General features: G+C 48.8%; 49 protein-coding genes (2 of these 49 running past the window's edge). 19 read left to right on the forward strand and 30 right to left on the reverse strand.

The features are described 5' to 3' along the window. The 4 genes from AC3WT9_RS12410 to AC3WT9_RS12425 all read right to left on the reverse strand — a co-directional run. On the reverse strand, nucleotides 1–439 hold the 5' portion of the coding sequence (locus AC3WT9_RS12410) for a Crp/Fnr family transcriptional regulator (protein ID WP_341094862.1). 62 nt of this gene lie to the left of the window's left edge; only the first 439 of its 501 coding nucleotides appear in the window; its start codon is at nucleotides 437–439; its stop codon lies beyond the left edge, outside the window. Between the two features lie 142 nt (nucleotides 440–581). Continuing rightward, nucleotides 582–2,504, reverse strand: coding sequence for a PTS fructose transporter subunit IIABC (locus tag AC3WT9_RS12415; protein ID WP_341379230.1), 1,923 nt, complete (start codon nucleotides 2,502–2,504; stop codon nucleotides 582–584). Between the two features lie 35 nt (nucleotides 2,505–2,539). Beyond that, nucleotides 2,540–3,451 carry a 1-phosphofructokinase gene (pfkB, locus tag AC3WT9_RS12420; RefSeq protein WP_341379231.1) on the reverse strand — a complete coding sequence of 304 codons (912 nt, stop codon included), beginning with the start codon at nucleotides 3,449–3,451 and terminating at the stop codon, nucleotides 2,540–2,542. Nucleotides 3,452–3,483: 32 nt separating this feature from the next. After that, nucleotides 3,484–4,248: a DeoR/GlpR family DNA-binding transcription regulator gene (locus tag AC3WT9_RS12425; RefSeq protein ID WP_341379233.1), complete on the reverse strand. Its 765-nt coding sequence runs from the start codon at nucleotides 4,246–4,248 to the stop codon at nucleotides 3,484–3,486. 308 nt (nucleotides 4,249–4,556) lie between these two features. On the opposite strand from AC3WT9_RS12425, the gene AC3WT9_RS12430 reads away from it, so the two are divergent. After that, nucleotides 4,557–4,847 (forward strand): hypothetical protein, encoded by a 291-nt coding sequence (locus AC3WT9_RS12430; RefSeq protein ID WP_341094870.1) that lies wholly within the window; start codon nucleotides 4,557–4,559, stop codon nucleotides 4,845–4,847. Between the two features lie 31 nt (nucleotides 4,848–4,878). Here the strand turns inward: AC3WT9_RS12430 and AC3WT9_RS12435 are convergent, their stop codons facing one another. Further along, nucleotides 4,879–5,352 (reverse strand): hypothetical protein, encoded by a 474-nt coding sequence (locus AC3WT9_RS12435; protein WP_341094872.1) that lies wholly within the window; start codon nucleotides 5,350–5,352, stop codon nucleotides 4,879–4,881. 233 nt (nucleotides 5,353–5,585) lie between these two features. Here AC3WT9_RS12435 and AC3WT9_RS12440 point away from each other — a divergent pair, with 233 nt between their 5' ends. Continuing rightward, nucleotides 5,586–6,686, forward strand: coding sequence for an AI-2E family transporter (locus AC3WT9_RS12440; protein ID WP_341094873.1), 1,101 nt, complete (start codon nucleotides 5,586–5,588; stop codon nucleotides 6,684–6,686). Nucleotides 6,687–6,786: 100 nt separating this feature from the next. Here the strand turns inward: AC3WT9_RS12440 and AC3WT9_RS12445 are convergent, their stop codons facing one another. The 4 genes from AC3WT9_RS12445 to AC3WT9_RS12460 all read right to left on the reverse strand — a co-directional run bounded on the left by AC3WT9_RS12445 (nucleotide 6,787) and on the right by AC3WT9_RS12460 (nucleotide 9,366). Continuing rightward, nucleotides 6,787–7,191, reverse strand: coding sequence for a hypothetical protein (locus AC3WT9_RS12445; RefSeq protein ID WP_038595039.1), 405 nt, complete (start codon nucleotides 7,189–7,191; stop codon nucleotides 6,787–6,789). Between the two features lie 31 nt (nucleotides 7,192–7,222). Further along, on the reverse strand, nucleotides 7,223–7,891 hold the full coding sequence (gene ung, locus AC3WT9_RS12450) for a uracil-DNA glycosylase (RefSeq protein WP_341094875.1): 669 nt from the start codon (nucleotides 7,889–7,891) through the stop codon (nucleotides 7,223–7,225). A gap of 80 nt (nucleotides 7,892–7,971) precedes the next feature. Next, nucleotides 7,972–8,640 carry a ribonuclease H gene (gene rnhA / locus AC3WT9_RS12455; protein ID WP_341094877.1) on the reverse strand — a complete coding sequence of 223 codons (669 nt, stop codon included), beginning with the start codon at nucleotides 8,638–8,640 and terminating at the stop codon, nucleotides 7,972–7,974. A gap of 150 nt (nucleotides 8,641–8,790) precedes the next feature. Beyond that, complete coding sequence (locus AC3WT9_RS12460; RefSeq protein WP_341094879.1) at nucleotides 8,791–9,366, reverse strand: TetR/AcrR family transcriptional regulator; 576 nt, start codon at nucleotides 9,364–9,366, stop codon at nucleotides 8,791–8,793. Nucleotides 9,367–9,527: 161 nt separating this feature from the next. Between AC3WT9_RS12460 and AC3WT9_RS12465 the strand changes: the two genes are divergently transcribed. Then, a complete protein-coding gene (locus tag AC3WT9_RS12465) occupies nucleotides 9,528–10,082 on the forward strand; it encodes a hypothetical protein (RefSeq protein ID WP_341094881.1) in 555 nt (184 codons plus the stop codon). A 299-nt stretch (nucleotides 10,083–10,381) separates the two neighbouring features. On the opposite strand, the gene AC3WT9_RS12470 is transcribed toward AC3WT9_RS12465, so the two are convergent. The 6 genes from AC3WT9_RS12470 to AC3WT9_RS12495 all read right to left on the reverse strand — a co-directional run bounded on the left by AC3WT9_RS12470 (nucleotide 10,382) and on the right by AC3WT9_RS12495 (nucleotide 14,404). Then, on the reverse strand, nucleotides 10,382–10,933 hold the full coding sequence (locus AC3WT9_RS12470) for a hypothetical protein (RefSeq protein ID WP_341379236.1): 552 nt from the start codon (nucleotides 10,931–10,933) through the stop codon (nucleotides 10,382–10,384). Nucleotides 10,934–11,091: 158 nt separating this feature from the next. Then, on the reverse strand, nucleotides 11,092–11,622 hold the full coding sequence (locus AC3WT9_RS12475) for a GNAT family N-acetyltransferase (protein WP_341379238.1): 531 nt from the start codon (nucleotides 11,620–11,622) through the stop codon (nucleotides 11,092–11,094). 189 nt (nucleotides 11,623–11,811) lie between these two features. Beyond that, nucleotides 11,812–12,093 (reverse strand): Dabb family protein, encoded by a 282-nt coding sequence (locus AC3WT9_RS12480; RefSeq protein WP_341094886.1) that lies wholly within the window; start codon nucleotides 12,091–12,093, stop codon nucleotides 11,812–11,814. Beyond that, the gene (locus AC3WT9_RS12485) at nucleotides 12,090–13,217 is read right to left on the reverse strand and encodes a DNA alkylation repair protein (RefSeq protein ID WP_341379239.1); all 1,128 of its coding nucleotides are present in this window, start codon (nucleotides 13,215–13,217) and stop codon (nucleotides 12,090–12,092) included. The genes AC3WT9_RS12480 and AC3WT9_RS12485 overlap by 4 nt, the downstream gene beginning before the upstream one ends. Before the next feature lie 275 nt (nucleotides 13,218–13,492). Further along, a complete protein-coding gene (locus AC3WT9_RS12490; protein ID WP_341094888.1) occupies nucleotides 13,493–14,023 on the reverse strand; it encodes a hypothetical protein in 531 nt (176 codons plus the stop codon). 30 nt (nucleotides 14,024–14,053) lie between these two features. Next, on the reverse strand, nucleotides 14,054–14,404 hold the full coding sequence (locus AC3WT9_RS12495; protein WP_341097736.1) for a DUF3139 domain-containing protein: 351 nt from the start codon (nucleotides 14,402–14,404) through the stop codon (nucleotides 14,054–14,056). Between the two features lie 163 nt (nucleotides 14,405–14,567). Here AC3WT9_RS12495 and AC3WT9_RS12500 point away from each other — a divergent pair, with 163 nt between their 5' ends. Then, entirely contained in the window at nucleotides 14,568–14,786 is a 219-nt protein-coding gene (locus tag AC3WT9_RS12500) for a hypothetical protein (RefSeq protein WP_038595062.1), read from the forward strand. 206 nt (nucleotides 14,787–14,992) lie between these two features. On the opposite strand, the gene AC3WT9_RS12505 is transcribed toward AC3WT9_RS12500, so the two are convergent. Continuing rightward, on the reverse strand, nucleotides 14,993–15,949 hold the full coding sequence (locus AC3WT9_RS12505; RefSeq protein ID WP_341379242.1) for a pectinesterase family protein: 957 nt from the start codon (nucleotides 15,947–15,949) through the stop codon (nucleotides 14,993–14,995). A 163-nt stretch (nucleotides 15,950–16,112) separates the two neighbouring features. On the opposite strand from AC3WT9_RS12505, the gene AC3WT9_RS12510 reads away from it, so the two are divergent. The 7 genes from AC3WT9_RS12510 to AC3WT9_RS12540 all read left to right on the forward strand — a co-directional run bounded on the left by AC3WT9_RS12510 (nucleotide 16,113) and on the right by AC3WT9_RS12540 (nucleotide 25,637). Continuing rightward, a complete protein-coding gene (locus AC3WT9_RS12510) occupies nucleotides 16,113–17,108 on the forward strand; it encodes a LacI family DNA-binding transcriptional regulator (protein ID WP_341094893.1) in 996 nt (331 codons plus the stop codon). Between the two features lie 159 nt (nucleotides 17,109–17,267). Continuing rightward, on the forward strand, nucleotides 17,268–18,683 hold the full coding sequence (locus AC3WT9_RS12515) for a tagaturonate reductase (protein ID WP_341379243.1): 1,416 nt from the start codon (nucleotides 17,268–17,270) through the stop codon (nucleotides 18,681–18,683). A gap of 135 nt (nucleotides 18,684–18,818) precedes the next feature. Beyond that, nucleotides 18,819–20,306 (forward strand): UxaA family hydrolase, encoded by a 1,488-nt coding sequence (locus AC3WT9_RS12520; RefSeq protein ID WP_341379244.1) that lies wholly within the window; start codon nucleotides 18,819–18,821, stop codon nucleotides 20,304–20,306. Between the two features lie 42 nt (nucleotides 20,307–20,348). Beyond that, on the forward strand, nucleotides 20,349–21,749 hold the full coding sequence (uxaC, locus tag AC3WT9_RS12525) for a glucuronate isomerase (RefSeq protein WP_341379245.1): 1,401 nt from the start codon (nucleotides 20,349–20,351) through the stop codon (nucleotides 21,747–21,749). Nucleotides 21,750–21,820: 71 nt separating this feature from the next. Continuing rightward, nucleotides 21,821–22,525, forward strand: coding sequence for a rhamnogalacturonan acetylesterase (locus AC3WT9_RS12530; protein ID WP_341379246.1), 705 nt, complete (start codon nucleotides 21,821–21,823; stop codon nucleotides 22,523–22,525). 22 nt (nucleotides 22,526–22,547) lie between these two features. Further along, complete coding sequence (locus tag AC3WT9_RS12535) at nucleotides 22,548–23,390, forward strand: sugar phosphate isomerase/epimerase family protein (protein ID WP_341379247.1); 843 nt, start codon at nucleotides 22,548–22,550, stop codon at nucleotides 23,388–23,390. A gap of 309 nt (nucleotides 23,391–23,699) precedes the next feature. Continuing rightward, nucleotides 23,700–25,637, forward strand: a complete 1,938-nt coding sequence (locus tag AC3WT9_RS12540; RefSeq protein WP_341379249.1) for an NAD(+) synthase — start codon at nucleotides 23,700–23,702, stop codon at nucleotides 25,635–25,637. Nucleotides 25,638–26,136: 499 nt separating this feature from the next. On the opposite strand, the gene AC3WT9_RS12545 is transcribed toward AC3WT9_RS12540, so the two are convergent. The 5 genes from AC3WT9_RS12545 to AC3WT9_RS12565 all read right to left on the reverse strand — a co-directional run bounded on the left by AC3WT9_RS12545 (nucleotide 26,137) and on the right by AC3WT9_RS12565 (nucleotide 31,735). Next, complete coding sequence (locus tag AC3WT9_RS12545; protein WP_341379250.1) at nucleotides 26,137–27,393, reverse strand: nucleoside permease; 1,257 nt, start codon at nucleotides 27,391–27,393, stop codon at nucleotides 26,137–26,139. A 727-nt stretch (nucleotides 27,394–28,120) separates the two neighbouring features. Beyond that, nucleotides 28,121–29,302 (reverse strand): phosphopentomutase, encoded by a 1,182-nt coding sequence (deoB, locus tag AC3WT9_RS12550; protein ID WP_341094910.1) that lies wholly within the window; start codon nucleotides 29,300–29,302, stop codon nucleotides 28,121–28,123. Between the two features lie 160 nt (nucleotides 29,303–29,462). Beyond that, a complete protein-coding gene (locus AC3WT9_RS12555) occupies nucleotides 29,463–29,924 on the reverse strand; it encodes a nucleoside deaminase (RefSeq protein WP_341094911.1) in 462 nt (153 codons plus the stop codon). A gap of 36 nt (nucleotides 29,925–29,960) precedes the next feature. After that, on the reverse strand, nucleotides 29,961–30,914 hold the full coding sequence (locus tag AC3WT9_RS12560; protein WP_341094913.1) for an EamA family transporter: 954 nt from the start codon (nucleotides 30,912–30,914) through the stop codon (nucleotides 29,961–29,963). A gap of 2 nt (nucleotides 30,915–30,916) precedes the next feature. Then, the gene (locus tag AC3WT9_RS12565) at nucleotides 30,917–31,735 is read right to left on the reverse strand and encodes a purine-nucleoside phosphorylase (RefSeq protein WP_341094915.1); all 819 of its coding nucleotides are present in this window, start codon (nucleotides 31,733–31,735) and stop codon (nucleotides 30,917–30,919) included. A 360-nt stretch (nucleotides 31,736–32,095) separates the two neighbouring features. Between AC3WT9_RS12565 and AC3WT9_RS12570 the strand changes: the two genes are divergently transcribed. The 3 genes from AC3WT9_RS12570 (at nucleotide 32,096) to AC3WT9_RS12580 (ending at nucleotide 36,297) form a co-directional block, all read left to right on the forward strand. After that, entirely contained in the window at nucleotides 32,096–33,310 is a 1,215-nt protein-coding gene (locus AC3WT9_RS12570; protein ID WP_341379253.1) for an ROK family protein, read from the forward strand. Between the two features lie 913 nt (nucleotides 33,311–34,223). After that, on the forward strand, nucleotides 34,224–34,652 hold the full coding sequence (locus tag AC3WT9_RS12575; RefSeq protein ID WP_341094920.1) for a MarR family winged helix-turn-helix transcriptional regulator: 429 nt from the start codon (nucleotides 34,224–34,226) through the stop codon (nucleotides 34,650–34,652). 22 nt (nucleotides 34,653–34,674) lie between these two features. Continuing rightward, nucleotides 34,675–36,297, forward strand: a complete 1,623-nt coding sequence (locus AC3WT9_RS12580; protein WP_341379254.1) for an MDR family MFS transporter — start codon at nucleotides 34,675–34,677, stop codon at nucleotides 36,295–36,297. 103 nt (nucleotides 36,298–36,400) lie between these two features. Here AC3WT9_RS12580 and AC3WT9_RS12585 read toward each other — a convergent pair whose 3' ends face one another. Genes AC3WT9_RS12585 through AC3WT9_RS12600 form a run of 4 tightly spaced genes read right to left on the reverse strand, consistent with a single transcriptional unit; the run spans nucleotide 36,401 to nucleotide 41,920 of the window. Next, nucleotides 36,401–38,395: a beta-galactosidase gene (locus AC3WT9_RS12585; RefSeq protein ID WP_341379255.1), complete on the reverse strand. Its 1,995-nt coding sequence runs from the start codon at nucleotides 38,393–38,395 to the stop codon at nucleotides 36,401–36,403. A gap of 55 nt (nucleotides 38,396–38,450) precedes the next feature. Next, the gene (locus AC3WT9_RS12590) at nucleotides 38,451–40,127 is read right to left on the reverse strand and encodes a type 2 periplasmic-binding domain-containing protein (protein ID WP_341379257.1); all 1,677 of its coding nucleotides are present in this window, start codon (nucleotides 40,125–40,127) and stop codon (nucleotides 38,451–38,453) included. A 23-nt stretch (nucleotides 40,128–40,150) separates the two neighbouring features. Further along, nucleotides 40,151–41,020 carry a carbohydrate ABC transporter permease gene (locus tag AC3WT9_RS12595; RefSeq protein ID WP_038595090.1) on the reverse strand — a complete coding sequence of 290 codons (870 nt, stop codon included), beginning with the start codon at nucleotides 41,018–41,020 and terminating at the stop codon, nucleotides 40,151–40,153. 15 nt (nucleotides 41,021–41,035) lie between these two features. Then, complete coding sequence (locus AC3WT9_RS12600; protein ID WP_492407704.1) at nucleotides 41,036–41,920, reverse strand: ABC transporter permease; 885 nt, start codon at nucleotides 41,918–41,920, stop codon at nucleotides 41,036–41,038. Between the two features lie 324 nt (nucleotides 41,921–42,244). On the opposite strand from AC3WT9_RS12600, the gene AC3WT9_RS12605 reads away from it, so the two are divergent. Then, on the forward strand, nucleotides 42,245–43,975 hold the full coding sequence (locus tag AC3WT9_RS12605) for a sensor histidine kinase (RefSeq protein WP_341379258.1): 1,731 nt from the start codon (nucleotides 42,245–42,247) through the stop codon (nucleotides 43,973–43,975). Continuing rightward, nucleotides 43,953–45,311, forward strand: coding sequence for a response regulator transcription factor (locus tag AC3WT9_RS12610; RefSeq protein WP_341094929.1), 1,359 nt, complete (start codon nucleotides 43,953–43,955; stop codon nucleotides 45,309–45,311). Before AC3WT9_RS12605 ends, AC3WT9_RS12610 begins: the two co-directional genes overlap by 23 nt. Before the next feature lie 88 nt (nucleotides 45,312–45,399). On the opposite strand, the gene AC3WT9_RS12615 is transcribed toward AC3WT9_RS12610, so the two are convergent. The 3 genes from AC3WT9_RS12615 to AC3WT9_RS12625 all read right to left on the reverse strand — a co-directional run bounded on the left by AC3WT9_RS12615 (nucleotide 45,400) and on the right by AC3WT9_RS12625 (nucleotide 47,476). Continuing rightward, nucleotides 45,400–45,921: a stalk domain-containing protein gene (locus AC3WT9_RS12615; protein ID WP_341094931.1), complete on the reverse strand. Its 522-nt coding sequence runs from the start codon at nucleotides 45,919–45,921 to the stop codon at nucleotides 45,400–45,402. Between the two features lie 161 nt (nucleotides 45,922–46,082). Beyond that, a complete protein-coding gene (locus AC3WT9_RS12620) occupies nucleotides 46,083–46,979 on the reverse strand; it encodes a methyltransferase domain-containing protein (RefSeq protein WP_341094933.1) in 897 nt (298 codons plus the stop codon). A 95-nt stretch (nucleotides 46,980–47,074) separates the two neighbouring features. Then, complete coding sequence (locus AC3WT9_RS12625; RefSeq protein WP_341094934.1) at nucleotides 47,075–47,476, reverse strand: Rrf2 family transcriptional regulator; 402 nt, start codon at nucleotides 47,474–47,476, stop codon at nucleotides 47,075–47,077. A gap of 311 nt (nucleotides 47,477–47,787) precedes the next feature. On the opposite strand from AC3WT9_RS12625, the gene AC3WT9_RS12630 reads away from it, so the two are divergent. The 3 genes from AC3WT9_RS12630 (at nucleotide 47,788) to AC3WT9_RS12640 (ending at nucleotide 52,776) form a co-directional block, all read left to right on the forward strand. After that, nucleotides 47,788–49,746, forward strand: a complete 1,959-nt coding sequence (locus AC3WT9_RS12630) for a serine hydrolase domain-containing protein (RefSeq protein ID WP_341094935.1) — start codon at nucleotides 47,788–47,790, stop codon at nucleotides 49,744–49,746. Nucleotides 49,747–49,832: 86 nt separating this feature from the next. Then, entirely contained in the window at nucleotides 49,833–52,157 is a 2,325-nt protein-coding gene (locus AC3WT9_RS12635) for an ATP-binding protein (RefSeq protein WP_341094937.1), read from the forward strand. Then, nucleotides 52,150–52,776 carry a response regulator gene (locus AC3WT9_RS12640; RefSeq protein WP_341094939.1) on the forward strand — a complete coding sequence of 209 codons (627 nt, stop codon included), beginning with the start codon at nucleotides 52,150–52,152 and terminating at the stop codon, nucleotides 52,774–52,776. The genes AC3WT9_RS12635 and AC3WT9_RS12640 overlap by 8 nt, the downstream gene beginning before the upstream one ends. Before the next feature lie 155 nt (nucleotides 52,777–52,931). On the opposite strand, the gene AC3WT9_RS12645 is transcribed toward AC3WT9_RS12640, so the two are convergent. Together AC3WT9_RS12645 and AC3WT9_RS12650 are read right to left on the reverse strand one after the other, a co-directional pair. Further along, nucleotides 52,932–54,980 (reverse strand): methyl-accepting chemotaxis protein, encoded by a 2,049-nt coding sequence (locus tag AC3WT9_RS12645; protein WP_341094941.1) that lies wholly within the window; start codon nucleotides 54,978–54,980, stop codon nucleotides 52,932–52,934. A gap of 278 nt (nucleotides 54,981–55,258) precedes the next feature. Beyond that, nucleotides 55,259–57,671, reverse strand: the 3' portion of a protein-coding gene (locus tag AC3WT9_RS12650) for a glycoside hydrolase family 31 protein (RefSeq protein ID WP_341379261.1). The gene runs 2 nt beyond the window's last position; the window shows 2,413 of its 2,415 coding nt (coding positions 3–2,415); only part of the start codon is in view: it crosses the right edge, with 1 base visible at nucleotide 57,671; it ends in the stop codon at nucleotides 55,259–55,261.

The following is a 57,671-nucleotide window of genomic DNA, read 5'->3' on the forward strand; positions in this document are numbered from 1 at the left end:
TTTCTTCCTGTGTCAGCAGGTCTGTCAGCTGTGCTCCATATGAGTACTCATTCAGCCAGCGGGTCAGCAGCTCCATCCGCTCCCCCGGCGATCCGACAGTAAGGTGGTCAATGCGTGTCTGCATAAAACGAACCTTCTCCTGGAGCAGCAGAGCGATTTCCATCACTTTATCCGGCTCCTCACGCAGCTCGCGGTACCATTCCGCAGCCGGAATGACCTCCACCTCGCTCCTCATCATCGCCACCGCCGTTCCATGCGCCTCCTTTGGCGAAATGAGGGAATGATGGGGAACGGTCTCACCGGGATACAACAGGTTGAACAGCACCATGTTCCCGTTCTCATGCAGCCTTGTCACCTTAAACAGCCCGCTCTTTACCTTGTACAGATTTTGGCAGCTGTCTCCCTGGCGGAACAAAGCCTCCCCTTTGTGCAGAATCATCTCGCTCGCTCCTTTATCTTCTCGTTATATATATTAGTAATTATACAGAAATACGCCTGCAAAATGCAGTTCGTTCAGGCAAAAAAATACTGCGGGACTCAGAGTTGAATTCTGAATCCCGCAGTACGAATGGTTTACTGTCTTAATTAGCCTTAATCGGCTTCTTCCAAAGTCCCAGCGTCAGGCCGGAGATAACAGCTCCGATAAGAACAGCCAGAATGAACAGCAGAGCGTTGCTGGACAGCGCGGCTACAAAAATTCCGCCGTGCGGAGCCGGGACGTTGATGTTCCACAGCTGTGTAAGTCCGCCAGCTACAGCTGAACCAATAATACAGCTGGTCAGGACACGCAGCGGATCGGCTGCGGCAAAGGGAATAGCTCCTTCGGTAATGAATGACAAGCCGAGCACATAATTCGTTACACCTGACTTGCGTTCCGTTTCTGTGAACTTGTTCTTAAAGAATGTCGTTGCTAACGCAATGGCCAGCGGAGGAACCATTCCTCCCGCCATGACAGCCGCCATCATCAATCCGTTGGTATTACCGCTGGATGTAAATACACCGATGGCAAAAGTGTAGGCTGCTTTATTGAAGGGACCGCCCATATCAATCGCCATCATTCCACCGAGAATAATTCCCAAAATGATCATATTGCTGGTGCCCAGACTGTTGAGACCATCGATAAGTCCTTCATTGATCCAGCTGAATACCGGATCAAACAGGTAGAACATAACGCCGCCGGTAATGAGCAGACTGAATACCGGATAGAGCAGTATCGGCTTCAAGCCGTCCAGGGTTTTGGGCAGACCGGCGAACACCTTGCGAAGCAGGATGACCACATACCCTGCCAGGAAACCTGCAGCAAGTCCGCCAAGGAATCCGGCATTGGAGTTCAAGGCCATATAACCGCCGACCATCCCGGGCATGAGTGCCGGGCGGTCGCCGATGCTTAGCGCGATAAATCCGGCGAGAATCGGAATCAGGAAATGGAAGGCGCCGTCTCCCCCGCCGATCGTCTGCAGCAGCTTCACAAACGGATTATCTACACCTGCCACCTGTTCGAACAGGAAGGAGATCGCCAGCAGAATCCCCCCGCCGACTACGAATGGCAGCATATGTGAAATGCCGTTCATCAGGTCCTTGTAGATCTTGCCTCCGATGCTGGAGGAGTTCCCTGCTGGGGCATCCCCGCTACCGCGGCCTTCACTGCGGTATATCGGCGCATCTCCATTCATTGCTTTGGTGATCAGCTCTTCGGGTTTGCGGATGCCGTCGCTTACCGGTCTTTGCAGCACCGGCTTGCCGGAGAACCGGGCCATCTCCACATTTTTGTCGGCAGCGATGATAACACCGCTGGCCCGGCGGATTTCGTCCTCGGTCAGCACATTCTGTGCCCCTTCAGAACCGTTTGTCTCCACACGGATGTTGACACCCATTTCCAGGGCCTTTTTCTTTAATGCATCCTCAGCCATAAAGGTATGGGCGATTCCTGTAGGACACGCCGTGACCGCAACGACGAAGCTTGAAGAAGCGGGGTTGCCTGTAATTACGCGTTCAGGAGCCTGCTTTGTGCTGCTTCCGGATTCATTGTCCTTTTCCTTGGCCTCTTGCTCTGCCTGCTTGGCATCGAACAAAGCGGATACTTCCTCCGGGGTGGAAGCTTTCATCAACGCCTCGATGAACTCGCTTTCAATGAGCAACCTGGACAATGAAGCCAGTGTACGTAGGTGCATATTTCCAGCACCCTCCGGCGCGGCAATCATAAAGAACAGCTGTGCCGGTTCCTCATCGAGTGAGGCAAAATCAACGCCCGCTGCGCTTTTGGCAAATACAACCGTTGCCTCGTTGACAGCCCGGGTTTTGGCGTGTGGCATTGCAATGCCTCCGCCAATGCCAGTGCTGGACTGGGCTTCCCGAAGCAGGATCATTTCCTTGAACTGCACGGGATCATTAATGCGCCCGCTGCCTGCAAGACTGGCGATCAGTTCGTCGATCGCCGCTTCCTTGGTCGTGGCCTTGAGGTCCATAATCATCGTTTCTTTTATCATCAAGTCCGTAATTCTCATATATTTCAACTCCCCTTTTTTCTTGAACTGCTTGTTTACAACTGTGAAATTTCGATCAAGGGCTTGAGCTGCTCAATAAGTTCTCTGTCCGCCAGATCATCGGAGAATGCGGTTGCGCTGCCGGAAGCTACTCCTGCACGGAATGCCTGCAGTACATCTCCTGTCAGGGACAATGTGCCGACAAAACCAGCAATCATAGAGTCCCCCGCACCTACCGAATTCTTCACCTTGCCTGCCGGAGCGTTGGCGCGGAACAGGCTATTCTCTGATATGAACAGAGCCCCCTCTCCGGCCATGGAGACCAGCACATGCTTTGCCCCGAGCTCCAGCAGCTTGCGCCCGTAGGTGATAAGATCGTCCTTGCTGCTGATTTGAACCCCGAACAGCTCAGCCAGCTCATGATGATTCGGCTTAACAAGCAGCGGTCCCAAAGGCAATGCCTGTTGCAATGCATGTCCGGTCGTATCAATAACAAATTCGGCCCCGTGCCGCTTGCATACGCCTATCAGCCTGTTATAGAAATCCTCACCCAGCGAAGGAGGAATGCTTCCGGACAAAATAACGATGTCACCCGCCTGCAAAGTAGCAAGCTTCTGAAGCAGCGCTTCGGCTTCATTATCCCGGATCACCGGGCCCACTCCGTTAATCTCCGTCTCCTCTCCGGCTTTGAGTTTGATGTTAATCCGGGTATCATCCGAGACGGATACGAAATCACTGGCAATGCCTTCTTCATGCAGCCAATCTTCAATATAACGGCCGGTAAAGCCCCCAAGAAAACCAATTGCCTTATTCTGGACGTCCAACTGGTTCAGAACACGTGAGACGTTGATCCCTTTACCGCCCGGCAGCTTCAAATCACGTTTCATCCGGTTCAGGCTGCCTAGCTTTACCTGGTCAACTTCCACGATATAGTCAATGGAAGGGTTAAGTGTCACTGTATATATCATGATTATCCCTCATTATTATGGTTTTCTAGTTTTCAAACTAATGTATAGTCCATATCCATCATTTCAAGCTCGCGGATAAAACTCTCCGGCGTTTCCGAATCCAGAATGCAATGATCAATTTCCTGCAGATCCGCCACCTTGCAAAAAGATATCTGCCCGACCTTGCTATGATCTGCCAGCAGGATGACCTGCTTGGCAACGGAGATCATTTTACGTTTGGTAGCGGCTTCCAGCATATTCGGTGTGGTAATGCCTTCGTGCACATCCAGCCCGTTCGTACCGAGAAACGCCTTATCCACCCGCACCATCTCCAGTGACCGCTCCGTCATCGGTCCCACAAAAGCAAGTGTATCCGGACGAAGCATACCGCCTGTGATAGATACTTCGATATTCCGGCACTCCTTCAGCTCGTTTAACGCCATGATAGAGTTAGTGATGACCTTAAGATTGGAGAAGGATTTCAGCTCCCTGGCAATCTGCAGGGTTGTTGTTCCTCCGTCAAGCAGGATTGCATCACCGTCCTGGATCATCTCCACCGCTTTGCGGGCGATCCGCAGCTTCTCCTCCAGGAACCGGTCTTCCTTGTCCTGAAATACTGCTTCAAAGTTGACGCTCTGCAGGGAGACTGCCCCGCCATGTGTCCTTTTCAGCAGCCGTGCTTCCTCCAGCTCTTTAAGATCACGGCGGACTGTCGATTCGGATACGCCAAGCTGTTGGCTAAGCTCCTGCACCGATCCCCTCGTGTGCTTCTCGACAAACTGCACGATGCTACGCTTTCTTTCCTCTTCAAACAGCATGACGGTTCACTCCTTAACGGAACAGCCTTACCTTCCGGCTTCTTTAGGATCTGAAATAACAATAATCCTTATACTCCATATTTTGATCGAATAGAATCAACTGCTCGATTTTGATTGAATATGACCATTTGTGATTACTTCTGCTCACTTATGATAATAACAGCGTTTTCATCATCTGTAAAGCTTCTTTTTCTTGAGCAGATCTGCTCAAATCCGGCTGTCTGAAATATCCTCCTGAACGCCTATTTCATCTGCCCGGGGTGTTACATATTTTATAATACATATGGGGAAAAGCGGGTGAACAGGAAATGGCCAATTACAAAAACAACTTTGGAAATCGCAACCGCATAGGCAACAGCAATCTGAATAATAATCCCGGTGCCAGCAATCCGGTAGAATCCGCGGAGCTAAGCGCTGAAGATTATGAAATTATCGCTGCCGGTCTAGCCGCTTTGGGAGAAGTGTTCGCATTTTTGGCCCTCGTCAAAGCGAAGCAAGTGACCAAGGAAACCGGAGGCCAGGTAGATATCGACCCGCTTTTATTCATACAATCCAGAAAAAAAAAAGCGGCCCGACGGAAATCCCGTCCACCGCGTTAAAGCTTAATCTATGGCAATAAATTCTTTCGCATTAGGCAGACGCAAGAGGTATGGCCTGATGCTTTTCAAATATGGCGTTTATCTTCCAGCGAGGTTCTTCATCTTTAAGTGTGACAATCACAATAATATGCTCGAGGTCAGCATGTTTGGCATAGGCCTCCGCATCGTCCTTGGGGATTCCGATGCTAATCAGGCTGACGGCAAGACCGTCGATATCGAGATCAGCCCCAGCCAGCTTCTTCGCTGCAGGCCCCGCTGCCACCGCCGTATCGGACAACATATCCAGCCCCACCCCCAGGCCTCTCGCTGTTCCGAACAAGCCTGCATTGCCTTCCCCGGCTTCGGGCTTGCCAATCCCTGTATCGTGGCTGATAACCTCCAGCGTATTTTTCTCCTTCGTCACAACCGATATCTGCTTCGCTTTGACTCCGAGCTCCAGCACCGCCTCTATCGCCAGTATTGCATCGCTCCGGTGCCCGAATATTCCTACAACCAGCATAGTCATATGACATCCCTCCTGTTAAAGCGATATTAACCGCCACCTTTGCGGCTTGAACCTGCCGGCCGGTTGCCCTGGTTCCGGATAAACTTGAATCAAACTCTCGTATATCGGTTATAAAGATAGAATCGGGTTTAGATTTATTGCGATTTTAATGTACTATTAGTATATTGGTAGATCTACCAATGATTCTGATGCTGATACATACGGGCATTATTTTGAATGAAGGGGAGGCTGCTATGCTACAAAGCAAGTATTTTCGAACATGCCTAGCCATTATCGCCTTTCTGACGATTCTGTATCTGGGCTCCAAAGTTATTTTTCTGTTCACTCCTGTGGTGGCGATCCTGAATCTGCTGCTTGTGCCGATGATGCTGTCCGGATTCATGTATTATCTGCTGCGGCCGCTGGTCTCATTCCTGGAGCGCCATAAACTGGGACGCGGATTATCCATCCTGCTGATCTATCTTGTCGCTGTGGGACTGTTCATCCTGTTCTGGGTGCTGGTCTGGCCGACACTTCGTGAACAGATTCAGAACTTTATTGACAACACCCCTTACCTGGTTCAGGGAATGCAGGATCAGTTCAACAAGCTGCAGAATGATCCTTCCTTGTCAAGATTCTTCAAAGGGGATACCGACGTGGCTGCCCGGCTCTCGGAATATTTGAACGCTGGGATTACCTGGGTTACTAACTCGATGACCAATCTTATCGGTGTCGTTTCAAGCATTGTGGTCGTCATCGCCACTTTGCCGATTATTCTTTATTACATGCTGAAGGACGGACACAAGCTGTCCCCTATTCTTCAGAGCCTGATTCCGAAAAAGTACCGCAAGGAAGGCCAGGAAATGCTGAAGGATATCGACAGCGCACTAAGCGGTTTTATCGTGACCCGGGTTCTGCTCAATGTTGTATTGGGAATTATGCTCTATATCGGCTTTCTGATTATTGGATTGCCGTATTCGCTCCTGCTCGCCGTAATTTCCATACCGCTTAATTTCATTCCTTATGTCGGCTCTCTGCTGGCGGCAATCCCGGTAGTCATTGTAGGATTCATTGATTCGCCATCCATGGCGATTTGGTCTTTGGTCATTATTGTGGTTGCCCAGCAAATTCAAGATAATGTGCTTTCTCCTATTATTTACGGCAAGTCGCTGGATGTTCACCCGCTCACGACGGTACTCCTTGTGCTGATCGGCGGAGATTTCTTCGGCATCATCGGTGTGCTGATTGCTCTTCCCGTGTATATGATTATCAAAATCATCTTTCTGCGAATCTATGAAATTATCATCGCGGAACGTATTGAAGAAGTTGAGGTCGTCAAGGAAGAACAGCTATAGCAGCTGTTGGTTAGGCTAACTTCTCATATAGGCCCCTGAAACAAAAAACAGCTGCGCCGTCCTTAATCGGGAGGGTGCAGCCGTTTTTTGTTTTAATTCCTCAGCCACGCAGGGAGCGGACGACAAAGATGTGTGTACCTTTCATCAGATTCTGCCCGTCCACCAGGGTAACCGAACCTTTGGTATGTGAAGCTATGGTTGTATTAAAAGCAATCAGCTGATCACCTTTCCACACGGTTACTGCTGATTTAAAATATACTGCGTTATCGAACTGCTGGCGCTCTCTCATGACATATCCGACGGAATGAAGAACCGGGGGCAAAGCTCTCTCTTTGGGAGCCAGAGCCTTAATGAACACAATGTCACGAAAAGGTACAGCAATTTCCTGATGGCCGATCACGGCCACCGAAGCGGCTGGATCCCATTTGCGCAGAACGCCCTTCATGATGGTGTAAGGCTCTTCCCCGCAATACATAATGACCGGTCTGCCAACCCAATGCTTCATTGCTCCACCCCCTTCGCTGTGTCCGTGCTACCTATACATTCGGTATGGACCAATCTATTCCTTTAAGGCCATGTGACTCCAGATACTGATTGGCTCTGGAGAAGGGGCGGCTGCCCAGAAAGCCACGATGTGCCGAGAACGGACTCGGATGCGGTGACTGAATCACCATATGCCGGTCCCGGTCGATATAAGCCCCTTTTTGCTGAGCATGGCTTCCCCACAGAATAAATACCATCGGCTCCGTCCGTTCATTTAGCTTCTCCATGATGGCGTCAGTAAATGTCTCCCAGCCTAGTCCCTTATGTGAATTGGGCTGGCCTTCGCGCACAGTCAGCACTGCGTTCAGCATGAGGACACCCTCTTCGGCCCAGTGCAGCAGTGAGCCGTGGTTCGGAACCGGCAGCCCGGTATCCGTATGGAGCTCCGCATAAATATTGCGCAGTGAAGGCGGAATACGCACCCCGGGCTTCACTGAGAAGCTTAACCCGTGAGCTTGTCCCGCACCATGATAAGGGTCCTGTCCCAGAATAACCACCCGGGTCTTGCTGTATGGCGTCAGCTTGAGCGCCGAGAACAACAGCTCTTTAGGCGGATAAACTGTATGTTGTTTATATTCACTCGCAAGCGTGTAGCGCAGTTCCTGAAAATAGGACTCTATTGTTTCCTCCTGCAATACCTCATCCCAATCGTTGCCGAACATCCCCGTTCTCCTTCCGATCTTTCACGTAATCATTATTCATTACCTGTTAATACACATAATATAAGGCTGGGTTGCCAGGGCTATTTCCGCCCGTAATCCGCTTTGATCTCGCCCCACTCTTTGGTCTGCCATTTCAGCAGCTTGTTGTCATATGTATTGCTCTGCAGCCACCGCTCGGCGCGGTCAATCAGTATCCAAATCTCCTCCGTAGAGGCATCTCTAGGCAGAGTCGTGGCCACCTTTTTCTGCTTGACCCATTTCATCGCGTTCAGGGAATCACTGTAAACCGTCCTGTTGCTGCCCTCCTTCTTCAGCAGGGCCAGCGCATGAACAATTGCCAGAAATTCACCCAGATTATTAGTGCCTTTCTTAATGGGTCCGCAGCTGAATATAATGTCGCCTGTCTGAGTGTCCACACCCTTGTATTCTACCGGTCCCGGATTGCCCCGTGTGCCGACATCAACGGATATGCTGTCATAATCAATCTCTGCCGAGGTTTCTACACTAGCGCTCCGTCCCCGTGAGGCAGCCGGTTTCCCCTTTGAGCCACCGGAAGCGGATGAGGATGCCCCCGTTCCCCAATTCCCCTTCCAGCCAGCCTTGTACGCTGCGTCTGCGGCAGCTCTGGATTCATAGGACTTGTATTTAGCTCCGGTGTAATGATCCGTCTGGGCCTGACATTCTGCCCAAGTACCGTACACTCCCGGCTGTTTGCCTTCCCATACTACATAAAATTTCTGCTTAGCCATGGAACAGACCTTCCTTCGCGTAAAAATTCATCAGAAGAATATTGTAATCCAAACTGCGGCCATATTGAAGTCAAATTATAATCAGAGCCTGTTGCCGCTCAAAAATCTGCGGATATTTGGACAGACACTAGCTCATACTATACGAGAAGTTTAATCGAGCACCACAAGCGTAGTATCTATAATCCCTTGTAGTTTATCTACATCCCTGGTTGTTTTGACCATTACCCTCAGTCCCACCAGGGCGTTGTGCAGATATGCCGCCAGATCCGCCGCCGGACGGCGTCTGGAAATTTCTCCGCTTGCCTGGCCCTCCAGCAGCAATCTTTCAATAAGCTGTTCTGTATCCAAGAACGCTTCGTTCACGCTGGCTGCTGCCTCGGGATCATGATAGGACAGCTCAACCGCAGTGTTCACAAGCAGGCAGCCCTTCGGGTCGATTTCTGCCATCTGGAGAATCAGTTCAAACAGTTGACGAATTGCCTCTTTTGCTGAGGCCGCTTCCTTCATTTGTTCTTCCATCTTGGCTGAGGTATTCTGCACATACCGGTCTACAGCTTTCATATATAAAGTATGCTTGTCGCCAAAAGTATCATACATGCTGCGCTTATGAATTCCCATTCCGGTCACCAGGTCCTGCATAGAGGTTTTTTCATAGCCCTGCTGCCAAAAAACATTCATCGCTTTACCGAGTACATTATCGATATCGAACTCTTTGCTTCTTGCCATCATCATGCTCCTCTCTGGATCGATTTTACCATTTATAGAACGATCGGTAAATATAATGAAGGAAATGTGAATTCCACCGCAATATTTCAGCACTAATCATTCTACATTAATTTTGAAAGAACATATCACAAAGTCACACCTACCCTAAGGAGGTTCTTTAGATGAGAAAGAGTGCAGGCCTGGCCGCAGTATTCGCTTTTACCCTACTCGTAGGATGCGGTAACTCGAGCAACAATAATGCGGCAAATCCAGATACGTCAGCAAACGGCAATACCAATGTAACGGAAACCACTGACGCTGTTACCTCAGCATCCGTAGTTAACAATGGAGAGGATTTCAAAAAAGCGATCAGTAAAGACGGCACCTGGATTGCCGCAACCTTAAATGACCTTACGTTCACCGAAGATCTCGTTGTGGACGGCCAGTTCATCAACAAGGAAGAACCGGCTCGCAAAATCGCCCTCTATACTCAGGATGCGGAGCACAATATCACTAACTCGTTCATACTGACTGCTCCCAAAATCACCATTAGGAGTGAAAATGCCCGGATTCAGGGCGGTACTTTTGTCGGGGACGTTTATGTGGAGGCGGACGGCTTCAGCGTTGTGAATGCCACCATCAATGGCAACGTCTATTTCGCGAATGCTCAATATCAATCCACCTTCGACTCATCAGATCAGGGCATTGTATCCGGCGTCACAGAAGTGAAGAAATAAACCGAAGGACTTGATTGCCGGCAATCTCGATATCCGCAGCCTTGCTGAATACTCTCTCTGGCGGACTGCGGAGTTCATGTCCTGGGAATGGCCGGGCGTGAACTGAGGGTTAACCAGTAACTGCAGGTGACACTGCCGGAGCGTTAATGTTTAAGGACAGCGGATTGCGTTCAAGTCAGGGCAGAGCAGAGTTATTATGCAGAAGTTCTAAGGAGGATGACGATTCAATGTTCAAACGACAACTCTCGTTTTTTGAGCAGGATTAACGCGATCACTTAGATGGACGCCCCTTCGCTCACTCAGTCATATCCGCCCACCGCTTCAGGCAGCTCCAGATATTCCGCTTTTGTCTTGACGAGTTCAAAGATATAGCTTCTTATTTCCTTCAGCTTTTTGGCATCTTCGGTGACCTCGCATTTTTCCTCGGACCATTCCAGTGTTTGCTCTTCTCCATTCAGCCTTATCTGCCAATGCTCTTCATCATAGGGTGTCTGGTTGCAGTTTTGCCTCGCCGGTTCCAGCTTCAGCTCACCCATTACATCAATATCCCGCAGGCGGGTATAGATGTCTGCCATTTCGCTCTCGGTAAACGTCAGCTCCGCAGTTGCCTCACCTTGGGTCACCAAATCCTTGGTTACGGTACCTTCAAAGGTATTGATTTCATTCTTCCCGGTAATTCCGAAACGGACAGAGAAGGCAAAATCCTCCGGCATCACTTCAGGCATAAGGTGGTCAGGCCTCTGCAGTGGAGCTGCAGACTGTATAGTGCTTCCGTTTCCTCCATCCGTGCTTTCACACCCTGCTAGCAGCAGAATCAGCAGCAGCGGCAGACAGGCCAGCAGCTTAGACATCTTCATTTCCTCCTTTGGCGGTTTCCCGCGCTTGCTCCATTTCTTTCTAAACGATGATAACACTCCAATATGTTGCAGATAGGCTGCCGAAAACTAGAAAAAGATACCATCCGCGTGGGATCGTATCTTTGAAATTGCTGTACTCAGAGAACACTTGCTCATTTTACGATGGAATATACATTTGTGTCATGCGGCTTGCCATCCTGGACCATATAGTTTCTTAATAGCCCCTCTTGCTGAAACCCCTGTTTAACCAGCAACGCTTTAGAGGCTTCATTTCCAGTGAATACTACAGCGCCGATCCGGGTCAGCTCCATTCTTTCGAAGCCATAAACTAGAACCCTGGACACCGCTTCCCCAGCATAACCTTTGCGCCAAAAATCGGGATTGAGCTCATAGCCAATTTCGGCCCGTTGGTGCTTTGGTGACCAGGCGTTAAACCCGATAGTCCCGATAAGCCCTTTGCTGCCCTTAAGCTCAATGCCCCACCGGATACCTCGCTTGTCCCGGAAGCTGTCTGCGAAGAAATCAACATATTCTCCCGCCTGTGCAAGTGTCGTAAGCGGCCCCTGCCCGTAGTAGCGCATGACCTCGCTGCTGGAAAAGCAGGCAAAGATCCCCTCGGCATCCTCTGCTGTAATTTCTCTTAATCTAAGCCTGTCCGTCTCCAATACAGGAAATTCAAACATTCACTTTATTCCCCCCTATAAAAATTGAATCAATAATTCTTCTAATTTGGATTGGCCGTGACTACAGAGAATGTTTGGACTTCCGGCCGCTACCGCTCCTCCAGTTCCAAAATTGCCCTCCGCCACTTTTCCCTACATGTAATTCTTAAGTTCAATCTATATAGTAGTCACTCCTCTCTTACCAGTAACTCACGATTCATAGCAGAGGGAGGCTGACGATTTCAGTACGCCCGCAATGTAACCGGACACCTCAAGATGATAAGGATGCACCAGATAAGCCTCCATGTCCGCCATTGATGCATACTGAACGATTAGCATAAGATCATATGAGCCGCTTCGGACCTCAATCTCTACTTTCAGATCGCGGATATACTCTATTCTCTCGCGCATACCAAGCAATACCTCTCTTGTCTTGGCTATACTGCCCGGACTGCTGTCGTTCAGCTTGATTAATAAGTTGTTGATAATCACAGCCTGATATCCCCCTTCTCCTGCTTCTCCAGTTGCAGCATGGCTGTAGCAGCTTCGCGTCCGTTCACCAGCAGCGTTATCCGGTGTTCTCCCGGATAATGGCGCCGGGTCGTCAAATCACCCCAGCGGTGTGTCCGTGTGGCCTTTAAAGTACTGCCGCCGGGCACTGTTTTATCAGACAGGAGAAATAATTTGCGTGATGTCTTTCCTCCGGCTTTCACAAAATCAATTCCATATTCAATCCGGATTCGCACAGGGCCGCCTTGAGCAATATCAAGGCTGTACTGCAGTTCGCAGCTTCCCCCAATCTGCACGATAGCCGGATCGACAGAAAGCGAGGCATCGGCAACAAGCGGTGTGTCCTCCGCTTCAGCCGCATATCCAAACAGCTCCATAATTTCCGGGACCGCCTTGCGGATCAGCGAACGGCAGGCATGCCGCACAATCCAGTCCGTGTACTCATTCTCACCTTTCCAGCGTTGGGCAATCCCGATGACAACATCAGGATGATCCTTCGCGATATCGTTCAAATTATTGGCCACACTCTTGCGCACATACAGCGACGGGTCAGCCTTCAGCCGTTCCAGCACCGGCAGCACCGGAGCCGGATCACGCTTGAACATCGGCAGCGCCTGCCCCCACGGCAGACGGGGCCGGCTACCCTCACTGGCCAGCCGCCGCACATGCTCGCTGGAATGGCCGGACCAGCGCAGCATCTGCGCCATCATCCGCTGCGGATCGCGCAGCAGGAAGGGACGAACGGAAAATTCCGCCGACGATCCTCTTGTGAATCGCTCCAGTGCCGCCATCGACCGTTCCCAGTGTTCCTCCGCCTGCCCGTACACCTCGACAAAGTCGGGGAAGATCAGGTAGGGAAACCCTACACATTGAGCATCTATTGCATACAGAATATCCAAGGCGTCCTCATATCCCGGGGGCAAAAAAGCCCCAAGCGTCTCTGTAATGCGCCGCATCCGTCCCTTAAGCTCCAGTTCCTCCCAAGGCGCCTTCATCGCCGACTGGACGAAGCCTTCCAGATCGAACAGCCCGTATACGGCTTTAATCTTTCCGCCGAAGCCGCGCAGAAATTCCTCGTTGTACATTACTTTTAATGGTTCAGCCATACGTTAGTCTCCTCCTGCTGTTTCATTCCGACTCTCTGTCAGGAAAGCGTAGCATAACGAACCAGACAACCTTATGTCATATTCATTTAAGGGTGCTGGTGTAAAGCCGAATTTGGGATAATGGGAGGGATGGCCGATGACCATCTCATTCTCCACAGCCACAATGGAAAGCTCAGGAATGAAGTCTGCCGACTCTCTTATTCTTTCAATCAGCCTCGATTCATCCTTGCGGTTTCCAAAAGCACGGTAATTTAGATCAAATACCGTTGCTTGCTTTAATTGATCAGCACTTCTATCTCTTCTATGCTTTTTTTCGCTCTGCTGTTCAGCCCGCGCTTATCTTTAAGTCCAAGCGGCTGCAGTTCATGTCCGGGATCTATGACCAGCGGCTCTGCAATCACAGACTCAAGCAATTGAACCGTTGTGCGGCAAGCGCTGAACAAAAGCCCGCGGGGAATGACCCCTTTGTTCGAGCGGAGGATTCCCACCAGACTTTCGGCATACATCAGCCGGACGATGCTGTCGGCGCTGAGCAGGTTGCGGGCAGCGAAGGAAGCTGTATTTTCTACGATAACAGGATCCTGGAACTGTCTGGAAAGTGCACCCAGTGCGGACACCGCCTCCCAATCACGGATAGACAATTGCTGCAAATAACCGGTTACCATCTCCTGCAACCATTGCAGCTCCATTTCCCTTGGGATTTCATATTGCTTGTACTGCTCCAGCACACCTTCACGGTGCATTTGCACAAAGCTGCCCAAATAACGGGCAAAACATTCTTTTGCTTGCTGTGTCAGGTCATTCATGAGGGTTCCACCTTGTTCTGTAGATTGTATTTAATAAGGATTATAGGGCTCAATATGCTTAAGACTGGACTCGCGGATTCCCGACTTCCGGCCTTTAAGACTGATCTCATGGCTGAACTGCATTACTTCATCATGGGCAAAATAAGTATACTCCACTTCAGGCTCATCGCTAAAACTCACTACGGCATAAAAAGGCGGTGCTTTGATTCCCCAAACTCCTTTTACCGAAGATATCGCATCATCGCTATACCCCTTCTCTTCGATCAGATAGGCCTTTACCCTGTGAGCAAAGATGAATTTGTTGACTTGCACGTATACCTCAGGAGTCAAAATAACTAGCAGAATCAGCACAACAAGTAGGTTATAAGCGAATTTCCTCATAGGCCTCACTAGAAAGCCACCTGCCTCCCTGTATAACCACAGTTTTATTTTCGCAAATATTACAAATTAAATCCTATTTTCAAAAGTCACAGCCTGTCGTAAAATGATTGAAATGACTTTATGGAACGATTAAAATTCGAGCTGATAAACGGAGGAACGGGATATGCCGCAAACACTTGTTAAAAATGCCGATTTTTTTGTTGCTGCCTTGTCGCAGACCTTTGTGTCCGCACTGCAGCTTGACCCCGATGGAATGTACTCCCAGGTAGGCTTCGGGATTGTTGAGAAATTCTCCGAAGAGTATGTACGCTTAAAAAGATTCGACGGTTCCATCTCGCACTATGACAGGGATATTACGAAGTTTCAGCATAATAAGGCCTAACGCACCACACATAAGCTTTATTTTTATTTCCCCTTTCAGGGCAATTCCCCTGCTTTTTCTAATAAAACAATAGCTACCCGGATTTAAAGATGACCCCAACGCAAAAAAGCGGACACTTGAATTGACACGGTGTCCACTTTTTTATGCCCTTGATGCGGGCTATGTTATCCCTGCATTTAAACAAATGTTCAAAATCGGGCAGGGAATTACACTTTCCAAAAATCCGTACCGGCAAAAACCTGCTCTTTGCCCGGCGCCGCTTCCCCCATGTCCGGCAAAATAGCCCAGCTTACACGCTGTTTTCTCAAAGGGTCACCCTTCGCCAAACCATATTCGCGGTAACGGACGGTCTCTTCATTGGCCGGATCCTCCCAGTTATTCCAACCGCTTGGATGAATATGCCCGCCCATACGGCAATTCACCATCTCGGTCTTGGCGTAGCCGCGCCAGGGACGGCCCAAATACACTTCATCCACATTCGGGTCAGCTGTCAGATAACAATCCTTGAACAGGTAGCCGTAAGGCTGGCCCGGCGGTGTGGAGCCTGCCGTAATGTAGCCAGGACCATCATTGTAGTGCCGCAGGCTGCGGATTTCGCAATGCTCGAAATAAGCAGTCGCACCGCCAAAAATAAAATCCACCGTACCTTCTATGTAGCAATGGGTATACAGCTGGCGGTAATGGTTATGCCGCTCTTTGAGGGGGATTCCTCTGAAAGCTCCCCCCTGTTTGTTCGCCGGAGGCAGCGGACCGGTAAACAGGGTATCCTGGTGCCCCTTTAAGATACAGTTGCGGAAGACCGTTTCGTCGCAATGTGCATATACTGCAAGTGCTTGCCCGATTTCACTGCCTTGCCCGGCCGTGTTGGATAGGGTCAGGTTTTCCAGCACCAGCCTGCTCCCACCCAGAAACAAGGTCGGAGTGGCAAAGGTGCCCTGTTCCTCTCCAGTCTCATCTTTCTGCCTTGCGTAACGGTTGTTGGTAATCTCAACTTGTCCGATGCCCCTGATCCTCAGGTCCGAACGATAGATCCGCACAGCCTCATCATAAATACCAGCCAGAATATACAACGTCTCCGTTTTACCTGAAGGCAGCCGTTCAAGCGCATCCACCGCCTCCTGGATCGAATGAAAATCGCAAAAGCCCTCTTTGCCCACCAGCATTTCATTTTCCTCCTCTTCCGTCCGCATGCAAATAAATTATAGCGCCCGGCAGCGTGTTCTGCCAGTATAAATTTTAACGTGTGCATTTCATAAATCGCTTGACTTGATCCCGTTCAGGAACTACACTGGAATCGTTAACAATTCTATTTCCCGGAGAGATATTATGATTACTATCAAAGATATTGCACGAGTTGCCGGCGTTTCCCATACCACCGTTTCCAGAGCACTAAACGGCAGCCCGCTAATCAAGAAAGTAACCCGGGACAAGATCGAGAAAATCGCCGCGGAAATGAATTATGTGCCGAACTACAGCGCCAAAAGTCTGGTTACCAAACGGTCCTTTACCATCGGGCTGTTCTTCTCCAGTATTGATCAGGGAACATCGTCCAGCTTTCTGGTTGACGTCATTAAAGGGATCAGCCATGTACTGGATGAGAACTTTAACCTGACTGTAAACGGAATTGACGGCGTTCACAATTACGCCAACATTCAGCCGCAGCGCTTTGACGGTATTCTGGTCATGAGCCAGAGCGACGAGGATAACGCTTTTATCTACCATGTCAAAACAATGGGCATCCCGCTTGTGGTACTGAACCGCCAATTGGAGGATCCCGGCATTATGAACGTTGTAGCCAATGACCGCGAAGGTGTGAAGGAAGCGATCGACTATGCCGTAACACAAGGGCATCAGCGTTTTGCAATTATTGAAGGCAAACCCGGCTTCAAGTCCTCAACCGAACGCAAACAGGGCTTCATAGATAGCCTGATCGCCCGCCAGCTTCAGCTGAATTCAAGTTATTTTGCAGCCGGTGATTACAGCATTGAAAGCGGATATGCCGCAATGACAACACTGCTTGAGTTGCCTGATCCGCCTACGGCCGTCTTTTGCTCCAATGACGATATGGCTATCGGCGCCATGAATGCCTGCTATGCCCGTAAGGTCAGCATTCCGCAACAGATTTCACTCATCGGCTTCGACGATATTATGTTCGCCCGCTACACGAATCCGGCATTGACTACGGTCCGCAAGCCTATTGCCGATATCAGTGAGCTCGGCACCAAGATGCTGATTCAGCTCCTGCAGCAGCCGGAGACCAAACCCCAGCAGCTGTTCGTTAAGACTTCGCTGGTCGTACGGGACACGGTCACAGAAATTTAGGGATGTGGAAGGATCTGCCCGCCCCTGCCCTGCCGGTCCAATGCGCTCCGGCAGAACAAATACCGGGTCCCTGGTATGGTTTAAAAAAGAGCCTCTCTTTTTTAAAATAAAATGTTAACGTGTGCATAAAACTATTTGAACTCAAAGGAGATCAAACCAATGTCGACAAACCGTTTATCCCGAAGCACTCATCCCCATCTGCCCCTGCATCCCGAACGGATGATTCAGTTCGGTGAAGGCAACTTTATGCGCGCCTTCGTAGACTGGCAGCTGCAGCAAATGAACAATCAAGGACTGTTTAACGGAAGTGCAGTGTTGGTTCAGCCGATCGAGCAGGGTCTTGGCGGGCTGATGGCCGCCCAGGATAACCTCTACACTGTACTGCTAAACGGAATCATGCAGCAGCAGCCGGTGAATTCACGCGAGATTATCTCCAGTGTCAGCCGGGTGATTAACCCCTATACCGATTATGAAGCTTATCTCGCTCTGGCTGAGGACGATGGGCTGGAATTCATCACTTCCAACACCACTGAAGCCGGGATTGCCTATCATCCGGGTGACCGCGCGGACGGTACGCCGCCGAAGAGTTTCCCGGCGAAGCTGACAGCACTTCTGCACCGGCGTTTTCAACTCGGTAAAAAAGGCTTCGTCATCATCCCTTGTGAGCTGATCGACCGCAACGGCGAGAAATTGCGGCAAATTGTACAGCAGTACGCTGCGGAATGGAACCTGGGTGAAACCTTCCTGCAATGGCTGGAACAGGAGAATACGTTCTGCTGCAGTCTGGTAGACCGGATTGTACCAGGGTATCCCCGCGATAAAGCCGCGGAGCTGGAGGCTGAACTCGGTTATCTCGACAACCTGATGGTGACTGCTGAACCGTTTCTATTCTGGGTCATTGAAGGTCCGGCATGGCTTGCAGAGAAGCTGCCGCTGGCGGAAGCCGGGCTGAATGTCGTGGTAACGGATGACATGACACCTTACCGTGAACGGAAGGTTCATCTGCTGAATGGACCTCATACGGCGATGGTGCCACTGGGCATGATGGCCGGCCTTGAGACGGTTGAGGATGTGATGAATGACGAAACCTTCTCCCGGTTTGTGCGGGAACTGATAGAGGAAGAACTGATCCCGATGCTGGATCTGCCGAAAGAGGAGCTTCTGCCTTATGCTGACGCTGTGCAGGAGCGGTTCAAGAACCCTTTTATCCGTCATGAGCTTACATCCATTTCCCTGAACAGCATCTCCAAATTCAAAACCCGGCTGCTCCCTGTGCTGCTTAAGTACCAGCAGGAGCGCGGCAAGCTGCCGGAGCTGATTACCCTCTCCTTTGCCGGCCTGCTGCTCAGCTACCGCGGAGACCTTGTGGCGCGTCAGGACAGTCCGGAGGTGCTGGCCATTTTTGATGAAGCATGGAGCAATCCTGCCAACTTCGTTCAGGCGATATTGAAGGACGAGAGCCTGTGGGGCGAAGATTTGTCGCAGGTGCCGGGGCTGGCCGAGGTGCTTGTGTCCCATCTGCAGAAGCTGGAAAGCTCGGACAGCCGGGCTGCACTGGAGCAGTTTGTAAGCTGAGACTTCTACCCTTGGCAGGTAAATGAACGATAGGCGGACTAATAATCACAGCTTCTTCTAAAGGTTCCAAAGCAAGCTTTAGAAGAAGCTGATCAAGAAAGTTAATGAAATCACCATACTTTTAGGAGGGACAGCATGAAGCGTCTAATGAAAATGAATCCCCGGGATACGGTAGCTGTGGCGCTGCGCCCCATTTCCGCCGGAGAAGAGCTTGTTTTTGAAGGAATGACTCTTAAGGCAGTCCAGGACATCCCGCAGGGTCATAAAATGGCGTTGACCAGCTTTGCGGCGGATGACGTTATTACGAAATATGGTTATCCTATCGGCCACGCGATTGCTACGATTCAAGCGGGAGAATGGATTCACACGCATAACATCAAGACCAATCTGGCAGGTGAAGAAGAATATGAATACGTGCCCGATCTTCATCCGGTCACTTACCCTTCCCGTGATTTGACCTTTCAGGGCTACCGCCGGACAAACGGCAAGGTTGGTACCCGCAACGATCTGTTTATTATTCCCACAGTAGGCTGTGTGAACGGCATCGCTGAGCAAATGCTGCAGGAGTTCAAGGCTGAACATCCGGATATGGGCACCTTCGACAACTTTACCGTGCTTAAGCATCCTTACGGCTGCTCCCAGCTTGGCGATGACCACCGGATGACCCGCAGCATTCTGCTGGATGCCGTGAATCATCCCAACGCCGGGGGTGTGCTCGTCTTCGGACTCGGCTGCGAGAACAACATCGTCTCCGAGTTCCGCAGCATGCTGGGTGATTATGACGAGAAGCGGGTCAAATTCCTCGTCGCCCAGGAGGTGGGTAATGAAGTGGAAGCAGGTCTCACGCTGCTGGAGGAGTTGTATGAAGCAGCTAAGGATGATGCCCGTGAGACGGTTCCGCTCAGCGAGCTGAACATCGGGCTGAAATGCGGCGGCTCTGACGGATTCTCGGGCATTACCGCCAACCCGCTGCTGGGCGCTTTTTCCGATTTCATTATCTCCCAGGGCGGAACCTCGGTATTGACCGAAGTGCCTGAAATGTTCGGAGCAGAGAAAATGCTGATGGCCCGTGCGGAAAGCCGTGAGGTCTATGAAGATATCGTATCCCTGATCAATAACTTCAAGCAATACTTCCTCTCTTACGGGGAACCGGTCTATGAGAACCCTTCTCCCGGCAATAAAGCCGGAGGCATCAGCACGTTGGAAGACAAATCGCTGGGCTGTACCCAGAAGGCAGGAACGTCCCCTGTGGTGGATGTGCTGCAATACGGTGTAAAGCTGCGCAAAAAAGGGCTCAGCCTCCTGCAGGCGCCGGGCAACGATCTGGTGGCCGCATCTGCGCTGGCCGCATCGGACTGCCAGCTGGTATTGTTCACAACAGGCAGAGGAACCCCGTTCGGAAGCTTTGTGCCTACGGTTAAGGTGGCAACCAACAATGAGCTTTTCGCCAAAAAAGGCCATTGGATGGATTTCAACGCTGGTCCGCTGCTGGAGGTTCCGATGGCCGATGTGCTTGAGGAGTTTATCGGCTATATTATCGATGTTGCCAGCGGCCAAAAAACACGGAATGAGCAAAACGAAGTGCGCGAGCTGGCTATTTTCAAAACTGGAGTCACGCTATAATACCCTATTTCCATTCCAAATCCATGCAAAGGGAGCGTCATTATGTTTTTAAACGATGATTTTCTATTAACAACCGATACCGCACGGCTTCTGTTCCATCAACATGCCAAAGCTATGCCCATTATTGATTACCACTGCCATCTCGATCCAAAAGAAATTTATGAAGACCGTGCATTCAGCAACCTGACCGAGGCCTGGCTCTACGGAGATCATTACAAATGGCGGCTGATGCGTGCCAACGGGGTTCCGGAATCGCATATTACCGGAGATGCCTCGGATTATGACAAGTTTCTGGCCTGGGCCCGGACCGTACCGCAAGCCGTAGGCAATCCGCTGTACAGCTGGACTCACCTGGAGCTGCGCCGTTTTTTCGGTATCCATGAATTGCTAAACGAAACGTCTGCCCCGGCCATCTGGGAGGAAGTCAACCGCAAGCTTGCGGAACCGGCCTTCTCGCGCCGTGGACTGATCCGCAGCTCCAGAGTCAAGACCATCTGCACTACCGATGATCCGGCTGATACGCTGGAGTACCACCGGCTGTTAAAAGATTCGGAGACGGCCTTCAAGGTATTCCCTACCTTCCGTCCTGACAAGGCGCTGAACATTGACGCGGAAGGATTCCCGGTCTGGATCAAGCGGCTGGAAGAAGCATCCGGCTTAAGCGTGGTGTCGTATGCTTCGCTGCTGGACGCACTGAGCAACCGGGTAGAATTCTTCCATGAGAACGGCTGCCGCCTGTCCGACCATGCACTGGATGTGTTGCGCTACCGTGCAGGTGAGCCTGCTGATGCCGAAGCCATCTTCGCCAAGCGGCTGGAGGGCGGAATCCTCTCTCCGGACGAAATCACACTCTACCGCACGGAGCTGCTGTCGGCTTTAATCGGGTTCTATCACGATAAAGGCTGGACGATGCAGCTGCATCTGCACGCCTTCCGCAACAATAATACACCAATGTTCCGGAAGCTGGGACCGGATACCGGTTATGACGGCCTGAATGACCTGCCGCTGACCGAAGCGTTGTCTAAGCTGCTCGACCGCGCAGAATGCGGGACCGGCCTGCCGAAGACGATTCTTTATTCACTGAATCCGGGCGATTATCCCGCCCTGCTGGCCTTGATGGGCTGCTATCAAAAGGACACGCCGGGCAAACTCCAGCTTGGTTCCGGCTGGTGGTACAACGACACCCGCAGCGGAATGCGCGAGCAGCTGACACTGCTTGCGGACAACAGCCTGCTGGGCAATTTTGTCGGCATGCTGACAGATTCCCGCAGCTTCCTCTCCTACACCCGCCACGAATATTTCCGCCGTGTGCTGTGCGGGCTGATCGGTGAACTGGCCGAGCGCGGTGAAGCGCCGGATGACGAAATGCTGCTGGGTCAACTGGTGGAGAATATCGCGTATAACAACGCTGCCGGATTCTTCGGTTTTCCAACCGGGGAATAAAGAAAGCAGACGCAATCTACTCTGCAAGAGCTGGCGCAAAAACACTAATATGTAATGAAGGAGAATACTTCATGCCGACACTATTTATCGCCGGTGACTCCACCGCAGCGCAGAAAGGTGCGGACCAGAAGCCGATGACCGGCTGGGGAGAATACCTCCAGGGCCATTTCGGCCCGGAAATCACCGTGGACAACCGCGCAATTAACGGGCGGAGCACCAAATCATATCTCGAGCAAGGACGGCTCGCGGATATTGAACAGGATTTCCAGCCCGGTGATTTTCTGCTGATCCAATTTGGCCACAATGACGAGAAGCAGGAGGATCCGGCCCGCTATACCGATCCCGGCAAGGACTACCGCCTCAATCTGATCACGTTTATTGATTCAGCCCGCAGCCGCGGCGGTTTCCCTGTTCTGCTGACCTCTGTCAGCCGCCGCCGCTTCACTCCGCAGGGCGATCCCGATCCTCTGGCGGTGGGAGCTTACCCGCAGGCGATGCGTGAAGTGGCGAAGCTTACCGGCACACCTCTGCTTGATATCTTCGCTTCTTCCCAGCAGCTCTACCGGAAGCTCGGTATTGAGGGGTCCAGGCATTTATTTATGCATCTGCCCAAGAACGGGCATCCCAATTATCCGGAAGGGATTACGGATGATACCCATTTCTCTAATGAAGGGGCCAAACAAGTAGCAGAGCTGATAGCAGAAGCAATCCGCCATTCTGCAGGCTTGCCCACCCTTATTCAACACATGCAACCATTGCAACAGAACCGGATTTAACTAAGAAAAGGGGATGTACCCTATGTCCGCACCGCTTCATCTTGGCATCCGCGCCCATGATTTTGCCCGGCTTCCTTTGCCGGAGCTGATCGCCAAGCTGGATCAATACCGCTTTAAGCATATTCAGTTTGCGGTACACAAATCTTTTCCCGAAAGCGTCCCCTCTCTGGCGGCATTAAGCCCGGGAACGGCGGCATACTTTGGCGAAGCGTTCCGGCAAGCCGGGGTCCGGATTGCCGTTCTCGGCTGTTATGTGAATATCATTGATCCCGATCCCGGCAAAAGGGCGCAGGCGCTAGATGATTTCAGCACCCACCTTCGCCTGGCACGTGATTTCGGAGCCAGCCTGGTAGGCACAGAAACTGGCAGCGTAGGCAAGGGCTATACAACGGATAACTTTACGGAGGAAGCCTTTCAGGAGGTAGTCGTTTCGGTCAAGGCAATGGTGGCGGAAGCGGAACGTTTCGGCGTAACGGTAGGCATCGAGGCAGGCCAGAATCATCCTCTGCACTCTGCGAAGCTGACGAGGCGGCTGCTGGATCTGATTCCCTCCAATAATCTGCAGATCATTCTGGACTGCGCGAATCTGATGTCGCCCGATAATTACCGGCAGCAGGAAGGTGTCATTACCGAAGCACTTGAGCTGCTTGGGGACAGAATCGCGGTGATTCATCTGAAGGATTTCACGGTCGAAGACGGCAGGATCGTTATTGTTCCTGTCGGTCAGGGGCAGCTGCAGTTTGCCCCCATTCTACATTATATGAAATATAACCGCCCGCATATTCAGGGCCTTCTGGAGAGCACCTCCGAACCCCATCTGCGGGAAAGTGTAGATTTCCTGCAGCGGTTATACAGCGAAGTCTAGCGAAATGCTTCACCTCTTAGGATGATGCAAATCACATTTTAGGACCAGTTTACCGCGTCTAATATGCCGAATGATCCCAGAATATATAATCTGAAATCATCCGGCGCTGCACTTGAATGCCCGGGCTCTCTGGAGTTCCGGGCATTTTTATGTAACGACGCACAGTTCTACTTTAACCATGCTGCTGCGACACCGTCCCCGCCCCGCTGCGCGTAATCTATAACTCATGAAACTGCCGCTTGTTACTGATGGGGAATCATGGGTACAATTACTAGAAACGCGTTATTATAAAAAGGATAGGTGAAACCAATGCATCATTACGGATTCGCGCGGGTGGCTGCCGCTTCCCCGGAACTGCGGGTGGCTGACTGCGAGTTTAATGCAGCACAAATTATTGAGGTGATCAAGCAGGCGGACGAGAAACAGGTAGAGTACCTGGTGCTGCCCGAGCTTTGCATCACCGGTTATACCTGCGCAGATTTATTCCTGCAGCCCGTGCTGCTGGATGCGGCTCTGAAGAGCCTTCATAGCATTGCCGCCGCAAGTACCGGACTTCACATGGTAGTCATTGCCGGGCTGCCCATTGCCATTAAGGGACGGCTGTTCAACTGTGCCGCCGTCATCCAGCAGGGGAATATTTTGGGCATTGTGCCCAAAACCTGTATTCCCGGCTACAGTGAGTTCTATGAACCGCGCTGGTTTGCAGGTTCCGAAGAGCTTGAGATCACAGAGCTGCGTCTCGGGGAAATCACCGTTCCCATCGGCAATGATCTTATTTTCGCATGTGAAGCGAACAGCAATTTGTCCTTTGGCGTTGAAATCTGTGAGGACTTGTGGGTTCCCGTTCCACCGAGCAGTCTGCTGGCTCAAGCCGGCGCTGTGCTGCTGTTTAACCCTTCAGCCAGCAACGAGCTGGTAGGCAAAGCAGACTACCGCCGCCAGCTTGTCTCCAGCCAGTCCGCCTCCTGCGTGGCAGGTTATGTCTACGCCGGCTGCAATGCCGGCGAATCCACAACCGATGTCGTATTCGGCGGCCATTCCCTGATCGCTGAGAATGGTCTGACACTTGCGGAATCGGAGCGTTTTACCCATGAGACCCGGATCATCATCGCCGATATCGACATCCCGAAAATCCAGTATTCCCGCGCGGTCATGGGTACCTTCCGTGCCGGAAAGGGCGGCCGCAATTATCGTGAGGTGCTGTATGCTGAGCCTGCCCTCCTTAACAGTGAACGGAAACTGGTTCGTACCGTCGGCGTTAATCCTTTTGTTCCCGGCAATCCGCTTCAGCGCGACGAACGCTGCCGTGAGATCCTCTCCATCCAGACCTCCGGCCTGATGAAAAGAATCCGCCATATCGGCACCAAGCAGGCCGTTATCGGCATTTCCGGCGGCCTGGACAGCACGCTTGCGCTGCTGGTGGCCGTACGGGCCATGGAGCTGCTCGGCCGCCCGGCAAGCGACGTCCTCGCCGTTACGATGCCGGGCTTCGGCACCACGAACCGGACCTATGATAATGCTGTCGGCCTGATTAAAGCGCTTGGAGCTTCACTTAAGGTTGCCGATATCAAGGCTGCCTGTCTGCAGCACTTCGAGGACATCGGCCATGACAAGGATGTTCATGACTTGACCTATGAAAATGTACAAGCCAGAGAACGGACACAAATCCTGATGGATTTGGCTAACAAAAACGGCGGCATCGTCATCGGCACCGGCGACTTGTCCGAGCTGGCGCTTGGATGGTGTACCTATAACGGGGACCATATGTCGATGTACAGTGTCAACTCAGGCATTCCGAAGACACTGATCCAGTACGTCGTTGCCTGGTACGCGGATCACGAAGCGGACGAGACGGTGAACAAACTGCTCTACAGCGTTATTGAAACGGGGATCAGCCCAGAGCTGCTGCCGCCTTCGAAGACAGGGGAAATTGTCCAATTGACCGAAAATATACTCGGTCCTTATGTTGTGCATGATTTCTTCCTCTATTATATGCTCCGCACCGGCGCTTCCCCCGGCAAAATCCTGTACCTCGCCCAACATGCCTTCGGCGATGGCTATACCCGGGAACAGCTGGTCGGGTGGCTGAAAGTATTCATCACCCGTTTCTTCACCCAACAGTTCAAACGCTCCTGCCTGCCGGACGGCCCGAAGGTCGGGACCGTCAGTCTTTCACCGCGCGGCGACTGGCGGATGCCAAGCGACGCTTCCGCCGCGCTCTGGCTGCGGGAAGTAGAGGAATTGTAGAGATACAGGCTTATGAACAAAAAAGAGCATCCGCTGCGCTGGCGGATGCTCCTTTTGTTCTATTGTCCGGCGAATGCTTCCTTGATCCGGTTGTATTCTTCCTTTGTTATAGCCAGCACAGCCGAAATCTGTATCACCAAGTTCAATCATTCTCTGATCGGACCAGTTCACAAGATCATCCGATTCCCACAAGGAGAGGCAATTATTCCTTTACTTAGAATTTGTAATAATTTGATCATTCATTTCAGATGTCGGCACATGGATAGCGGTTAATCCCCCCGCCCGGACGGTCCGTCTTTATGGCATCGCCTGGACGCTGGAGTATGCTTGAAGGGGAAATCACCGTGCAGGCTCTCGTCCTAAACATTGAAACGTCTGAACAATTATTGGCAGTTTACCTCCCGTTCTTTAGTGTCTGCTCTGACGCCAGTATGGCTCTAGACATGTTTTTCGCAAGTCTGTCTTTATAACAGATGTTTGGTAGCTGCTTGTAAAGTAATTAATGACCGTCAGTTACATCCTTCATAGCATTCCGATCATGTTTATATTTAAAACTAACAGAGAAAATAATTGCCAGTACGAGTGTGTATGCCCCAAAAACTAACCATATATTGTGCCAATCCTTTACGCCGTCTACTGTGAAGTAATCTACAACTTTTCCACTTACAATAGCTCCTACAGAGGCTCCTATTCCATCTACCATGGCTAGAAATAAACCTTGTGCGCTTGCACGCATACGAGGATTAACTTCCTTTTCCACGAAAATAGCTCCAGAGACGTTAAAGAAATCAAAGGCACACCCGTACACAATCATGGATAACAGGAGGAGTGTGAAGCCAAATCCAGATGGGCCACCATACGCGAAAAATACAAAACGTAATGTCCAAGCAACCATACTAATGAGCATAACTTTTTTAATTCCAAAGTTCCGCAAGAAGAATGGAATGGCAAGAATAAAAAATACTTCAGAAATCTGTGATATTGATAATAGAATGGATGGATACTGTACCACGAGACTATCTTTAAAAACAGGATTCAACCCGAAATCATGTAAAAATGGGTTGCCGAATGTATTGGTTATTTGCAGTGCAACACCTAGAAGTGTTGAGAATAGAAAAAATATAAGCATTCTTTTCTGTTTGAATAACACAAACGCATCTAAGCCAAAAAGACTAATCCATGACTTGTCTCTTTTCTCATTAGATGTTGGACAATCAGGCAGCGTAAGTGAGTATAGAGCTAGCAAAAGCGAAATACTTGCAGCTATATATAATTGAATGTTGCTTAATTCAAGTCCATTGAGGCTAACTAACCACATTGCAGATATGAAACCAATGGTTCCAAACACCCGAACTGGCGGAAAATCTTTCACTGTATCCAGCCCTGCTTTTTCAAGCGCAACATATGATATAACATTTGTCAAAGCACTGGTAGGCATGTACACTACCGAATTAAAAAATATTACCCAAAACATTGTCGTTGGATCTGAAACTTGTGCTGCGATAAATAAAGAAATCGCTCCTAGACCATGAAAAATTAAATATAGTCTGTTAGCTTTGATCCAGCGATCCGCAATAATCCCGGCCAAGCTTGGCATAATAATGGCCGCTAACCCTTTTGCGCTATAAACTAATCCAACTTGAGCACCTGTAAAATGTAATGTGTTTATCATATAGGAACCTAAGGTAACAAGCCAAGATCCCCAAATAAAGAACTGAAAGAAATTCATAATTCTAAGTCTTGTTTTCATTGTCATTTTAATGTCTCCTTTTGAGCTCAACTTGTTGCTTGTTTTTTTCTTAACCAATGTACTTTTGATTTTTGTAAGGGGTTACACATTCATTCAAGAAATTCTATAAGGGTTTTAATATTAAATCGAACACGGCTTAAAGCAAAAGTTCTTAATGTATTTACAATAGTTAAACTCCCCCTTGATGCTCCTCAAAGTAATAAAACTATTAGTTTTGATATCCATATTCTATCCGGCAAGACTCACAATGTAAAGGACTAATTTTCATTTATATAAAAAGAATAAAGATATAACTTTATTTCTATTAAATATTCTATAATTTAACTCCATCTTTTTATATAAATATAATATTACTATAATGTTTTGAGTAATATGTGCAAACCAAATAGGCCAGCTAGTGTGTACTAGCTAAGCCTTTAAAAAGTAATAGGATCCCGATCGATGAGAAATTAGCAAAGGATATCAAATATGCTACAATTTCGGGCACAGGTATCCCCATTATTAGAGCAATTGGCGCAAAGATATAACGTTTAATTTCTTGGAAGGACGATATACGTGATTAACATTGCTCCAACTATCAGAGCTGTTTTTCCACCAAGTATAGCTCCGTTGCCTATGGCCTCGAATAAAGACTTTTCCGGAGCCATCTCTTTAACATCGATGTCACATTCCTCTTTACTTTTCCCTGGGCATACAATAGATGATAAAATCAAGCCCTGTGATCTTTGTAAAGTTACATTAGATCCCGAATAAAGCTGCTGCCGTGCTTCGGCATTTTGACTCCGAAATTTTCAGCTATCGAAGCTCCAATATCTGCAAATGTATTGCGAACAGACAGTTCTCTGCCTTCTAAAAACGCCTTGGAATAAATGAGTAACGGGACATACTCGCGAGTGTGATCTGTCCCATGATGAATCGGATCATTGCCATGATCCGCAGTCAAAATAAGCAAATCTTTCTCTGTGAGATTGTCTAACAGTTCTGGCAGCCGAGCATCAAACTCTTCAAGTGCATTACCATAGCCTTCCGGGTCACGCCGGTGACCATAAAGAGCATCGAAGTCAACCAAATTTAAGAAAGACAAACCGGTGAAATCTTTCTTTGCAGCTTGAATAAACTTGTCCATCCCGTCCATGTTGGATACGGTCCGAATAGTCTCGGTGACGCCCTCTCCGTCATAAATATCTGAAATTTTCCCTATAGCTATGACATCAAAGTTAGCATCCTTCAACTCATTCATGACTGTCCTGGAAAAAGGCTTCAATGCATAATCATGTCGATTAGCTGTACGTCTAAACGTCCCCATTTCTCCAATAAAAGGTCTAGCTATGATGCGACCAACCATATACTCAGTGCTTTTAGTTAATTCACGTACGATCTCACAGATACGGTATAATTCATCCAATGGTACGATATCTTCGTGGGCAGCAATTTGCAAAACGGAGTCCGCTGATGTATAGACAATCAAAGCTCCTGTTTTCATGTGCTCTTCCCCTAGCTCTTCTAATATTTCAGTGCCGCTTGCAGGTTTATTTCCAATGATTTTTCTACCGGACTCCCTCTCAAGATAATCAATCAATGGAGCAGGAAACCCATTTGGAAATACCTGAAACGGCTTGTCAACAATTAGACCCATAATTTCCCAATGTCCTGTCATCGTATCTTTACCGTTAGATGCTTCCTGCATTTTGGTCCAATAAGCCAATGGATGGTCCGCCTTAGGTACACCTTGTATTTCTTTAATGTTTGATAAACCAAGCGCAGCCAAATTGGGCATATTCAATCCGTTTCTTCTTTCTGCAATATGTCCTAACGTATCAGCACCCCCGTCCCCGAAAGATGCTGCATCTGGTGCTTCTCCGATACCAACAGAATCAAGAACAATTATGTGAATTCGTTGAAATTTATTATTCATATGTCAATCTCACCTTTCCACTCTCAGCCTTGTATTATAGTCAAATTATTAGTAATTAGATTCTAAGCAGTAACACAACACACATAAAAGAGGACAGCTTCACTTTAGAGTGAAGTTGCCCAATGAATTCATAAAGTTCCCATCTTATTAAATAACTTATTTAATGAGAAAATTTGTATCCATCAAATACTTTTAAACCTTCTTCGTTGAGCACTTGTTCTACCAGTTCAGGTCTTTGAGGGCTTTTTTCAAACACTTCATTACAAGCGATCATAATGTTGCTCCCAGCGATTTCAGCTAACTGATCATGTGATACGCTATATACTATTTTGCCCAGGTTAGACCACACCATGGCACCCGAACACATTACACAAGGTTCACAACTTGTATACAAAGTGTATTCGTTTAAATCAAATATATTGTTGTCAGAACAAAATTTCCGGATTAAACCGATTTCTGCATGATGTGTTGGATCACAAAATGTATTAATTTTATTTTCCCCAACCATTACGATCTCCTCTCCTTTGACCAAAATTGCACCAAAAGGCTCATTTCCCTCTTCTCGGGATTGTAGGGCAACTTCAATTGCCTTTTTCATAAAGATTTCATCTTTGTTTATCATTCCAAATTCCTCCCTAATCAATAATTATTAACTTGCTTAAAACGTCTTAACGCTTAAGGTGTCCTTTTTGTTTTTCTTCAGTAATCCAGGTAATGATACTCCAATTAGGATTAGGACGATCCCTACATATTGCGGAACACCAATGTGCTCATTCAGGACGAAGACAGACATTAGTAAGGCTGTTGGAAGCTCCATAGCCCCCAATATTGATGCTATTCCAGATCCCACTAACGGAACACCTTTCGAGAACAGTAGTGTGGAAAGAAAAGGGCCGACAAAAGCTAAAACAAAACCATATTGAACGGCCAGTTGTAATAGAAGCTTTCCGTCTGTCAAAAACGTTGGAGGTAAAATGACCGAACAAACGATCAGACCTCCGGTAGTCATGAAAGCTGTCTTCATAATCGGATTTGCTTGAACGGCGACCTTACCACTAACAAGCATAAAAATGGAATAGGATAATGCTGCAAGCAGACCAAACAAAAAGCCAAGCCAATGAACGGCAGAAATTCCAGTCGAATAAATATTCGTTGCACTTATCGTTCCGATAAGTAAAGGAATAATTGATAGTAGCTTTCCTTTTTCAGGAATTCTTCTATTGAAAATTGCCTCAAGTAACACACCGATCCATGTAAACTGAAAAAGGAGTACGATAGCCAATGAAGCTGAAATATATTGAAGTGAGAGATAATAAAACATTCCTGTAAGTCCCGTTGTAGACCCTACAGTCATTAATAAAAGCAGTTCCCTTTTACTTGGCGTTACAAACCTCTTCTGTTTTGTACTCTCCCTGCCTTTAGTAAAAAACACTCCGCCCCATAATAATATCGATCCTAATAAGAGTTGTATTCCAACAACGTCATTAACGATAAAACCATCTTTGTAGGCTAATTTCACAAAGGTAGATAATAAACCATAACAAATCGCACCTAATATGACATATATATACCCTTTCATAACCCCGCCTTTTTCTTCATCTGATTTTATCATTACTAAACCTTCTCTATAATTCCCTTAACTAAAGCAATGAAACTTTCTCTTACCATAGCGGCTACCTCAATAACTTCGTTATGACTTAGAGGCTGATCTAGAATTCCACAAGCCATGTTGGTTAAACAGGAGATTCCTAGGACCTTCATGTTCGAGTGAACAGCTACGATGGCTTCCGGTACAGTCGACATACCAACGGCATCTGCGCCTAATGTACGAATCATGCGAATTTCAGCTGGTGTTTCATAAGCCGGACCACTCCACCAGGAGTATACGCCTTCACGTAAAGTTGTATTTTGCGCTTTTGCAACTTCCGTAGCAATTTGTCGCAATTCAGCATTGTACACTTGGGAAAGATCAGGAAAACGAGTACCTAAGTCGTTATTATTTGGTCCAATCAATGGATTCGTACCTACCAAATTGAGGTGATCCGTAATCAACATCAACTCACCCGGTTTAAAATTATTATTGACAGCACCGCACGCATTGGTGATAAGAAGGTTTTCAACTCCTAGCGCCTTCATTACACGAACAGGGAAAGTTACTTCGTCCAAAGTAAAACCTTCATAATAATGAAAGCGTCCTTTCATCGCAACCACAGTTTTCCCCTTTAGCTCCCCAATAACTAATTCATTCGCATGCCCTACTGCTTCTGATTTTGCAAAGTAAGGAATTTCACTATAGGGAATTGTGAAAGGGTTTGCAATTTCATCAGCTAATGTACCCAATCCCGATCCCAAAATCATCCCAACTGTTGGACGATACGAGGTCTTACTTAAGATAAAATCTCTAGCTTCCTGAATATTTTTCGTTTTTTGCATGTTGTATTCCTCCTAAATTTATGGTGCTATAAAATGCTTAACGCACATTTCAAATTTCTTACTACAGAACTTTCTGTAGTTAATTCTAATGGCTTATTCTCTATTTGTAAACAACTATTTATCATTTATATAAAAAGTATATTATTTTCAATTGGATATCCTCTATTTAACCCGTCTTTTTTTCAAACTTTAATCATAAAAGTGATTAATGCAATATGCTATTTAAATCAGTTTTATTTAATGGTTGTGATTTTGTAGAATAATAATTAAATGAAGTGGAACTATGATTAAAAAAGTTGGATAATAAACTATATCTGTTTTGATTGGTTTCCTATAGATCACAGATCAAGGAGAAAAAAAATGCTAAATAAATTTGAGGGCTTATCCTCACCTAAAGCAAAAAATTTGAAGCTGTTATATAGCTTAGTACGTAGATTGGGTCCTGTAACCATTAATACATTAACTGAACATACTGGGTTTAAACATGTAACTTGTGGTCGTTTACTGGAAGAGCTCGTTGAGGAAGGTCTTATCTATGATAGTGGGATTGGAAAATCAAGTGGTGGACGTAAACCTCTAGCCTATGTTATTAAGCAAGATTCGAATTATTTAGTTGGTGTAGAACTAACAAGTCTATTTACTACGATCTTACTCCTTGATTTAAAGCTTAATATCATAAGCGTTGAAAAATTAAAAATGACGTCTGAATTCACTGGAGAATTTACATTAAACTATATTGCAACATGCGTTGATAGCTTATTGGCTCAGAATCAGATTCCTAAAGAGAATTTATTAGGTATTGGAATTGGAGTGTTGGATTCGTTCAACCCTGACATGGGGGTTATTTCGCACCCTCAGCACTTTCCTGCAGGTGGATGGGATCTGAATATTGTTGACTACTTAAAAAACAAAATGGATATTCCTGTTTTCTTAGAAAACGGAACCAACTTAGCTGCTCTTGCTGAATATCGAATGAACTATTGGAAGGAGACGGACAACTTAGTGTTTGTATCCAGTGATATCGGAATTAGGTGTGGTACGATCTCACAAGGAAAATTAGTCAGTAGTAAACGTGAAGTGGAGGATACCTTTGGGCATATCATTATTGATATCCATGGTCGGCATTGCTCATGTGGTTCATATGGATGTCTTCAAGCTTACAGTAGTTTACCAGCTATTCGCGAGGAGATGGTTCGGCTCATAAAACGCGGCAAACCTTCCATGCTTTCACATGAAGTAAATGATGTTGAAGATATTGATCTATTTCATATATTGCATGCTTTAGAACAAAACGATGAGCTCTGTTTATCTGTGGTAGAAGATGCTGCTTATTATTTTGGGATTGGCCTTAGTAATCTTATTTTTTTATTGCGTCCTGAAATTGTCGTTTTTGGAGGTACACTAGTGCCGAAACCGCGTTTTTTTGATGTCGCTGCTAAAACTGCACAGGACCGTATAAGTTCTCATCCAAATACTAAAGTCGAAATAATTAAATCAACAGCAGCCTATAACATTGTGGCTCAGGGGGCTGGTTGTATGGTATTGGATTATTTCACTGAAGAAATACCTGTATAAATAAGGATTCAGGTTCCTATCTACGTGATAGGAACCTGAATCCTTTAACATTTCAATTCATATTACCTAGTTTGGAAGAAGTGCATTCACATGATTATTCTTCAGCAGAAAAAGAAGCATGTAAAGAAAATGGGGATCGGTAAGTTGCTCGTCATAAAGGGTACAAACTGTTAGTCATGATTTCAACCTTTCTTCAACCCATTAGATTAGAGAACTTTGGTTTAACCAAGCTGAGTTTTCATAACTGTGTACTCCTGGCGAACAGGACAGAGGAAACACCTTGTAAATGTTAAGCAGCCAGCCACCGAAGTTCGGCGACTGGCTGCTTAGGTTGGACTGAATTCTTGAAGGTAATTGATTACTTGAAGGTTTTTACCAACCGGTGCTTTGTATACAAAAAGACCACCCGACAACACTTTGATCGGTAATTCTAAGTGATTTTGATGAAATGTCCGCAGGCCCTTCGAGAATCCATAACACCATCCACAGTAAGCATCCCACATTGGCAAGATCTTTAGCTCTCGCAATAGAATGAAGGTACACCGAAGAAATTCATGATGACTTGAAGGTGACGATGCCACAGGAACAGCATCAATATAAGCTTTCATCACCGAAGATATGAAAAATTCCAAAAAGGCGTGACGAACACATATTTATCTATGCTTTACCTACAGCAAAGCTATAAGATGCGGACTCCACTAGGGGATGTGCGGTAATAAAAAGTACTTTCCTCCTTTCCCTTCTCTCAAGTTTTTAAGTTCAATCTATATAGCTTGTTGTCTTGACGGGATAAAAAAAGGGTGATATATTGATTCACAGCTTAATAATTTAGTATTTAACTATTTATCAATTAATGATTAAACGCTAAATTAACTTGTCCGCGTTTTTCCATACAGCTTACGGAGGTGAAGTTTTGTCCGATCACAATGATTTTTTTGAAATCTCTACCATGTTCAAAACGTTACTGAAAGGAATGGCTCATGGTTGGAATAAACAAGGCTTTGCCCTTAGCCTGACCCAATTCAAGGCTTTGCATTTTCTGTCCAAGGAAGGCCCGATGATGGTATCCCAGCTGGCCGCTGCGCTTAACATGACCCCTGCGGCAATCACAGGTGTTACAGACTCGCTGCTTGCTGAAGGTTACGTCGGGAAGGAACGGGCGGCTGACGATCGGAGAGTGGTTAATATTACACTGACGAAGGAAGGGGAAGCTGCAATCGAGGAGGCGCATAATAAACAAAAGGAGATCATGGGCTCCTACTTCAGCATCTTGCCTGATGAGGATATCGCACATTTAAGAAGAATTTTTGGAGTATTAATTTCGGAATTAGACAAAAAATAAAAAAACGGTGGGGAAAAAATCAATGGAACATTTATCTGATAAGCGCAAGCTTACCATTATGATCGCCATTATGGCAGCTATGCTGTTTGCCGCGATCAATCAGACGATTACCAGCACGGCTATGCCGCGCATTATCGCGATCCTGGACGGTATGGATTACTATACCTGGACGATCAATATTTACATGCTGACTTCAACAATCGCCACGGTGCTTGTCGGCAAGCTGTCCGACATGTTCGGCCGCAAGCCCTTTCTGCTGGCGGGGATTCTGATATTTATGGTCGGAGCTTTTCTGACCGGTACTTCGGATGATGTGTATCAGTTCATCATCTACCGTGGGATTCAAGGGGTGGGCGCCGGTATTATCCAGTCCACCGCATTCACAGCTGTAGGCGACCTGTTCCCTCCGCGTGAACGCGGCAAATGGATGGGCCTAATGACGGCCGTCTTCGGCTTCTCCAGTGTACTTGGACCGACACTCGGCGGTTATCTTGTTGACCATATGGATTGGCACTGGCTCTTCTGGATCTTCCTGCCGCTCGGCTTTGTTGCTTTTGCGCTGATCCTGGCCCTGTTCCCGAAAGCCAAACGCGGAGAGTCTACAAGCATCGACTATCTCGGCTCACTGTTCCTGACGACGACCATTGTTCCGCTGCTGCTGGCCTTCTCTTGGGCAGGTACAGAATATGATTGGGGTTCATCCCAAATTCTTGGCCTGTTAGCCGGATCCGTTGTTTCGTTGCTTATCTTTCTGTTCACCGAAACCCGAGCGAAGAATCCGATTCTGCCGCTTCATTTATTTAAAAACAGTGTAGTTACGATTTCCAACCTGATCGGGTTCATTATGAACTTCAGCATGATGGGCGCGATGATTTATCTCTCGTTCTTCGTGCAGGGTGTGCTCGGTATCTCCGCCACTTACGCCGGTTATGTCACAATGCCGATGTCGATCGTTATGGTGGTTGCCAGTACCTTTACCGGTCAGATGATCGCCAAAAAAGGAAAATACAAACGTTATGCCTTGATCGGCGTACCGGTTATGATTGCCGGCATGGCAATTATGGTATTCATGAACAATGTGCCAATGGCAGTCCTGAGTATGATCGTATTCGGCCTCGGTCTTGGTCTGGGTATGCCTGTATTCTCGCTGGCTACGCAAAATGCAGTTTCCCATACGGAGCTGGGTGCAGTTACCGCTTCGTCTCAGCTGTTCCGTAACCTCGGCGGCACCATCGGTATCGCAGTGATGGGGACTGTTATGTCGAACAATCTTACGAAACATCTCAAGGAAGCCCTGCAGTCTTCCTCGGCAGCGGACTTCTCTCAGCTGGATCCGGCAGTGACCCAGCAAATGACGGCCTTCGCCAATCCGCAGGCACTGATGAACAAGCCGCTGCTTGAGCAGACACAAGCCAGCCTGCCAGCCGATGCCCAGCCGATCTTCGTACAGATGATTGACAGCATCCGTGACGCTCTGGGCCAGACATTGTCCACCGTGTTCCTGACAGGGACCATCGTACTGGTTGTCGCCTTTATTCTGGTCTTCTTCCTGAAGGAGCTGCCGCTCCGCACTTCGAACAAGGCTCCTGCCGAAGGGGAAGCGGATGGCTTGAATCCTTCCAAGCTTACGGTAGAAAAAGCTTAAGTATAATGGATTAAATCACATTCTAATATTCTAAATAAGGGGCAATCCGGGGTCATTGTGACCATGGATTGCCCTTTTAGTGTAATTAGTTAGGATTGTGCCGTCAGAATCCTGTTTTGGGTATCTCTGCAGGAAGTACATTATAGGGTTCAACAAGGCCGGTCCGCACCGGATACATCTGCTCATGGGCCTGTTTCGCTGCCTGTACAAAATGTTCATACGGCCGGTTGCAGACATCCACCACGCCGATCCCGTAATTCTCCCCGTCAAAACGCCCCAGCACCGGCTGATCATTCCACTGAAAATAATGCACCCCGATCAGCTGCGGAATGGCTGCAGCCTGCTCGACATAATAGCGGTAGGCACTGCCGCGCTCCTCCCGGGTTGCCACTGCGCGTATGCCGTAAGCCAGCATGCCGCCGTCCGCTGCGCCGAAGTGATATTCTCCGATCATGACCGGCTTGCCCAGCCGCTCGCTGATATACATGATCTGTTCCCGGTCAGGAGCGAACTGGTAGCAGTTCAGCGAGAAGACATCAAACCACTCGCAGCCCTCCAGCACATCGTCGCTGCTTACCCAGGCATAACGCATGCCCAGATTGAGATGATTCGGGTCCGCCTGCTTGCATAAGCGTGCCGGAATCTCCACATACCGCCGGATCATCATCCGGTTGAATTGTGCGTAGTCCGCTTCCCTTCCAGGATGATCCGAGGCTGCCGTATCGTGCGGTGTGTACAACTGTTCAAAACTGGCGTAGCTGCTGGCCCACGCCTCATTCAGCTGCTCTACAGTCCCATACTTCTCGCCCAGCCACTGGATGAACCGCTCCTTGCTGACATAACGGACCGGTGATTTCAGCATCAGCTGCGTTAAATTCAGACTGTCCACGAATGCCCAATGCGGCTCATTGCGCATGAAATAGCCGATCATCCGCCGATCTCCGCGCAGCGGAACCAGCTGCTTCGCGAATTCCTCTGCATTCTGCTCATACTCCCGGCTGAACACGTCGGGGAAATCGCGGAAGATCGTCTGCTCCGTCGCCGGAAAATCAGACAGCGGATACACATAGGGAAGCTCCGAGCCTTTGATAAATCCGTCATCGGACCAATTGCCGATCGTATTGAATCCCCACTGTCTCAGCCGGTATTCGGTCAGCTCCGTCCAGGCGGACCGCCACTCCGACCCGAAGGTTGTGATCAGATTGGCGATCCCGAAGCTGAATTCCTGCCCAGCCTGTGACCAGGCCTCATGATAGCTCCCTTCCCGCCCCGGCAGCTGCGGGATCAAATGCTCCATGCCGGTTACGTGCATGGGAGAAGCCGGACCGGCACAGTCCATTCCCGTACTGAACAGGGCATAGCCGTCCGGATCGGCAAACCACCAGTTGCTGCCGTCAAATTCCGTCCGGAAATAGCCGGTCGCCTGAAATGCAAGTCCCTTCCAGCCTCCGTACCGGCCAAGACCGCTCGCGCTGAAATCAGCCGCAGCTGCAAGCTGCCGTTCTAAATGCAGCCTTTCGCTCAACTCCGCCTGATTGGCCGTCTTCCCCTGCCAATCTCTGCCTTTCAGCTGGCCCAGCCCATCAATATAAGGGTGGTAATCGTAGGTGAAATCCGGCTCGGCTCCACTGAGGGACAATCCGCTAATCTCCACACTCCGGCTTGTCGTTGAAGGAATGGTCGCGATGGAGAACCCGGCAATCCGCTTCCGGTCGACCCTCGCATCTCCGCGGAGCACGGTCTGCATCACACCCGGATAACGGTCAAGGAACAGCTTCTCCCCGTTCAGATGCTTCAGCGGCAAACAGATCACCGTTCTGACGCCCGGCAAAATGCCAGTATGATAGGTGATCATACGGCTGTCCTGATCACGGAAACTGAATAGCAGCACCAGTACATCATGTGAATCGTGATACACCTCTGCATTCATAAACTCGTATTCCTGCCATACAGAACTGTCCAGGCTGCCCGGCAGAAGCTCCATCCCCCCGCCCTCGGGCGTAGTGTTCAACCGGAAGCCGCCGGACGGAGTCGGAGATACTCGTGAATCATGTTCAGCTTGAAACCATTCATTGGAGAATGGGATCGTAAGGTTCATAAGTAAATCCTCTTTTCTCAGAAATAATTGATTTCATTAATTTCCCATAATCGGCTTATTTCAGGCCCATATTGGACATTACATCGACTTTGCTGGCATTAGTGTACCAATCGTTCACTTCTTCTGTAATTTGCGTGCCGCCTTTGTCATGCCATTGCTTAACAAAGGTGTCGTAAGCTTCAAGCGGTTCTTTGCTGTAAATGATCTTTGTGAAGGTTTCCTTCTCCATGGTGTTCAGCTGTTCCCACGAAGTTTGCATCGTTTTGGTCGGCGGTCCGTTGAAGGCGTTAGGAAGCAGCACATCTCTGTTCTCATAAGAAATAACATATCCGTCTTTGGCGGTTGCATCATTGGCTGCCGATCTCATCAGAACCCCATTATCCGGCTTCGCACCTTGCGCAAGATCATAGAACGATTTGCCCGGGCCGTCAACGCTTGGCGTATTCTTGGTAAAGGACATCTTGCCTACACCTTGGGCAGCATCCATGGGCGTGTTGAATTTCTTGGAATCAAAGACTACTTCGCCGTTTACGGTATCATAATCATAACCTTCGGCATATCCGTACTTGAAGTCACCCGTGCCGAATGCCGCATCGTACAGCTTGTCGTAGTACAGGAAGAAAGCTTCCATATTGTTAAAATCCTTATTGAACATGAACACTCCGTCATTCTGTTGACCGGATTGATAGGTCTTATCTCCGCTGACACCGCTGATCGTGGGATAAGCACTGATTTTGGCACCTTGAACGTTGGTTTCAACATCCTTAACACTGCCGTACAGCCAAGGCCGGCCAATAATAATGCCTGCTTTGCCTTCGGTAAAGTCAGCCAGTGCATCCCATGCGCCCTGTGTAGCCAATTCCTTGTTCAGATACCCTTTCGAATACCAGTCGCGGAGTTTGGCAAGCGCATCCTTGGTTCCTTCGGCAACCGACCCGTAAGTGAGCTTACCGTCCTCGCTATACCATTGGCCCGGAAGATGCTTGCCGGTGTAGGCGCTGAAGATCATCACGGAGTCACTGACCCAGCCTGTGTTGTAAGAATCCTTACCGGAGAAATCAAATCCGTAGGTATCCTGTTTGCCATTGCCGTCGGGATCATCATTCGTAAAGGCAGCAATCACTTTTTCAAACTCACCGAGGGTTGTCGGTGCCTTTAAGTTCAGCTTATCCAGCCAGTCCTGACGGATGAGCATCACTTGGCCTTCCGTCAAATTAGGTGCAATCGGCATGCCGTACACCTTGCCGTCCTGTATGACCGGATTGAAGGCCGTCGGGTATTCCTTATAAATCTCTTTCAGCCGCTCAGGCATATATTTGCTGATGTCCTCTGTAATATCTTTGACCAGCCCGGACTGAATCAGGTCATTCTCAAGCGAGGTGTCATAGACAGGCAGAACATCCGGGAGTTTCTCGGAGCCGGTGAGCGCGAGCCGCAGCTTGGTGTTATACTGGGTCGCATCGCCGCCGAGCAGCGTAGTCTCGATCTGGATGCCGAGATGCTCTTTACCCCAGCGGGTCAGGACATTGTCATTCAGGCTTTCGCCGTTGATGTATTTTCCGGCATTTTCATCCTGCTGCTTCGCAATGCTGATCGTAATCGGAGGATCATATTTCCCGTCCTTAAGCGTTGCTTCCGCAGCGGAGCTTGATCCCTTATTATCCGAGCCGCAGCCCGCCAGCAATCCAGTCATCAGTAAAGCGGCGGAGAGTAAAACACCTGTTTTTTTCATTGAGTAGGCTCCTTTATAGTGGGTTATTCTTTGACTGCACCTAACACGATGCCTTTCACAAAATACTTTTGCAGGAAGGGATAGACCAGAATGATCGGCAAGGTGCTGATAAAAATCTGGGCTGCCTTGATGCTCTGCTCCGACATCGCTGCCGCTTCCGATTGGCTGAGCGCCATACTCTGGGCAGAGCCTTGGACGACGACCGTCTGCAGGAACGATGCCAGCGGGTAGTTCTCAGTATTCGACATATACAGGATACCGTCAAACCAGGCGTTCCAGTGCCCGACCATGATGAACAATCCCACAGTGGCCAAGCCGGGAAGCGACAGCGGCAGGTAGATTTTGCGGAAAATCACGAAGAACGAAGCTCCGTCGATAAACGCGGCTTCTTCCAGCGCCTTCGGAATGGTCTTGAAGAAATTCATGATCAGAATCAAATTGTACGCGCCAAAGGCACCCGGAAGCACCAAGGACCAGATCGTATCTTTTAATCCAAGCTTCGTGACCAGGATATAGGACGGAATTAATCCCCCGGAGAACAGCATGGTGAAGATGAAAACCCACATCAAGGCATTGCGTCCGCGGAAATCCTTGGATAAGGCATAACCCGCAGTCGTAATAATAAACATGCTGATTAAGGTTCCCAGTACGGTTCTGAACACGGATACCTGCATGGAACCGGTGAAGTTGGAGTTTTTAAAGGTTTTGACATAGGCGTCCGCATTGAAATCCACCGGCCAAAAGGAGACCAGATTGCCGTTTATCGCGGCCTTGCTGCTAAGAGATTGCGCGAGCAGATGGAGCATAGGCAAGAAGCATGATAATGCAATCAGAATCAGAAATATATAATTGAAGAACGAAAAGATCTTATATCCCTTGGACTTATGATACACTCTCCATGCTCCTTTCTAGAATATCTTGTAGTTGGCAACCTTATAGGCAATCCGGTATGAAATGACGATCAATATAAAACTGATGCCTGATTTGAACAGCCCGACGGCAGTACCGAACCCGTATTGTCCATTCAATAAGGAAGACCGGTACACGTACGTATCGATAATATCTCCTGTGCTATAGACAAGCGGATTGTAAAGGTTAAAGATTTGATCAAAGCCCGCATCGAGGATATTCCCCAGGCTCAGCGTAGCAATGACGATGATCATCGGCATCATGCTCGGCAAAGTAACATGCCTGATTTGCTGCCAGCGTGAAGCGCCGTCGATCTCTGCAGCCTCATAATAGGAAGGGTCGATCCCGGTGATGACCGCCAGGTAGACAATCATGCCGAAGCCGAAATTTTTCCACAAGTCACTGATAATAACCGTCGGCCTGAACAGGACCGGATCACCCAGGAAGAAGATCGGTTTCGATCCAAACAGATTGGATAGAAAGTGGTTGATGCCGCCGTCCAGTCCCAGAATATCAATCATAATTCCGGCAACGGTTACCCATGATAAGAAATGGGGCAAATACACCAAGGTCTGGATACTTTTCTTGACTCCCACATTTCTGATTTCACTTAAGAGGATTGCCATGAAGATTGGAACGATAATGCCGACAATAATTTTGATTACAGCAATGATGAGCGTGTTGGTAATGGCCTGTGTCGCTTCTTTATACTGGAAGATTCTCGCGAAGTTGTCCCAGCCGATCCACGTTGAGCCGGTAAGTCCCAGCCAGGGCTTGTAATCCTGAAAAGCCATCACCAGGCCGACCATCGGTCCGTACGCAAAGATAATAACAAATACGAGTGCCGGGATACAGAGCACATACAGCGGCCAGTTTTTCCTGATCTCCTTGTTCCAGGGATTTTTGCTGCTTTTTTTCCTGTCATCTGTCTTTAACGTCCCCGCTTGGGTATTTATAACCTGAGCTATTTGTGTTACCCCCTTTTATCATGCCAAGAAGTTTTTCTTTCAGGTTTAATGTTAGCAAAAGCGCTTTCATCCTAAAATGTCTTAATCTAAAGATCATAACCAATCCCTAAACATGTTTGATAAGCGCTTTCATTTTGCGGCTGAATAATCTTTTTCTTTTGAATTTAATGAATTATGATAGATTTATACGGAAGGACACGAATCCGGCAACCGCCAGTATTGGGGAACGAGGAAGTGAATATGATTAAAAAAGTGAATATGAAACGGTTCATCTACTTTTTCGTTTTTTTTCTGCTGCTTACGCTGGGACTGTTTTTTATCATGAATACGTTGGGTTCAAGAACGATTCAGGACAGTTTGATCAACTCCTCCAAAAATCAGCTGGCTTATGCGGAGAGCATTATGGATGGTGTCATCTCCGAGGCAAGCATGTACGGTATCCAGTATACCGCCGACAATGATGTGCGGTTCTATCAGAGCCGGAAACAGGATTTAAGCAACTATGATGGACAGATGAATAAGAATGAAATCTCGGAGCGGTTATCGGATCAGCTCTTTTCGAGTCTGGCGGTAGAATCCATCGGGATTTACTGGAAGCCGGATGGCACCTTTATTCAGACCGGCCATGATTCGCTGGCTAAGCTTCCCTTCGAACAGGTCACTGAGCGCGGCTGGCAGACCTATAATAACAGCCTGTATTATTTTTCAGTCTACCCCTACATCCATCAGCCCAAAAACCCGGCAAATATTCAATACATCGTGGGCGTGAAGCTCAAGAAGGAATATCTGGTCAGCCTGCTGGGCAAAGCGGTTAACGGCGACAGCTCCAATGCTTTTTTCCTTGTGAACAACAACCTGGTGATTAGCGGCAAACCTGTAGACAGTCGTATCGTGCAAAAAGCCAAGGAGACGATCACACCGGATACGCAGCGAATCCTGAAATTTGACTATCATACCGGCGAAGACGACTATTATGTGTTGTCTAAATATATCGAGCCTATTGACACATATCTTGTGACATATACAAGGATGAGTGATTTCCTGAATCCGCTGGACCGGAATCAGCAGGTATTCGTGGGCAGTATCCTGGTCATTCTGATTATTGGGCTGATCGTCATTCTGATGTTCTACCGGAATTTCTACCGGAATGTTCATTTGCTGGGCAAGAAATTTTATCAGGTGGAGCAAGGGAATTACAGCACACGGATCAGCGAGAATCCCGTTAATGAATTTTTTAATCTGTTCAAAAGCTTTAACCACATGGTGCTCAAAACCCAGAATCTGTTTGCGTCCCTGAAGATTGAAACAGAGCTGCGGAGAGATGCCGAGGTGAAGCAGCTGCAGGCGCAGATCAATCCGCATTTTCTGTATAACAGCCTCTTCTTCATTATGTCGATGGCGAAGACGTCTCCGGAGGCTGTCATGCAGATGAGCAAACATCTGGCTGAATATTACCGCTATCTGACGAAGCTGGACCGCCATGACGCCACTCTGGCCTCTGAGCTGCAGCTTGCGGATCATTTTTTATCCATCATGTCCCTATGCAAAGAGATTCATTATGAAATCAAGCTGCCCCCGGAGCTGGGAGAACATCGTATTATGCCGCTCATTATCCAGCCGATCGTAGAGAACGCCATCCAGCATGGCATTGAAGAGCGGCAAGGCGCCCATCGGGTCTCCATAGAGTTAAAAGCTCTTGATGACGGTGCGCTGATCATCATTGCGGATGACGGCAAGGGGCTTGCGCCGGAGCAAATCGTTCTGCTGGCAGCAAGGGTCGAAAGCGAATCCCCTCCGCCAGGCTCCAGTGGAATCGGTCTGTGGAATATACATCAGCGTCTTAAAAATGCTTACGGCGAATTAAGCGGCCTGCGTTTCTTCACCAATGACTGGGGCGGCTTGTCCGTGATGGCCTACATTGATTTCTCGCTGGATGAAGGAGGAGAACATGCGATTACTGATTGTGGATGACGGACATTACATTGTTGAATACTTAAAACATCTGCTGGATTGGAAGAAATTCGGCATACACCAGATTGTGACCTCAACTAATTCGGTTGAAGCCAAGCAATTATTGAACCAGAATCAGATTGATATTCTGATTACGGATATCCGCATGCCCGAGGTGTCCGGCATTGATTTGCTGGAGCATATTAATGAGAACATGCTTAAGACCAAAGTGGTTTTTCTCTCGGGCTACTCTCAATTTGATTATGCGCAGAAAGCGATCCGGCTGGGCGCTCTGGATTATTTGCTGAAGCCCGTGGATAAAGAGGATATGGAGAAAGCGATGAAGCAAGTGCTCAAAAGCATTGATGAGCAGCAGCTGAAGCCCCAGATTACGTGGGAGAAATTTGACGGGCTGGGTTATCTGCTGTCCGTTATTGGCGGACCCTCCCCCGCAGGCACTGATTTCAGTGCTTATGATACCGTACTGCTGAAGGAGACCTTTTGCTTCTTTCAGGTTCCAGATGCAGAGGGAGCAGATGAAATCACCTTAAGAGACAACAGCCGGGAGCTGGATCAATTGATTTGGACGACAGGCCCGGGGCTGGCAGGATTAATCCTGGAATCCGACGCTCAGAAGCTCGCGCACAGCATCAGCAATATTTCCTTTTCGGAGAAATTTGAATTTAGCCGGAAGAATGCCGTCCGGCAAATCTTCTGCCAGTTTTATTACCAGGAGGAAGTTCACGCGGGTGACTGTACCCTGCTGCAGGACTGTACTGCTCATCCTAAGTGGGAGCCTGGAGAATGGGAGCTGACCAGAAAGAACATTCTCAAGACCTTCGCCCAGCTTGGTTCCAGAAAGCAGAAAATTCTCTATCTGCTCGACTTTATTCAGCGGGTGTATTTCTCTGTCAGCCGGCTGCAGCAGGTTGAGGTCGCAGGTTGGATCTTCAGTCAACTGGCAGAGCCGGACGCTGCACTTGAGTCCATTCTGCTCTGCATCACCCAATTCGAGCGAAGCGCAAAATTGTCTAACCGCCATATTGTCCAAACCATACAATCTCATATTGCCGGTCATATCGGCGATGGTTTGAGCCTGGACGATCTGGGTAAAATTGTTCATCTTCATCCTGTCTATCTGTCTAAAGTGTATAAGCAGGAAACCGGTGAGAATCTATCGAACTTCATTGCAGCCAAACGATTGGAAAAAGCCTCCCAGCTATTGATAGAGTCCAATTTGCATGTAATCGATATTTCTCATATGGTCGGTTACAAGAAGCCGCAGTATTTCATCAAGCTGTTCAAGGATCAGTATGGAATCACACCTTATCAATACCGCAGACAACAGATTCAATAATAAACAAGGCGGTCCCCATCCTCTAAGTGAGAGAATGGGGACCGCCCTGTATTTATATCATTTAACGGGAATACACAAGTGCTCTTCCTTACTTCTGCAGCTCCAGATCCTTCTGTTTCAGCAGATCTGTGTATTCTGATTTATACTGCTCCAGCTTAAGCTTCAATTCAGCATTATTGGCATCTGTCTTCAGCAGGCTGCTGGTGACCAGAATGTTATCGACAACAGTATCAATTTTTTCGTCAATTTGCTTGATTTTATTTTTGGTGACCGCCGGCAAAGGGTCCGGTGTTGTGGTCGGCCGCGGTCCCAGGACAGCATTGGTATTTTTATCATTGGCCAATGCGCCCGCTCCGCTATCTTTCTCATCCAGGTTAATATTCTTGCCGGATATCGAAACCTTATAGCCAGCCAGTTCTCCGATGGCGCGCACCGGGGCATAGCTTTTTCCATCAATGATTATGGCTGGATCTACCAGCTTCTTGCCGTATACGTTGACTGTATATTCCGCTTGGATTTTCTTTCCTACCAGAGTAGAGGTAGCCCCGAGCGCCTGCGCACTAACCATCAGTATTGCCCCGGCAAGAAATCCGGCAGCAATCTTTTTCATAAGAAATTCACTCCCCGTTAAATAATGTACTACTATCTTAGCATTTTACAGCTCCTGATAGAAATCGTTGGCCGACAATTTTCGCCTTCTGCTGCGGCCGCAAAGAAAAAAGGCGTATTTCCACAAGGAAAATACACCTTAGAAGCGGTTAATTATACGTTTTATGATTTGCTGTACATATTCTGATCCTGCAGCCGGATCAGCACCTTGCCGAAACGTCCGCCCTGCTGAACCGTTACCTTCTTCTCCTGATACGTGCTGCGTATATAATCCGTAACAATATTCCGGGAAACTTCGTGGGCAGGCAGATGATGCATCTTCAACAGTTGCAAGACCTCTTCAATTGCCGCCTCTACGGAAATTTCGGTGCTTTTCATTTCTCGTGTCACAATGGACTCATAGGCATAGCCTTTCAAGTAAAGCAGCTGGTTCAAATACGCCATATCTGAGGAATCCGGGTGCATCTTCCTACCGGTCAGCAGCGGCATCACCTCATTAATAAGACTATGCTGTCTGCTCCCAGCTGAAGTACTGATATAACAATATTGACGGGCACAGCTCAGCACTCTCTCTACGCTATCCCAGTCAATGATCACCGGACACATGGAGACGAATACCAGATCAAACCCTTTCTCCCAGCCCATTGCAGTTATGTCAAGGTCCTCGAAAGCTTCCCGCACTAAGGTTATCTTTTCTTTTCCGGGGCTGACACGGGCTGTATTGGCTTCAAATAAATCAGCCAGCGGTACGTTGGGCTCAACAGCGGTAACCTTGGCCCCGCGCTCGGCAAAAGGTACACTGAAGCCCCCTGAAGCCGCACCGATATCCAGCACGCTGAGTCCGGCAAAATCCACTCCCTGCCCTTCCATCCAGCCGATGATCCGCTCGCTTCTGCGTCTTCCGCCTTCACTGAATACCTCTTCATCAAACACCTTGGCCTTGTGATCGAACCCATGCGTGGGATCAATTCCAGCACGCTTCATCTGGTTGGCCGTGGATGAGGGGTCCTCCTTCCACGCCTGCTCCCACAATTGAATATCAAATAAATCTGTTGCCATCTTTGCTCATCCCTTTCTTGAATATCATTTAGCCTGCATTTAATAGACTTAACAGACTTATTATATCTATAATTTAATTGCAAAAATAACGGCGGTTATAAAGCCACCGTTATCTGTGCAGCAAGCTCGGAGATTTTTTTATTCCGCAAATAATCTTCCATCCGCCGTTCAGCTTCCACCATTTCCTGCTGAATCAGACACTCGCTGGGATGATTTAGCGTGCAATCAAACAACGAGGCCGTGCCTTCAATGGCATGAATGATGTCGAGAAATGAAATGTCTTCCTTCTTACGTTTGAGCCGATAACCGCCATTCGCACCCGATGCCGACTCGATCAGTCCAGCTTTCACAAGTTTGGTCAATATCTTGGACAGATACGTAGGGGAAACCTCCTGCCGCTCTGCCAGCTGCTGTACGCCTACCGGCTTGTCGGACGCAGCCACCACCAAAAAGAGCATCGTATGCAGCGCATAATTTGTTGCCTTTGAATATTTCATCTTCCACCTCAATCAAAGACTTTGTTAGTCTATAATAACTTTTATTCGCTCGGATTGCAAGCTGCTGTTGCTGTTATGTAGCACATTTGCATAAATTTCCAATTATAACATGCTGAGAATACTAATAGGTTTCTTATTGGTGTTTGTATAAACTTCGGCAAGGCCAAATCAGGCGCAGGCTTCCAGCCTCCCCTTTGCGTGCTCCCGCAAAATTCATGCGGCTGATCCGCGCCCGCTGCCCGCTTCTACGGATTTCAGGCTGATGCAGTTATGATAGGATAAGGGCTCAACCTGATCAAAGGAGCACATTTATGAGAAAAATTATACTTGTTGTTATGGCCTTCTTGATGTTCCCCCTCTCTGCCTTTGCCGCCGGTCCGCCAGGCTCACCCTCTGCGGTTACGCTCAACATGGAGGACGCGAAGCGGTTTGGCGATGATTTTTTTAAGCAGCCAGAGATACAGGAGCAGCTGGCTGGAGCTGTTCTAGTCATCGTAAAGGATGGAAAAATTCTGCTGAACCAGGGCTATGGGTATGCCAATATTGCTGCCAAACAGCCGGTTGATGCGGAGAAGACCTTGTTTCGCCTGGCTTCCGTATCCAAGCTGTTTACTGCAGCAGGCGTGATGCAGCTGAGCGAATCAGGCAAGGTTGATCTGGACACAGACGTGCAAAGTTATCTGACGGGTCTGCACATTAACAACACAAGCGGATTCCCGCTTACCCTCAAACATCTAATGACCCATACTACCGGTTTCGACAACGGAGATGTCCTTGAATCCGGGACCCCTTCCACACTGGAGAAATTCGTGAAGGAGAAGATGCCTACCATCGTCCGCAAGCCGGGTGAGGTCTACCGCTATGACAACTTCGGCTTCTCCCTGCAAGGTTACATCATTCAACAAGTCTCCCGGATGCCCTTTGAGAATTACATGGCCGAAAAGCTATTCAAACCGCTAGGAATGGGCAACACCAGCTTCATTTTTGATGATAAGGTGATCAAGCGGATGGCCACCCCTTATGATAATCAGCTGCAGCCGACCGGGCAGATTCCCAACGACCCGCTTAGTGCTCCTGAAGGCGGCATGACTTCTACCGGGAAGGATATGGCCCAGTTCATGCTTGCGATGCTGAACGGCGGGAAGAAGGGGGAGAACCGGATTCTCCAACCAGAATCCATACAGGCCATGGAGCACAGCAGCGTAACGATCCATCCTAAGGTCCCAGGAAACGGTTATGCCTTCGAGTCTACCTACTCGCAGGACTACAACGGATATAAGGTTGCAGAGAAAGGCGGCGATTTATCCGGCTTTCATTCTAATCTATGGCTGCTGCCTGAACAGAACACGGGAATCTTTCTTGCACTGAACAGCGATAAAGGTAATCTGCGCCAGCCCATGTTCCATCAGTTCATGAACCGTTATTTCCCTGAGACAAGCAAGGCACCCGCTTCCATCGAGCCTGCAGCTACCCAAGAGCAGCTGCAGCGTTTCGCAGGCTTGTACCGCCACCTGCGAACACCAGCCTTAACTTCGGAGGTCACCGCAATAGACGGCGCACTGCTGGTTAAGGATGTGTTCGGCGAGCATAAGCTGCGGCAGACTGAGGAACTGCTGTTTTATGATGAAGAAGACAAGCCGGCCGGCTTCAAGCTGGATGCCGACGGCAAGGTGCTGTACTTCTATTACAACCAGCCCGACAGCTGGCTTGAAAAGCTGCCTGAGCCCCAGCACTTCAGCGACGTAGGCTCTGATCATCCCTATGCCAAATACATCTATAATCTTGTTCAGCTGGGCGCCATTCCTGAAAGCACTGGACCCTTCCAGCCGGATCGTCCAGTTACACGCGGACAATTCATTGCCCAGTTGATACCTCTTGCCGGATTTCAATCATCGGCCCGGCCCAGCGCATTCAAAGACACCAAGGGCAGCCCTTATGAGACTGCCATTCAGACTGCGCTTGATTACGGTGTCGTTCAAGGACTGCCGGGCAGTTATTTCGGCCCCGACCTGCCTCTGACACGTGAACAGGCTGCAACCTTTGTCTGGCGGATTGCCCATATTGGTCTGGGAGCCGCCCCGGTGAAGGCTGCTGTGCAGAAGCCCTTCTCGGACTGGGCCGCTGAGGGTGTCCAGTATGTGGTTGGCCGCGGCCTTTATGGTCCTGACGCAGAATTGTCAGACGGGCAAGTAAATTACAGGGCACAGGATCCAATGCTGAATCAGGAGGCCGCAGCTTTAATCTACCGGCTGCTGCAAAACCTGCTGTAACAACAAGGCAGCCGAACAGGCGATTCGAGACGAATCGCCTGTTTTATCATATACTTTTAAGAAAAGAGGATAAAGGATTGTGAACCATGTTCAGCTTTCTTCAACGCCCCCGTGTCAGCCGTAGGATCATCTACATCTTCATGGGACTTGTTGTGCTCGCCACAACCTATATACAGATTCAATTATTCACCAATCCCTACTCAGGCATCAGCGTGGAACCGGATTCCAGCGGCGGATGGATCATCTCCAGAATCGATAGGGACAGCCCCGGTTCGAGAACAAACCTCAAACCAGGTGATCGTATTCTCGCTTTCGATGGGGAGCCGGAACCGGAAGTATTTATCGTTGACAGAAGGCGATTGCTTACTGGAACCCATAGTCTGAAGGTTGAAAGCAAGGAAGGGCAGCCGTATACCCTTCAGCTTAAAGCTGGCAGTAAAGACAAACTGGAGAATGGCTTTGCCTTCGTCATGGAAATCTTTTTGGTGGGTGTAGGCACTTATGCCCTGTGCAGGAATCCTGAATCGCTGCTGATCCGCAGATTTCTGCTGATGAATCTGTTGTTTGCATTCGTCATAGTGGCGCTGTTCTCGGATGAGCTTATGCTCTCCGGCTACCTGTTCACTTTCTGTGCAATCTGGATGCCTTATGCGATAATTTCCTTCTATCTGCTGTTTGCCTTCCGTCCTATTTATTCAAAATTCCGTGCCTTACTGCGGGGGTATCAGGTCTACTCGCTGATGTTCTCGGTCTTTGCTGTAGGCTTTATGCTGCAGCGTCATGTATATGACTGGGTAACCAATGTTCTGAATGTAGCCTTGCTTGCCACACTGCTGCTGATGGCTGCCATAACGGTCTGGCACTGGAGCAAATTCGACCGGATTGAGAAGAATCAGCTCTACATTCTGTTTACAGGAATAACCGTGAGTCTGCTTCCTTATGTATGGCTGTATGCCCTGCCCTATCTGTTATGGGACCGGTACTGGATCACGGCAGAATATGCGTTGGTCGGTCTGGTGCCGATTTCTGCAACGTTCACTTATCTGCTCGTCCAGCGTCAGGTTCTGGACATGAGATTTTATATTCCCAGATTGGCCGCGCACAGCCTGTACTTCAGCCTGACACTAGTGCTATTTCTATTGACAACCGTCTGGGGTTCGATAGGATACGCGGTACTCTTGTTCATTCTGCTGGCGCTGCTGACCGGCGGCTATCGTCTGCTGCTGCGGCGGCTGCGGCATGGGGAAAAGCGCAAAAAAGACTGGCTGGAGCAACAGAAGCTGCTTCTCTCCCTACAGCTGGCCGGAAACAAGAATATCCGCGATATCCTCAAGCTGTTTGCTGAGCTTCTGCAGGATATGATTGAAGTTGAAGGTCTTACACTGGTCTATTTCGATGACAGCTCCCTGCCGCTAGTACATAACACAGGGATTTACGAGGAGAAAGGGACAAAGGGTCCGGCTCCGTTACGGGACACCCCCGACCTTGAATGGTCCGCCGGCGGCGAATACGCTGCCGTATTCGAGCTGGTGCATGAACTGGAGGAGCAGCGGCTGGGCTACCTGTGCCTTGGACCGAAGCGCAATCAGACCTTGTTCTCTGCCGAAGAACAGCGGATCATCCAGAAATTCCGCAGTGAAGCTGTTCAGATGCTTATGAACGCCCGCCATCTGCTCCGCTTGAGGCGCGAATATGAGGACAATCAAAAGCAGATTGACCATTATGAGCGCCAGGTGCATGATTTCCGCAGCTATAGCCAGAGCTTGCTGGAGGCCCGAGAAGCAGAGAAGGTCCGCATCTCTTATTTCCTGCATGATGACCTGCTGCAGAACCTGATCTTCTTGTCCCGGGATCTGGAGGAGCTGCATGATACCGGGAGATACCAGCAGGAGCGCAATGCGAAATGGCTCAAATGTCTGGCCGATTCTCAGCGCAGCATCCGGGCGCTCAGCGATCATTTATATCCGCATATTCTCGATAAAGGCGATCTGCAGGAAGCACTGCACTGGCTGCTGCAAGACATGAATCGCCTGGAGGAGCTTAACGTGACCCTGCAGTTTGAGGCTCCATTGCCGGACGCCTTCCCTGTCTTTATCAAGGCGAGTCTCTTCCGGGCAGCCCGTGAGCTGGTCGTCAACGTTTTCAAGCATGCGATGGCTTCCGAACTGAAGGTCCGTGTCTGGATAGACGGTGACAGCATCTATTGCAGCGTGTCCGACAACGGCGTAGGCTTCAACAGAAATATTGCTGTGACCGCTCCTCCAGACGGCCGCCCCCGCTTCGGGCTGCTGTCGATCCGGGAACAGATGGAGCATCTGGGCGGAACGGCTCTGATTGACTCCGTGCCGGAACAGGGAACCTCGGTCACACTCAAAATCCCTCTTTATAAGGAGCAGTCTTCTCATGAATGATAATATAACCCTGTATATTCTTGATGATCACCCCCTTGTGCTGGACGGGCTTAAGAGCCGTCTGGACGAGGAGCCCGGCCTTGAAGTTCTGCGGACCTTCACAGATCCGGTAGAATTCCTGGCAGAGACGGCGCTGCTGCGCCCGGATGTAGTGCTGATGGATATCTCGCTGCCGCAGATGGACGGCTTCCAGGTAGCCCGGCTGTTGAAAGAGAACTACGGTAATGCGCTGAAGATTATTCTCTTATCCGGCTATACCTACGAAGAATTCTACTACAAAGCGTACCGAATCGGCGTTCATGCCTACCTCTCCAAACAAAGCTCATACAGCATCATTATCAACGCGATCAAACAAAGTGTGCTGGGCAATATTCTGGTCCCTGAGCATCTTCGGGCTTCCGCTTCTCCAGACGCGCTAACAGCAACCGAACGAAAAGTACTGCGCTGGCTGGCGAAGGAGAAAACCAACAAGGAAATTGCCACGGAGCTGGCCTTAAGCCAGCGGACTGTTGAATACCATCTGGCCGCAATCAATCAGAAGCTGGGGGTGAAGACAAGAATCGGGGCTGTGGTGAAGGGGTTTGAGTGTGGTTTATTAACTTTTGGGGATGAGGATTGAGGAAAAAGGAATACAGGCCTTCAGTGGATATCCTACAAAAAAAGGTTATCCTTATCCCCAGTGGGCTATGGATAACCTTCATGTATATTTACTGCTTTGTCAGCTTGCGGGTTGCTGTTTGTCTCTGGTTCTCGGGTTCTTCCATTGCTTCAAGTTTATTTAATCTTGAATTGCTCAAGCAAGTTTTGCAGTTCCTGAACCATGGAACTCAATGATTTAGCGGAGTGTGAAACCTCTTCCATGGAAGCCTGCTGTTGTTCACTGGCTGCGGCAACATTTTGGGTGGCATCTGATGCTTCTCCTGAAATACGGGCAAGTTCTTCCATAGTAGCGCTAATTTCCTGGGAGCCGGCAGACATTTGCTCAGAGACTGCAGATACCTCCTGAATTTGGTTAACCATTTGTTGAATTTCCACTACAATTCCGTTAAAGGCTTCCCCCGCGTGTTCCACGAGCACAGTGCTGGAATTGACCGCTTTCGTTCCGACTTCAACCGATTGTACCGCCGCTCGGGTCTCCCCTTGTATTTCTTCAATAATCTCCCGGACCTTCCCGGCAGAATCTTTGGTTTGTTCGGATAACTTACGAATTTCCGCAGCAACTACAGCAAATCCCTTACCATGCTCACCAGCGCGTGCTGCTTCAATCCCGGCATTCAGGGACAGCAGATTGGTTTGTGTACTTATTCCGCTAATCACATTGATTATATTGCCTATATCACTGGAACGTTCTCTGAGCTGCTCCATATGCGAAGCCGTGACCGAGACCGAACGATTGGCTTCGTTCATATCATGAACTGCCTGCTGAATGATCTTATTCCCTTGCGCCGCCTGCTGTGAGGTGTTTTGTGAAGCATCATGCAAAATGGATGAAGACTCAGAAATCCGTTGGATGCCGATGGCCAGCTCCTCAAGCGACCTGGCGCTTTCTTGTGTTCCCACAAGCTGCGTCTCGGCACCAGCAGCCACTTCTTGAATGGTGTTGGCTATATCCTCAGCCACTATAGTTGTCTGGTCTGCACTCGCCGTCAACTCTTCAGCTGTAGAGGCAACATGCAAGGAATGTTCGGTGACTTTACCCATCATTTTATTCAGAAGGTCACTTGTATAATTTAAATTCTCTGCCATCCTGCCAAATTCATCCTTCGTTTTCACCTCAATGGAATAGGTGAAGTCCCCTTGAGCCAGGTGCTCGGCCATTGCATTAACACGTGAAGTATGCGCTGTCAAGTTGCGGGCGTAGAGTAGAATAACCACTACAATCAGAGCCATACCAATGATTAGAAAGATCAAAGTTTGCAGCAACAGTGCATTCAACTTTTCTTTAAGTTCTTGATCCGGCAAGGCTACAGCGACGATCCAGTCTGTCTGCTCCAGCTTTGAGAAATACACATGGATGAGTCCTTCTGAGGAAGTGTAGGTTGCAGCGCCCTTTCCATCTTTCAAAATAGTTTTCGCTAAAGTGGACACGACGGGGTCCTGCTCCTCCTGAAGTTTTACCTTCATGATTTTATCCGTCTCGGGTCCTGCTAAATAAGTACCGTCTTTATCAAGCATAAACGCCCATCCGCTATCACCTACATTTGTCTCTGAGATGATATTTTGCACAGTATCCAAATTGATGTCTCCGGTAGCTACTGCAATGAAACGTTCTTGATCATCATACACAGGAACTGATGCGGTAACCATGGTTGACTTGGTTTTTTCATCATAGAATGGGGCTGTATATTGTATCTCTTTTTGATTGGCTGCAATTTTATACCATGCTTGCGCTGGATAATTGTAGCTGGGATCACTATAGTCATGTGTAACGGTAATTTGATTCTGATCGCGAAAGGCATAGGAAGAAACAAACTTTGTATCATCCTCATATACATTAGGTTCAAAATAAATGCCTACGCCGAAGGTATCTTTGTTGATATCCAGTGAGTTTTTGAGAGCCGCATCATAATCCTCCAGGCTCAGCTTACTGTAATGACCTTGAATAGATTTCGCTATCGTTTCCGGCACTCTACCGTGAGAGGTTATCCGGTTCTGAATGCTTTGATTGGTATTTGCCAGTTGCTCCTTCATGCTGTTCTCCGTCTGTTCAAGCAATAAACCATGGGATTTAAAGATAACAGCAGAAGATACTCCAATAACAATTACAAGTAAAAGCGGCATAATGAGAAGTAGTGTTTTTGCTTTGATGCTTCTAAGTTGCATTTCTAACAGCCTCATTTCCTGAATAAAATTAACAATATATCGTATATATCGGCATTATTCGACATTTTTTTCAGTGGTATTTGTTTACATTTTCCAGATATTAGAGGTATAAGATCATCATTGAGCAACAAATTACTGCCTAGTGTAAGCAATTCTGAGCTTGCGACACAACAAACAAGCCCGACTTCCCGGGCTAGTTTGTTGTGTATGATAGCAGTCGTGTCCTATTCTCTGCACTGAAAACCGGCTTCATCTTTGCGGTAGACGGCGGCCGATCTCTATCTGGCAGTCAATATTTCGCATAACGCTCCATAGAGCGAATGCTCCAGATCCATCGAAGCAAGGGAAGCAAGGGCCGCTGCCGGACCTGAAGCTTCCTTCACCACACGGTAAATTTGTTCTTTCAATTGGAACAGGATCTGCGCATGGTTCAGCAGCTCAAATGCCTCCTCCTCCACCCGGTTTACGGAAATCCGGGCACTGGCGAACATCACTTCAAGTGATGAAGCTACCGGCAGCTCAGGGATGATAACCGTTAGCGTATGCGAAACTTCATCATATCCGGTTTCGGCGGCAATATCCCCGCCATCTGCCATCACTGTTACCCGGCTGTCGGCGAAGCCGATAAAGGACAGCTTCCAGGTCCGCCGCTCCGGCACAACTGCTGTATTTCCGCTGGCAGGATGAATCTTAAAGGCTGCAGCCTCTCCCCAGCTCAGGAGCATTTCTGTGCTGCACCATTGCTCATCGCTGTCCTCTACAGCATCTCCGTTATCCTCCCACAGCTGAAAACAGCCGTTGCATCCGGCAAATACCATGATCTCCAGATGCTGCGGATTGGCCACCGATGAGGTATATTCCGTCAGGTCCGCCATAGGAAGAATGGCTCCGGCCTTGGCCAGCACCGGAATGCTCTCCAGGTTCCGGTAGAGCGACAGCTTTCTTCCGCCGTCATATACTCTTCCGCTGAAGTAATCCACCCAGATCCCTTCCGGCAGCCAAGCCTTGAATTCGGCAACGCCTGTCTGCTTGTCTACCGGTTGTGTGATCGGACAGGCTATCAGCTCCGTGCCAAAATAATATTGGTTCGGGACCTCATACGCCTCAAGGCGCTCCGCATGATGGTAATACATGGGGCGGATCAGCGGAAGACCTTCGCGGCTGGCATAGCGGTTCATCGTGTATAAATATGGAAGCAGACGGTGCCGCAGGCGCAGCGACTGCTTCATCACATTCTCCGCGACCTTGTTGAACCGCCAAGGCTCCTTGCTGTTGAACCGGCTCGCTGAGCTGTGCAGACGCAGAATAGGTGAGAATACACCGAACTGCACCCAGCGCATCACCAGCTCATCGTCCAGATAACCCAGCATATGACCGCCGATATCATGGCTCCACCAGCCATAACCTGCATTCGACGCGTTGGCCGTAAAGTAAGGCTGGAAATCCAGTGACTCCCAGGTGACAATGGTGTCCCCGGAGAATCCGACAGGATAACGGTGGCTTCCAAGTCCGGCATAGCGGGAGAAGGTCAACCGCCTGTTCCCCCGGCGTCCGCTGTCCAGGAAGTGGTAGTGGTTCAGCATCCACAGGGGATCAAGGCCCGGAACCTTGGTTACCCCGCCCTGCTGCCAGTCAATCCACCAGAAATCCACTCCCTCTTCTTCAAGCGGATGATGCAGATACTTGAAGTAGGCCTGCAGAAATTCCGGATCGGTGATATCAAATTCCACCGCATCGCCTTGTTCTGGATTCATGCCCAGCTCCGCCGCAATCGCCAGGTACGGACCTTCGAAGGCCCGCACACCATCCCCCGGATGGACATTAAGTGTTACGCGCAGCCCTTTGTCATGCAGCCAAGTCAGAAAACCCTTCGGGTCCGGGAACAGCTCCCTGTTCCAGGTGTAGCCTGTCCAGCCGCTGCCGTACTGCGGATCAATGTCGACCAGATGCCAATCCATATCCATAACTGCAACAGAGAATGGAATCTGCTCCAGTTCGAACCGCTCCATCAGCCCTTTATATTCATCTTCTGTATAGCGGTAATACCGGCTCCACCAGTTGCCGAGCGCATAACGCGGCAAAAGCGGTGTGGGACCGCACAATTGGTAGAAATCCTTAAGACAGTTCAAGTAATCGTGGCCGTAGCCGAAAAAATACAGGTCCTGGGCTTCTTGCCTCCGCGGCTCAACCTCACCACCTTCTTCCAACAGGAGCGAAGCACTATCATCCATGAGGGTGTAGCCGCTGCGTGACAATAGTCCGTGCTCCAGCGGAATGGCGCCGTCCGCCTGATCCAGTGTGCGTGCCGTACCACCCAAGTCCTGCGGCGTATCGCCGTAATTCCAGACGCTCATCAGGTGGCCCTGCCCGTTTCTTACCCGCACGCTGAGGCCATGGCGGGAGAAGGGCTGCTTGTCATAACTCAGATGCAGATACTCTGTAATGACTTCCAGCCTGTTCCCATGATCGATCAGCCGGAAGTCCGGAACGGCAAAGCTGCGGTTCAGCACAGTCTGGGTGGCCCGGTCTTCAAAACAGCCCGGCCCGCTGTATTCCATCCGGATCAGCTGTGGTGTCATTATCGTGAACCGGAAATGCCCGCCCTCAATTATCGCTTCAGGATGAGCATTTGGCTTGGAGTGGAGCTTGAAATGAGCAGGTATCTGCCGCTGCTTAAGAACTTTTTGTTCC

Source organism: Paenibacillus sp. EB106-06-01-XG199 (genome assembly GCF_058791575.1).

Excerpts from the sequence above, each read along its gene's own strand:
- AC3WT9_RS12415 (WP_341379230.1), bottom strand. The coding sequence starts at position 2,504 with ATGAGAATTACGGACTTGATGATAAAAGAAACGATGATTATGGACCTC.
- pfkB (WP_341379231.1), bottom strand. The coding sequence starts at position 3,451 with ATGATATATACAGTGACACTTAACCCTTCCATTGACTATATCGTGGAA.
- AC3WT9_RS12425 (WP_341379233.1), bottom strand. The coding sequence starts at position 4,248 with ATGCTGTTTGAAGAGGAAAGAAAGCGTAGCATCGTGCAGTTTGTCGAG.
- AC3WT9_RS12430 (WP_341094870.1), top strand. The coding sequence starts at position 4,557 with ATGGCCAATTACAAAAACAACTTTGGAAATCGCAACCGCATAGGCAAC.
- AC3WT9_RS12435 (WP_341094872.1), bottom strand. The coding sequence starts at position 5,352 with ATGACTATGCTGGTTGTAGGAATATTCGGGCACCGGAGCGATGCAATA.
- AC3WT9_RS12440 (WP_341094873.1), top strand. The coding sequence starts at position 5,586 with ATGCTACAAAGCAAGTATTTTCGAACATGCCTAGCCATTATCGCCTTT.
- AC3WT9_RS12445 (WP_038595039.1), bottom strand. The coding sequence starts at position 7,191 with ATGAAGCATTGGGTTGGCAGACCGGTCATTATGTATTGCGGGGAAGAG.
- ung (WP_341094875.1), bottom strand. The coding sequence starts at position 7,891 with ATGTTCGGCAACGATTGGGATGAGGTATTGCAGGAGGAAACAATAGAG.
- rnhA (WP_341094877.1), bottom strand. The coding sequence starts at position 8,640 with ATGGCTAAGCAGAAATTTTATGTAGTATGGGAAGGCAAACAGCCGGGA.
- AC3WT9_RS12460 (WP_341094879.1), bottom strand. The coding sequence starts at position 9,366 with ATGGCAAGAAGCAAAGAGTTCGATATCGATAATGTACTCGGTAAAGCG.
- AC3WT9_RS12465 (WP_341094881.1), top strand. The coding sequence starts at position 9,528 with ATGAGAAAGAGTGCAGGCCTGGCCGCAGTATTCGCTTTTACCCTACTC.
- AC3WT9_RS12470 (WP_341379236.1), bottom strand. The coding sequence starts at position 10,933 with ATGTCTAAGCTGCTGGCCTGTCTGCCGCTGCTGCTGATTCTGCTGCTA.
- AC3WT9_RS12475 (WP_341379238.1), bottom strand. The coding sequence starts at position 11,622 with ATGTTTGAATTTCCTGTATTGGAGACGGACAGGCTTAGATTAAGAGAA.
- AC3WT9_RS12485 (WP_341379239.1), bottom strand. The coding sequence starts at position 13,217 with ATGGCTGAACCATTAAAAGTAATGTACAACGAGGAATTTCTGCGCGGC.
- AC3WT9_RS12490 (WP_341094888.1), bottom strand. The coding sequence starts at position 14,023 with ATGAATGACCTGACACAGCAAGCAAAAGAATGTTTTGCCCGTTATTTG.
- AC3WT9_RS12495 (WP_341097736.1), bottom strand. The coding sequence starts at position 14,404 with ATGAGGAAATTCGCTTATAACCTACTTGTTGTGCTGATTCTGCTAGTT.
- AC3WT9_RS12500 (WP_038595062.1), top strand. The coding sequence starts at position 14,568 with ATGCCGCAAACACTTGTTAAAAATGCCGATTTTTTTGTTGCTGCCTTG.
- AC3WT9_RS12505 (WP_341379242.1), bottom strand. The coding sequence starts at position 15,949 with ATGCTGGTGGGCAAAGAGGGCTTTTGCGATTTTCATTCGATCCAGGAG.
- AC3WT9_RS12510 (WP_341094893.1), top strand. The coding sequence starts at position 16,113 with ATGATTACTATCAAAGATATTGCACGAGTTGCCGGCGTTTCCCATACC.
- AC3WT9_RS12515 (WP_341379243.1), top strand. The coding sequence starts at position 17,268 with ATGTCGACAAACCGTTTATCCCGAAGCACTCATCCCCATCTGCCCCTG.
- AC3WT9_RS12520 (WP_341379244.1), top strand. The coding sequence starts at position 18,819 with ATGAAGCGTCTAATGAAAATGAATCCCCGGGATACGGTAGCTGTGGCG.
- uxaC (WP_341379245.1), top strand. The coding sequence starts at position 20,349 with ATGTTTTTAAACGATGATTTTCTATTAACAACCGATACCGCACGGCTT.
- AC3WT9_RS12530 (WP_341379246.1), top strand. The coding sequence starts at position 21,821 with ATGCCGACACTATTTATCGCCGGTGACTCCACCGCAGCGCAGAAAGGT.
- AC3WT9_RS12535 (WP_341379247.1), top strand. The coding sequence starts at position 22,548 with ATGTCCGCACCGCTTCATCTTGGCATCCGCGCCCATGATTTTGCCCGG.
- AC3WT9_RS12540 (WP_341379249.1), top strand. The coding sequence starts at position 23,700 with ATGCATCATTACGGATTCGCGCGGGTGGCTGCCGCTTCCCCGGAACTG.
- AC3WT9_RS12545 (WP_341379250.1), bottom strand. The coding sequence starts at position 27,393 with ATGACAATGAAAACAAGACTTAGAATTATGAATTTCTTTCAGTTCTTT.
- deoB (WP_341094910.1), bottom strand. The coding sequence starts at position 29,302 with ATGAATAATAAATTTCAACGAATTCACATAATTGTTCTTGATTCTGTT.
- AC3WT9_RS12555 (WP_341094911.1), bottom strand. The coding sequence starts at position 29,924 with ATGATAAACAAAGATGAAATCTTTATGAAAAAGGCAATTGAAGTTGCC.
- AC3WT9_RS12560 (WP_341094913.1), bottom strand. The coding sequence starts at position 30,914 with ATGATAAAATCAGATGAAGAAAAAGGCGGGGTTATGAAAGGGTATATA.
- AC3WT9_RS12565 (WP_341094915.1), bottom strand. The coding sequence starts at position 31,735 with ATGCAAAAAACGAAAAATATTCAGGAAGCTAGAGATTTTATCTTAAGT.
- AC3WT9_RS12570 (WP_341379253.1), top strand. The coding sequence starts at position 32,096 with ATGCTAAATAAATTTGAGGGCTTATCCTCACCTAAAGCAAAAAATTTG.
- AC3WT9_RS12580 (WP_341379254.1), top strand. The coding sequence starts at position 34,675 with ATGGAACATTTATCTGATAAGCGCAAGCTTACCATTATGATCGCCATT.
- AC3WT9_RS12585 (WP_341379255.1), bottom strand. The coding sequence starts at position 38,395 with ATGAACCTTACGATCCCATTCTCCAATGAATGGTTTCAAGCTGAACAT.
- AC3WT9_RS12590 (WP_341379257.1), bottom strand. The coding sequence starts at position 40,127 with ATGAAAAAAACAGGTGTTTTACTCTCCGCCGCTTTACTGATGACTGGA.
- AC3WT9_RS12605 (WP_341379258.1), top strand. The coding sequence starts at position 42,245 with ATGATTAAAAAAGTGAATATGAAACGGTTCATCTACTTTTTCGTTTTT.
- AC3WT9_RS12610 (WP_341094929.1), top strand. The coding sequence starts at position 43,953 with ATGCGATTACTGATTGTGGATGACGGACATTACATTGTTGAATACTTA.
- AC3WT9_RS12615 (WP_341094931.1), bottom strand. The coding sequence starts at position 45,921 with ATGAAAAAGATTGCTGCCGGATTTCTTGCCGGGGCAATACTGATGGTT.
- AC3WT9_RS12620 (WP_341094933.1), bottom strand. The coding sequence starts at position 46,979 with ATGGCAACAGATTTATTTGATATTCAATTGTGGGAGCAGGCGTGGAAG.
- AC3WT9_RS12625 (WP_341094934.1), bottom strand. The coding sequence starts at position 47,476 with ATGAAATATTCAAAGGCAACAAATTATGCGCTGCATACGATGCTCTTT.
- AC3WT9_RS12630 (WP_341094935.1), top strand. The coding sequence starts at position 47,788 with ATGAGAAAAATTATACTTGTTGTTATGGCCTTCTTGATGTTCCCCCTC.
- AC3WT9_RS12635 (WP_341094937.1), top strand. The coding sequence starts at position 49,833 with ATGTTCAGCTTTCTTCAACGCCCCCGTGTCAGCCGTAGGATCATCTAC.
- AC3WT9_RS12640 (WP_341094939.1), top strand. The coding sequence starts at position 52,150 with ATGAATGATAATATAACCCTGTATATTCTTGATGATCACCCCCTTGTG.
- AC3WT9_RS12645 (WP_341094941.1), bottom strand. The coding sequence starts at position 54,980 with ATGCAACTTAGAAGCATCAAAGCAAAAACACTACTTCTCATTATGCCG.